We start from the raw sequence: 46,944 nt of genomic DNA on the forward strand, positions 1-46,944 counted from the left end.
AGACCTTTTGGTTACTTTTGGCTGGGCCGGCATTCCGGGCGTTTGCCAAAAGTGAGCCGCTGTCAGAGCGGAACCATAAGTCGCCGTTACCTAAATAACGGATATGCCCCCAAGCAACCGCTCAGCGCCCCCTAGCGAACAATCTTGTCCACCTGAATCCCCAGCTTCTTCAACCGATACCAAAAACTGCGCTCGGAAATCCCGATCTTCTGCGCCGCCGCAGCCTGCACCCCGTTGCTCTCCTGCAACGCAGCCATGATGTAAGCCTTCTCCACCTCAGCCAGCGCCGCATCCAGATCCTGCGGCACACCCGGCCCGTTGCTGAGTATCGCGCCCACCCCATCCTCAGCAGGCGTCGAAGCAAACAGATACGCCGGCAAATCAATATCCTCGATCACCGGCGTCGCCGCGACAATGGTCGCCCGCTCCACACAGTTCTGCAGCTCACGAATATTGCCCGGCCAGGAATACGCCGCCATGGCCTGCAACGCCTCGGGGCTGAAACCGGTGATGCGTTTGCCCGCCGTGGCACTCAAGGTCTGGGCAAAGTGCCGGGCCAGCGGCGCGATATCCTCCACCCGCTCACGCAAGGCCGGCAGCGGAATCGGAAATACGTTCAAGCGGTAGTAAAGGTCTTCACGAAACTCTTTGTTCGCCACCGCATCCAGCAAATTCTTGTTGGTGGCAGCGATCACTCGCACATCCACCTTGCGCTCGCGCGGGTCACCCACCGGCTCGATCACCCGCTCCTGCAAGGCCCGCAGGATTTTCGCCTGCAACGCCAACGGCATGTCACCCACTTCATCGAGAAACAACGTGCCCTTGTCGGCCTGCATGAAGCGCCCGACCCGATCCGCCACGGCGCCAGTGAAGGCGCCCTTGCGGTGGCCGAACATCTCGCTTTCCAGCAAACCTTCGGGGATTGCCGCGCAGTTGACCGCCACAAACGGCTTATCGGCGCGGTTGCCGTGCTTGTGAATGGCGCGGGCGACCATCTCCTTGCCGGTGCCGCTTTCGCCCGTCAGCAGCACCGTAGCGTTGCTGTCGCGCACCGAGTCCACGGCGTGCAGCACGCGGCGAAACGCCGGGCTGTCGCCCACCAGGCTGTCGAACTGCGCATGTTCATCCAACTCGGCACGCATGCGCGCGTTGTCGCGCATGATGTCGCGAAACTGCAGGGCCTTCGCCACCGTGATGTCCAGCTCGTCGATATCGAAGGGCTTGGCGATATAGTCGTAGGCGCCGTTGCGCATCGACTGCACCGCGTTTTTCACGGTGCTGTAGGCGGTCATCACGATCACCGGCAACTGCGGGTAGCGCACCTTGATTTCCGCCAGCAGCGCCGGCCCGTCCATGCCGGGCATGCGCCAGTCGCTGATCACCAGGTCGATGTCTTCCTGCTCCAGCACCTTGAGCGCGTGCAGGCCGTTGCCGGCGGTAAACACCTGGATCCCGCTCTGGCTCAAGGCCGACGAAAGCAAGTCACAGAGCTTGGGTTCGTCGTCAACTACCAATACGTTATGCGTCATCACCATCCTCATCATCGCCGTCGTCTGCACCCTGGGCCGGAATGTACAGGCTGAAGGTGGCGCCGGCATCTGTCTCGCTGACACATTCGATGCTGCCGTCATGACTTTCCATGATCGAGAACACTTTGGCCAGACCCAAGCCCGTGCCCGAGGCCTTGGTGGTGACGAATGGTGTGAAGATCCGCTCGATCATGTCCGGCGCAATGCCCTCGCCGGTATCGCCGATGCTGATCACCGTGTTGCCGCCCACGCTGTGGATGCCCAGGGTCAGGCGCCCGCCTCCGGGCATGGCGTCGATGGCGTTGAGAATCAGGTTCAGGCACGCCTGCTTGAGCTGCTTGGCATCGGCATAAATCGTCGCGCCGGGAGCCGCATCATCAATTTGCGCGTCGATGTTATGGGTCGCAAGCTCAGGCCCGCAGAAGCCGAGGATCTCCTCCACCACCGGGCGTGCCGCCTGCACGGTGCGCAGCGGTGCACTGGGTTTGGCGAAGTCGAGGAATTCGGTGATCAGGTCGTTGATCCGGCTGACTTCGCTGATCACGTATTCGAGGTGACGCTTGTCGGTTTCCGGCAAATCGGCGCGGCGATGCAGCAACTGGGTGGCCGTCTTGATAATGCCCAGCGGGTTGCGAATTTCGTGGGCCAGGCCCATGGCCACTTCGCCCAGTGCATGCAGGCGGTCGCGGCGGCGCAGTTGCGCTTCCAGGTGATGCAACTCACCGAGGCGCTCGGTCATGTGGTTGAAGGTGCTGCTCAGTTGCGCCAACTCGTCGCCGCCGCTGACCGCCACACGGTGCTGATAGTTACCCGAGATCACCGCGCTGACGCCTTCGGACAGATCCCGCAATGGCCGGGTCAGGCGCTGGGACACCAGCATGCCCGCACCAAGGGACAACGCCGAGCTGAGCAGGAAGATCAACACGAACAGATTGCTCTGGTTCACCAGGCCCACCAGGCTGGTATGGCGCAGCAAGCCACTGAAGATCACCCCTTGCAGCTCGCCGGCATCGTTGAAGATCGGCCAGTACAAACCGCTGTAGTTATTGGTGAACTGTTCGCTGGGCTGCTTGGTGCTGCGCAGCGCAGATTCGATACTCGAAGGAATCCGCGTGGGGTGATCGACGAAGCGCTGGGTGGAGAAAATCTCCGAAAACCCGGTGGCGTTGGCCAGGTACAAGCGCAGGTCGAGGGAATGCACATCGGCCACGCTGGTCAGGAAACTGCTGTCCAGATAAGTGGCCACCAGCAGTTGATAATCGACGCCGTCCTCGCTGGTCTCGAAGGTGGACACCACAACCCCGGTGGTCACGCCACCCACCTGGACCGTCTGCAACACCGCATTACTGGCCAGGTTGATTTGCTTGACGATGTCATCGGCGGCGGTGGTAAACACGATTTTGTGGTCACTGCTGCGGATCAGCGCCACCACGTCGATGTCGGTGGCGGCGGCAATATCGGCGGTCAGCTTGTCGTGTTTCTCGGCCTGGCGCGACGACGGCGGTTTGGTATAGCGCAGGAACAGTTGGGCAACCCGGGCGTTGTCGTGGAGGATGTCGCCGATCTCGTCCTTGACGATCTTGGTCGACTCCTGCAGCCAGATGCGCACGTTGCTGTCGAAGATCTGCGACAACGTCGTGGCGGCCAGCTCCGCCGCGATCATCGTCGGAATTACCGTCACCAGCCAGAACGCCAACACCAGCTTGCGCTGGACGCTCCAACGCGAAATGGCAAAGGGGCGGGCTTTTTGGCGGGTCTTGTTGATCATCAGGTTTCGCTTATCGCAGCAGCCATGGCAGGGTCGGATCGATCCGGTCGGAGAAACACTTTTGCAACGAACAGCGCACGGTTGACCAGCCAGTTACGGTGGCGGAAAAACATGCTGTTGCCCTGGAACTCGCAGCCCAGCAGCAACTTGCTGGCATAGCCGGCCTGACCACATTCATATAACGCAATATCGTTGCGAATACAGTAGTCGATGTTGGTTAACCAACTGCGCACCGCCAGGCTGTATTCGCGACTGTAGTCACTGTCTTCGCCGAAAAACTTGTCAATCAGGCGATCCCGGTTAAGCAGGATCAGGTTGAACGCCACCAGTTGCTCGTCCACCCAATAAAGCACACAGACCGCACGTTCCTGCAGCTGTTCAAGGATACCGGTGAAATAGCCTGCCGGCAGTCGCTCGAACTGCAGGTCGGAGCGTTCCAGGGTGGCCTCGTACAGCGCCATGATGCGCGGCAGTACGTCGTCGATGTTGCGTCGCCACTCGACACGCGGGCCCGGCGCACGCAGTTTACGGCGCAGGTCCTTGCGGGTGGCTTTGTCCAGGGAACCGAGGTAGGCGTCCACTGAACCAAAAGGGATCGGCAACAAGGCCGTTGGCAGGCTGGGCATGCTCTGGAAACCCGCGCCAAGGCAGCTGTTTGACCAGCCTTCGTCCCTGGTCGGTGCATCCTTGACCGCCACCAGCCCGACGCCGAACGTATCGGCATCCTGGCGCGCGGCAGCGAGCAATTGCGCAAGCAGAGCCTCGCGCCCTGATTCGGCAACGTGGCTGGCGATGCCCGCATTGCACTGCTCCGCCACCGGCGAGCCGATGGCATACAGGCCCAACTTCAAAACACCCGGCCACAGTCGCTCCAGGCGCTCGGTAAAGCGCTTGCCTACGCCTGACACGGTGGTGTCCAGGCGATACCGCGTAATGAACGCCGGTGCGACCGCCACCAGCCTTGCATCGTCAAACACCGCGAGGTAGCGCCACTGAAAGTCATCAATAGCGGCGTTTTCCACGGCCACGTAATAGTCCCAATCCTCCAGGGCATCGGGAAAACAGTCGTTCCAGGCACTGCGTTCGATGGCCCGAATGGTCGAAAAGGCTTGGGCGGTGATCACGTCAAATCCTTAGGGTTCAAGCCAGCTGTCGATAATCTTCAGGTGCCTCTGTGGCGTGTGCGTGCTGCCCGACAAACTCGGCACTCAACTCGATCACCCGACGGTATTGCAGGTCGACGGTGATCATGTGGTAGCAGTTGTCCAGCAGGATCTTGGTCACGGGGCCGCCGAGATGGCGTTCCACGTAATCGGCGTTCCAACGGCTGGTGATGTCATCCTCGATGGAATGCAGCACCAGGGCCGGGGTCTTGATCGATGGCATGAGCTTCTTCACCACGGCATTCATCCAGTGCAACTCGCGCACCGTGACGCCCTCCATGGTCAAGAGACCCGCCTCGCTGCTCTCCCCTTCCTTCATCTGCCGCTCGACAATCGCCCGCAGGCGCTCGTTCTTGATGCCGTAGGGCGGCTTTTCAGTAAAGCGGAACAGGCGCACACCGAAGGGAATACGGATCAGCAAGGGCGTGATGAACGCCATCTTGTTGATGCTCCAGCCGTCGTACTTCAACGTCGTGGAGTACATCAGCAAGCCGGCAACCTGGCCGGGGAACTGCGACGCCACGTACATCGACATCACCGCGCCCATCGACAAGCCGCCGACGAATACCTGCTCGTGACGCTGTTTCACCGCGACGAAGGTCTTGCGCACGCCTTCGTACCAGTCCTGCCAGCCGGTGGCTTGCAGGTCGCTGTTGTCCCCGCAGTGGCCGGCCAGGGTCGGCACGTACACCGTGCAGTTACCGACCTTGGCCAACCCCTGGGCCACCCGACGGAGTTCCGTCGGGGTGCCCGTCAGGCCGTGGATCAACAAGATCCCAATCGGACCGCTACCGAGAACGAAGCCGGCATCACCTTCACCGAGGTCGATCTCGTGGCTGCTCACCGTTTGGTCGCTCGCACAAGCAGTTGCTCGAGCAGCTTCAGGCCCAGGTCGATTTCCGGGTAGCTGATTTCCAGCGACGGTGCCAGGGTGATCACGTTCTTGTAGTAGCCGCCCACGTCGAGGATCAGGCCGAGTTTCTGACCGTCAACCACCATGTCGCCCTTCATGCCTTCCTCGACCATGTAGTCCAGGGTCGCCTTGTCCGGAGTGAAGCCGTCCGGGCCGCAGATTTCGCAGCGCAGGGCCAGGCCCAGGCCATCGACGTCGCCGATGATCGGGAAGCGCTTTTGCAGCTCTTGCAGGCCGGCCAGGAAGTATTTGCCCTTGGCCATGACCATTGCGCCGTAATCGACTTCGCTGGTCATCTTGAACATTTCCAGGCCTACCGCGGTGCCCAACGGGTTGGACGCGAAGGTGGAGTGAGTGGAGCCTGGCGGGAAGATCTTAGGGTTGATCAACTCTTCCTTGGCCCAGATGCCGCCCAGGGGGTTCAGGCCGTTGGTCAGCGCCTTGCCGAAGACGATCACGTCCGGCTTGACGTCGAAGTGTTCGATCGACCACAGCTTGCCGGTACGCCAGAAGCCCATCTGGATTTCGTCGACGACCATCAGGATGCCGTGCTGGTCGAGGACCTGCTTGAGCTCGCTGTAGAAGTTCATCGGCGGGATCACGTAGCCGCCGGTGCCCTGGATCGGCTCGACGTAGAAGGCGGCGTATTCGCTCTGGCCGACTTTCGGGTCCCACACACCGTTGTATTCGGTTTCGAACAGACGGGCGAACTGCTGCACGCAGTGGCTGCCGTATTCTTCCTTGGTCATGCCTTTAGGGCCGCGGAAGTGGTACGGGAACGGGATGAAGTTGGCGCGCTCGCCGAAGTGGCCATAGCGACGACGGTAGCGGTAGCTCGAAGTGATCGACGAAGCGCCAAGGGTACGGCCGTGGTAGCCGCCTTCGAAGGCGAACATCAGGCTCTTGCCGTTAGTGGCGTTACGCACCACCTTCAGGGAGTCTTCGATGGACTGCGAACCGCCCACGTTGAAGTGCACACGACCGTCGAGGCCGAATTTTTTCTTGGCGTCGACTGCGATCATTTCCGACAGCTCGATCTTGCCTTTGTGCAGGTACTGGCTGGCGATTTGCGGGAGGGTGTCGATCTGCTGTTTCAGCGCGTTGTTCAGGCGCGGGTTGGCGTAACCGAAGTTAACGGCCGAGTACCACATTTGCAGGTCGAGGTAAGCCTGGTCTTCGGTGTCCCACACGTAGGAGCCTTCGCAGCGGCTGAAAATGCGCGGCGGGTCGATGTAGTGAACGGTGTCGCCGTAGGAGCAGTACTTGGCTTCTTTATCCAGAAGAACCTGGTCTTCTGCGGTAGCGATGCGGATATCAGACATGGTGGAAGAGTTCCTGATTGTCGGAAGAGGTGCTGAAGGAGGTGGCGTTGGCGGCGATGCCCTGAGGCAGCTTGGCCAGCAATGCCGGCAGTTCGGCGAAGGTGTCGAACCGCGCGTAAGGGATGTTGTTGGCTTCGCAGTAGTCGGCCAGGCTGGCCTTGGCGAAGACGAAGTCGGCGGTGGAGGCCACGCACATGTCGGACTTGCCGTCGCCGATCACCAGCACGCGCTTGTTGCGCGGCGTGGACTTGCACTTGCAGTTGCCGGAGGCGGCACGGCAGGCGTCGCTGGCATACGGGAAGTCGATGCGCCAGCTGTTCTGGTCGACCTGGCGCAGGCGGTTGGCGAGGATCGGCAGCAAGGTCACGTAGTTGCGCGACAGAATCCGCGCGATGCCTTGTTCGATGCCATCGCTGACCACTTCAATGGAAGCGCCCAGGCCCATGACGTGGTCGACGAAGTCCGGGAAGTCCGGATCGATCTCGACGCTGTCGAAATACGCCAGCAACTCGGCCGGGGTCGCCTTGATCAGCGCCAGTTGACGGCTCAGGCATTCGCGCGAACCGATGTGCCCATCCAGCCATTCCTGCTCGATGGTTTCCCACTCGGGGCCGGCGAAGCGTTGGAGGACGTTGTCGATGACGTCGGTAGGAGTGATAGTCCCGTCGAAGTCACACACGATATGCCAGTGGATCATCTGCATTTACCTATGAAGTAGGAACGCGCTGTTGCGCTTGCAGGGGATAGAGCATGGAGTGTGCCAAGTGCCACCAACCCCTGTTTTCAAAGGGTTTGGCGGGTATCGGCGTGTGGTTGTGTCGGAACTTGCTACAATTTTTGTAGCTTGCTACAACCTAGATGAGTGCTTGCCTAAGGCAGGGCGTTTGCGCGTTCATGCGCGCATGTTCACAAAAGGAAATGGCTCCATGTTCAGGGTTACTTTTGCTGTATTCACCGGTTTGCTGGGGCTGTGGGGCGTTTGCGGCGCTGCGCTGGCGGACGGAATTACCGGTGAAGCCGGCGCAGGCGTCAGCTATCAGCCCCACGATCCCACGGGCAGCCGCTACGAAACGCGGCCGATCCCTTATTTCGATCTGGATTGGGGGAGTGTCAGCCTGGGTACCGACGATGGGCTGACCTGGAGTGCCCTGAATACCCATGGCTTTACTGCCGGGCCTTACATCAACTACTTGCCGGGGCGGACGGCCAATGGGTCGCTGCGGGGCTTGCGTGATGTTTCGGATATAGCCGAGATCGGCGGTTTCATCCAATACGCTCCGGCTGATTTCTGGCGGGTGTATGCACAGGTGGGTCAGGCCGTGGGCGGGGCGCGTGATCAAAGCGGCGTGGTGGGCAAGCTCGGCGGCGAGTTGGGTTATCCGTTGGGGAGCGGCATTATCGGCAGCACCGGCTTGATGGCGCACTTTGCCGATGCCCGCCAGGCGCAGACGTTTTTCGGGGTGGATGCCAATGAGGCTGCGGCCTCCGGGTTTCGGCCGTATAACGCCAGTGCCGGGTTTCAGAACCTGACGTTGACGCAGAGTTTTGAGTTTCCTTTGGATGCGAAGTGGTCGCTGTTGACCAGTGCCAGTTGGATACACCTGGTGGGGTCAGCGGCCAATAGCAGCATCGTCAAGGAGACCGGGGATGTGAATCAGGGGCAGGTGCAGACTGCCATCAGCTATAAGTTTGATTGAAGCAACAGCAAAATCAAAGGCGGGCACGCTCCAAATGTGGGAGCGGGCTTGCTCGCGAAGGTCGTTAACGATGACTCGGGCATCCTGATTCAACGCGGCGCCCTCTGGTTCTTCGCGAGCAAGCCCGCTCCCACATAAAGCGGCTCTGCTTTTGCTTCTAACACTCAGGTCGGCTGCTTTTGATTTTTATCTGACAGCCCCATTCAGCCCTTGGCCTCACTGATAATCTGCCGAATCGCCCCGACAAACGCCTCAGCCGGCTGCCCACCACTCACCGCGTACTGATCGTTGAACACGATGGTAGGCACAGAAGTCACCCCGCGAGACACCCACAACTGCTCCTGCTCCCGCACCTCGGCGGCATATTCGTCCGAAGCCAGAATTTCCTCTGCCCGCACACGGTCCAGCCCAACACCCTCGGCAATCCCCGCCAACGTCCCGTGATCAGACGGATCCTGCTGGTCAGTGAAATACGCCTTGAACAATGCTTCCTTGAGGTTGTACTGCAACCCCTCAAGCCCCGCCCAATGCAACAGGCGATGCGCATCAAACGTGTTGTAGATACGACTCTGCCCGTCAGTACGAAACGCAAACCCCAACTCCGCACCCATATCACGAATCCGCGCCCGGTTAGCTTGGGACTGCTCAGCCGTGGAACCGTACTTTTCAGTGATGTGCTCGGTAATGTTCTGCCCTTCGGCAGCCATGTTGGGGTTCAGCTCAAACGGCTGGAAATGAATCTCGGCCTGCACCTCCGGACCCAGTTGGTCCAGGGCCTCGGTCAAGCCACGCAGGCCAATGATGCACCAGGGACACGACACGTCGCTGACGAAATCGATTTTCAGGGGAGTACTCATGACTAGGCAACCTCGCTGGCATTAAACGCCGGAAAGGTCCCACGATACACCCCGTCAAGCCCTTACAAAACCTTCGCAGGCACCACCGGGTCGATCTGCGCCCAATGCGCCGCATCCTGCCGATGCGCTTGCAAGTAGGGCAAGACCGCCGCCAGCAACGGCGCCTTGAACGCCTCCTGGAAACGATGGGCCAGCCCCGGAATCAGCCGCAGCTGGCTGCCCTGGATATGCGCCGCCAGGTGCACCCCATGCATCACCGGCAACAACGGATCGGCCGTGCCATGCACCACCAGCGTCGGCACCCGCAGTTGATTGAGCAACGGCACCCGGCTCGGTTCGGCAAGGATCGCCATGATCTGGCGCTTCACACCGTCAGGGTTGAACGCCCGGTCGTACGACTGCGCCGCCTGCTGCAACAGCACCTTGCGATCATCCTTCACATAAGGACTGCCCAGCGCCGCCAGCAGGTCGGCCTGTTGTTCCAGGGCCACTTCACGATTGGGCGCGCTGCGGCGCGACAACAGCTGCACCAGCGCCGCACTCGGTGCCGGCAGGCCTTCGGCGCCGGAGCTGGTCATGATCAGCGTCAGGCTTTCCACCCGTTGCGGCGCCATGGCCGCCAGGTGCTGGGCGATCATGCCGCCCATGCTCGCGCCCAGCACGTGGAACTGCTGAATGTGCAAGCCGTCCATCAAGCCCAGTGCGTCATTCGCCATGTCGGTCAGGGTGTAGGGCGCCGCCACCGGCAGACCGAGCTTGTAGCGCAGCACTTCAAAGGTCAGGTTGGCGCTGGCCGGTGCCTGGCGCCAGGTGGACAGCCCGACATCACGGTTGTCATAACGAATCACCCGAAAGCCCTGCTCACACAGGGCCACCACCACTTCGTCCGGCCAGTGGATCAACTGCCCGCCCAGGCCCATCACCAGCAGCAAGGCCGGGTCGGAGGCACGACCAATGCTCTGGTAGGCCAGGCTCACCTGTTCCAGATCAACCCGTTCAGTCGGGACATTCACATCACATCGAGAAGCCGCAAAGGACGGCAGGCCGAATAACAGAGCGGCCATGAAAAACAACACGCGCATGAAAAACACCGAAACGCAGAACCCCAGTAGAGCGCGAGTCTGATGAACTTTGTACAAGCGCGCTGCCACAGTTCAGTGACAGTTTGATGAAGGGCGCCCAACGGTCATCCGCGTATCTATCTATCACCTCACGCCCTGGCCCCGCCTCTTTAATGGTGCATTCACCGGCAAGCCCGGTCTCACCAGAGCATGAACACACCATCATGAGTGACCTCACCCTACTTCCCCCGTCTGCCACCCTGAGCGACTTCGCCTCACCGTCGCTTCCAGGCCAGGCCCGCCTCCAGGACCAAAGCCTGTCCCTGCAAGCCTCAGCGCGCTGGCGCGAAAGCCAACAGGAGCTGCATCAACTGATTGCCCAGGCACCCGGCGTACGTGACTCCATCGAACAACTGCTCACAGAGCATTGGCAACTGGGCGCCGCACCGGTCGGCCTGGGATTTCTCAAGACCGAAGATCACGACGAGCACTTCGTCAGCCTGGTGGATGCCTGGGGATTTATCTGCCAGTTTCCAGACATCTCCCCCACCCTGGATGCCCGCAGCACCGTGGTCGGCCTGGCGTCCCACCGCCTGTCAGCCCTCACGCCCGTGCAATTGCTCAAGCGGCTCCAGGCACTGGGCCTGGGGAAACTGCTCAGCGCCCGCTGGGAAAACTATTGGAGTACCCGGGCGCCGGGTACGCCGTTGTCCCGTCGCGAGCGGGCGGCACAACTGTACTGCCAGCATTTCGAGGCCTGCGGGCAATCGGCCTATGCCCAGGGAAGGCTGGGTGCCCAACAACTGATCTCGTTGCAGACAGTGCTCAACCCGGTCACCACCCCCAATGGCGTACGCCCCGTCGAGACCTGCCAGCTGGCGTTGCTGCTGCCCGACCAGAGCAAGGTCAAATTGGCTGGCGCCTGGGTCATCTCCGTGGGCCAGGAGCCGCTGTTGACACAAACCCTGTACCTGCCCTGCCGGCAACCCGGCATGATGGTCTTCAGCCAACGCCGCGACATGGAGCAGTGGCTGGTCGCAGCGCATCAGCAACTGATCCCGCCGGACGTCGCGGCTGACGCTGTCACCGTCGAATACAGCTCGCGCACCGAACCCCTGGAGCACGGCATTCTGGACCTGCTGTCGCACCTGCACGCGGCTCAGCTGGAAAGCCTGCGCAACCGTCATCGCAATGGCAGTGACCTGGCCCGTTACGCCAGCCATGCCCTGGATGATGCCGACCGCCTGGACAGCCAGCGCCGGGAAATCCCGATGCTTATCGCACCGCATCAACCGGCAGATACGCCCGGCCCGGACGCTGACGACCTGCCTCCTGCCCTGCCCTTCGGCCACCTCAGCGCCGACATTGCCCTGGGCCAACGCTGGGCCGCGATCAGGCTGCAACGCAGCGCACTGGAGCGCTTCCTGGGCGATGGCCCTGAGCAAACCGCCCGACTGGCGCAGTTGAAGGGTTTGATGCAGGCGCTGAAAGACGCAGAGCAGGCCGGCAATGATGCCGCCAGCGGCCTGCTGGCAAAAAAAGCCGCCTTCGATCAACTTGAGCTGCGGCAAAAACCCAATCCGGACTATGACGCGCTCTACCAGGCGCGGCTCGCCGCCCTGCGCGCCGAGGGTGCCATCCAGCATGCGCTCCAGCAGATCAGCGATGAAGAACACGGCCTGCTCCTGGCCGTCACGGAACACCCCGCGGCCCCGGAACGCCGCCCGGCTGTCGCGGTGACCCGCCTGATCCTCTCCAGCCGTGACCCAAGGGAAGGTTCCGAGGAGCTGACAGGCCTGTTGCTCATCACCCAGACCAGCGCGCTGACCTCTTCGGCGCCCCACAGCCTGTTGCTGTACTGGCCCGGCAATGCAGGCGGCCTGCAGCGTTTCGAATCCCGCCAAGCCCTGGAACACTCGCTGTTCAAGCTGTCGAGCGAAGCGCAGGACGTCACCCTGCAATTGTCGCTGCTCACCGGCGACCCGATTGAATACTCGTTGCAACAGCAGCTGTACGCCAGCGAACAACAGGCGTATGCGCTGATCTCCCTCTTCCCGGTGCCTCCGTTCGGCCAGGAGCGAACCGAAGGCCTGGACAAACTCAAAGAGCAAACCCTGTTTACCCTGCAAACCCCGGTGTGCCCGGCGCGGGAACTGGCGTATGGACAACTGCTCGAGCAACAACGCAGCAGCACCCTGGCCGGGGCACTGCCTGGGGAGTTGAGCCAGTTGCCGGCAGATGAACGCCTGGCACTCAAGCACCTGATTCAAGCGCAGATCAGCGCCCTGCATCGCTCGCAGCAATTGCTCGAACGCGAGCTGGAACCCTTCGACGACTTCGGCCAGCGCCGCCTGGACCAACGCCTGCGCGAAGACTTCCAGCTTGAACACACCTGGTCGGTGCAACTGGACCTGCCCGATACGGTCAGCCAGGAGCGCGAATACCTGTCCGAATACGCGGGCCCGGGTACACCGTTCAAGTATGTGACGGTGCCCAGTGCCCGCCGCAGCACCCTGTCATTGTTGCAACTGGCCCAGCAAAACATCGACCCGACGCTGGCCCAGCGCCTGACCTACATGAAGCTCGATGTCTCCGGCCCCAATGCCCCTGAAACCACCCGGCTGACCACCGGCCTGTCCCTGGAATACCTGAAGACCCTGGTCAAGGAGCTGGACCTCGCCGGGGCCTACGAAAGCTTGATCACCCGCACCTTCCTCGGTGATCCCGCGGCGGCGCCTTTCACCACGCAGCACCGTCGCGAATGCCTGACCGAGCCCCTGCGCCTGATGCTCATGCTGCAAGGCAAACGCGCGCGGGCCCTGGGGCGAGTCGACGACAACGATCTGCGGCTGCTGAGCATAGCCATCGACGCCGACAACGCGGATGCCTGGCAGGTGGAAGACAAGAAAATCGTGCTGCTGCCGGCCACCCTGAGTGCGGGCGGTGAAGATACCGACTTCGGTCCGACCACCCTGTCAGGGGTCACCTTCATCCAGGAACAAATCTCCGGCACAACCCTGCTGTACCTGCCAAACAGCCCGGACAACCAGGACCTGCGGCGCTACCCGAGCCTGGAACTGGCCCGCAAGGCGCTCTACGACCTCAGCCTGGTCAGCGGCATGAGCGCCTACCTGGCCGGCCTGGCCATCAAGGGCGACACCGCCGCCCACCTCGCCCGGATCGCCCAGGCCCAGCAACGGAATTTTGATCCGGTCTTTGCCGTCGGAACCCCGTGGCCGGCCACCACCTCGCTGGCCGCCCATTTGCTGAACGCCCATATGGGCCGCGTCATAGAAGCGCACCGCGCGACCTCGCGCTCCAACGCGGCCTTGTTGCTGGAGCAGAATGCGCTGCGCGCCGGGCTGATCTTCAACTACCTGAAAATCGCCCTGGGGCTGGTGCCTTTCGTGGGTTCGGTCGTCGCGTTGTATGACGCCTGGTCCAGTGCCAACCTGGCCACTGCTGCGTTCCTGCGCGGGAACGTCGGCCATGGCCTGGCCGAGGTCGAGGCGGTGCTGTTGTCGCTGATCGACTGCGCCATGGACATTCTGCCGGGCAGCCTCGCCCTGCCGGTCAACGCCCGCGCCGCCACGCGCCAGCGTCAATTGCGCCATCTGGCCAGCAGCGCCGCCAGCCTGCACCTGCCCTCGGTCACCCAGGCTCGGCGGGCGGCACAGCGTTTCGCCGGTTATGAATATGAAGGAGTGATCTCGCTGGCCGGGCTGCAACCGCAGACCCACGGTTTTTATCGCAATGTGTACCGGCATACCGAAGGCGACTTCATCATGCGGCGCGGGCGCATCTATCAGGTTGAGCTGGCCGGCGATCCCCTGGACTGGCGCCTGAGCCCGACCCGCAGCAAAACCTACAAGCAGCCGATTGCCCTGGATGAAAACGGCGAATGGGACACTCACTACGGCGTCTACGGCAGCGCATTCAAGGGCGGCCTGGCGGGTGGCGGCAGCGTGCTCGGGCATATGGCCGAAGTGCTTGATCCGATCTGGCCCCAGTCGATCCGTGATTACTTGCCACGCTGGTGGACCGACCGCGCCCTGCGCCGCCAACAGGCGCTGGCCAACAGTATCAACAGCCGCGAAGACCTGATTGCGCTCTCCATTAACCGAACCGAAGAACTGATGGCCCGCACCGACAGCGCAGGCCCGGCGATCCGCAGATCCTTCGAGCAGGACATCGAGCTGTACAGCCGCCAGTATCAGGAACTGACGGAGTTCGCGCCCTTTACCAGCGGCAACCGCCAGCGCGCGATCAGAGAGGACATGAGCCGCAATGCGGCGCGCCTGACCCTGACCACCCTGAACCGGGCGCGCTATCACTTCAAGCAGATCGAGGCACGGATCCTGGAGCTTGAAACCCATAACATGACCGCCATCAACCCCGAGATTTTCGGCACACCGGCGCTTGTTCCTGCCGTGCTGGACATTCTGCGGCAACGTAAAAGGATCAGTGTCGAGATTCTGCGCGACTTGGACATAATCGATGCCGACTTTCCCCAATTCAATCGCTGGTTCGAACAGGTGACTGACACCGCCCACCGTGCCCGGCTAAGCCCGATGCTGGAACGGTTCCGACACGTGCTTAATGACAACTACCGCATGCACCTGAGGCTGGCGCACCGCTTCGACACCCTTGAGGTATACCCCGAAGTGACCGAACTGTCCTGGTGGTACCTGAGAGCCCAGGCCCGTGACAGCTATGCCAAGGTCAACCGGGCCCAGGCTTCGCATTTTGAACTGCCCAACGCCAGCGCCAACATCACACAGCGGCGCAAGGTGCTGGAAGACTGCATACAGGCCTATGAACAATTCCGGCTGACCATCCGCACCTGGAACCTCGGTTACCCCCAGCATTTCGACCAGGCGCAACTCAGTGCGTTTTTCGTCGACATTGACCAGATGATCGAACTCGCCCGCCGGGCCATCAAGGAGTCGCCGGCAAGCCGCCCACCGGCCGGGCAACCTGTACGGCGGGTATTCGACACCGAGGACAATATTTCCCTGGTGGGCACCGAGAGCATCGACCCACAAACCCAAGCCACCACTTACCAGGTTGAGAGCGCCAGCGGGCGCGTCGAGACCTGGGTGAAGGGCCCCGGCGGCAAGTCCCGGCTCAAGGACAATGCCGCCTCGGAACCCGCGCCGCCGGAGTCCAACGTCAAGCCGTTCGTAGTGAGCGAAGCCAGGGCTCGCCTGGACAACGTCGCGCTGTACGAAAGCCGCGCCACCGCCTACACCGAGCAAAAAATGCTGCCGGTGGACCTGGAGCACCTGCTGGTCAGCGAAGCGGCCGAGTTGAACCTGCGGGCCAATCGCCTGGAACGCCTGGACCCTACCGAGGACCTCGTGCGCCAACTGCGGGCCAAGGCCATGGAGCTGACCATCAAGGGCCGCAACCTGCGAATCCGCCAGACCCTCGCCAGCAAAACCCCCACCGAAGGCTATCTGGACTACCTTCGCGAACAACGGGTGGTGGAGATTCGCAAGGGCGAACCGGCCCGCAACCTCAATGAAGGCAAAAAAGGACGGGCGGATTTTCTTCAGGAATACGTGATTCAGGACCTGACACAAACGCCGCCCGCCACCCTGTGGTATGCGCACTTTCATTACGACAAGGCCGGGGCGCAGTTCGACGAGTTCATCAAGGCCCACTTGAAGATTCCCGAGCAGCGCAACCTAGGTTTGCAATGGCAAGTCGCCCAGGCGCAAGCCGGGGCCGCGGTCGACCCGATCTGGCGCGGCAATATCGGGCGAGCGCTGGTCACCCGGCACTTTGCCGGGGTGTAAAGGCGGCGGGACTTGCGCACGACGGTCGACACACATAACAACATGAGACAAACTCAACCGATCCGAATTTGTCACAAGTTATATTCATGGAGACCCCGTGCTCGAAATCCGCCATCTCAAGACCCTGCACGCCTTGCGCGAAGCCGACAGCCTGGTGGAGGCCGCTGAGCGCCTGCACCTGACGCAATCAGCACTCTCCCACCAGTTCAAGGAACTGGAAGAGCGCATGGGCATGCAGTTATTCGTGCGCAAGACCAAGCCGCTGCGCTTCACCAGCGCCGGCCTGCGCCTGCTGCAACTGGCGGACGCCATCCTGCCCTTGCTGCGGGGTGCCGAACGCGACATCGCGCGCCTGGCCGGCGGCACGGCCGGGCGTTTGCACATGGCCATCGAGTGCCACAGTTGCTTCCAGTGGTTGATGCCGACCATCGACCAGTTCCGCGATGCCTGGCCGGAAGTCGAGCTGGACCTGGCCTCCGGCTTCGCCTTCGCGCCGCTGCCGGCCCTGGCCCGTGGCGACCTGGACCTGGTGGTGACCTCGGACCCGCTGGAGCTGCCGGGCATCACCTATGTACCGCTGTTCACCTACGAAGCCATGCTCGCCGTGGCCAACCAGCACCCGCTGGCGAACAAGCCGTACATCGTGCCCGAAGACCTGATCAGCGAAACCCTGATCACCTACCCGGTGGAGCGGGATCGCCTGGACATCTTCACCCGCTTCCTGGAACCGGCGGATGTAGAACCGGCCCAGGTGCGCACCTCGGAACTGACGGTGATGATGATGCAGTTGGTGGCCAGCGGTCGCGGCGTGTGCGGCATGCCCCATTGGGCGCTGCATGAATACAGCTCCCGGGGGTACGTGAAGGCCAAGCGGCTGGGGGAGAAAGGTTTGTTTGCCACGCTGTACGCCGGGATTCGCGCCGACATGCTGGACGCGCCGTACATGCGTGATTTTCTGCTGACGGCCAAGGACACCTCGTTTTCGACCCTGGACGGCGTCAGCGCCGTTCGCTGACCTGTAGCGGATACCTGTGGCGAGGGAGCTTGCTCCCGCCGGGCTGCGCAGCAGACCCAAAAATCCTGGGGCCGCTTCGCCCCCTAGCGGGAGCAAGCTCCCTCGCCACAAGATCAGGCAGGGATCAGAGAGGCGCGGTAGAACGGCAGAATCAAATCCCGGGTCAGCGGCGCAAGCTGCAAACCGCCGTCGCCCGCCGGGTCGATCCAGCACACCTCTTCAATCTCGGCAGCCGGCATCACCGCCACGTCGATGTGCACCTGGAACAATTCGGCCTGCACCACAAACCCCGGCTCATTCGCCGCCGGCGCCGAGAACTGCCCAAGGTACACAGCCGCCTCCGGATCAACTCGCAGGCCCAGTTCTTCGTGCAGCTCACGGGCCAAAGCCTCTACGGGTTGCTCGCCGGCATCGATCTTGCCGCCCGGCTGCATGAAGGCCTGGGTGCCGCGCTTGCGTACCAGCAGGGTCTGGCCGTCGCTGCCGATCAGCAGGGCGGCGGCGATGCGAATGGTGGAGGTCATGGGAAAAGTCGCCTTGAATACAAAGGCGCAAGGATCCCATGAACCGGTATCAGCTCGAAAGCGGCGTCTCATCCGGTTCCTTGATAAACACGCTGTACTTCGCCCCTTCCATGGCCTCGAACGCAATCAGCTTGTCCACCAGCGGCAGGTTCAACACCTTGCCGGCGTTGAGCAGCAGCATGCCGTTGTCGGCGTTGAGGTTGCGCGCCAGCACCATGCCTTCGGCCAGTTCGCGGGTGGTCAGGACCTTCACCGACGGGTCGCCCAGGGTCACGTCACTGAGGAACGCGGCGCAGGCCTGGATGAAGTCCTCGACCATGTCCGGGTCGTAAAGGCGCCCGGCGTATTTGCGGATGTAGAGCAGCGCTTCGTCGCTGTTCATCTGCCGCTCAAGGATCAAGCCGCGTTGCAATTCGATGAAGTCCACCGCCAGTTTCAACAGGCGCGAACCTACAGGTATTGCTTCGCCCTTGAGGTGGTCGGGAAAGCCGCCGCCGTCCCAGCGTTCCTGGTGATGGCGGATCAAGCGTGCCGCGTCTTTCATCGGTTCCAGGGTCATCAGCAACGATTCGCTCTGGGCCGGATACGCCCGGTACCGCTCACGGTAGGTGCTGTGCAGCAGGTCGCTGGGAGAGACCATCATGTTGTCGCTCCAACTCAACTTGCCGATGTTGTAGAGCGCGGCGGCCATGGTCAGGTCGCGATTGCTGGCCTCATCCAGGCCGCGGCCGTGGCACCAGGTGCGCACCAGTTCGATGATCTGCCGGTTGGTTTGCTTGGCTCGGGGCAAGCGCAGGTTGGCCAGCAGCGAGAACACTTCGGTGCCGGTGGCGTAGCTGTGTTTGAGTTCTTCGTAGGCCAGGTCGAGCATGTCAGCAGTTTGCTGCAGCTCGCTGGTGCGTGAGGCCACGCGTTTTTCCAGGCTGGCGTTGAGTTGCTTGAGTTCGTCGTTCTGCTGGCGGGTCAATTGCTCCAGGCGCAGGCGCTCACGCTCGGAGTGTTGATGGGCCAGGGATTGCCGCAACGCCAGCAGCAGTTCTTCGTCTTTCCAGGGTTTGCTCAGGTAGCGGTAGATCTGCCCTTCGTTGATGGCCTTGATGATCAGCGTCAGGTCGGTTTCACCGGTCAGCAGGATGCGCACGGTGTGCGGGTAATCATGGTGGATCTGCGCAAGCAGGGTGGCGCCGTCCATGTCCGGCAGGCGCGCGGCACTCATCACCAGGTCGACGGGTTGCTGCGCCAGAATCGCCAGCGCGTGAGCGGCGTCGGTGGCGCTGCATAATTCAAAGGGTTCCAGGCGCAGCAACTGCGTCAGGCGGTCCAGCACGTCCGGGTGTGCGTCAATCAACAGCACCACCGGGCGGTCGGGATTTGCGAAGGTCACTGACTCTCCCATGGGGCACCTCGTATAGCGTCGATGTGCGTGTCCTACGGTCAAGGTAACAGCCTCCTGGCCATTACCCAGCAGTTTAGTCGGTTTTTCTTTGCAGTGATGGCCTTGCGACATCACTTCGTCAGATGGGCATAAAAAAGGGCCACTTCATTGAATGAAGCGGCCCTGAGGTAACGCGCGGTGCATCAAGCCTCGGCGGTTTTACCGGCCGAACCAAACGACGCAAATCGCTTGTTGAAGCCGGCGATGCGGCCTTCGGACTGGGTCTTGCGCTGTTGGCCGGTGTACACCGGGTGCGAGGCACTGGACACGTCCAGGAGTACGTAGGGATAGGTGTTGCCGTCGCTGTGTTGTTGCGTACGGTCGGTTTCCACGGTGGAACCGATCAGGAAGAAAACGTCGGCGGCGGTGTCATGGAACAACACGGTGCGGTAGTCGGGGTGGATACCAGGTTTCATAAGGCCTCCGGGGCGTCTGGGTGAACATCAAGTGTTATACAGTAACACAAATGATGCACCCAAACGAGAACCGATTGCAATAAGAATAGACCCCAAGCTTCTATGCGGCTTCCTGAAAGTCCATTTCCGGGGGCTGCCGGGAGAAGCCCCGCGTCAGGAAACCCAGGTACAGCAGGCCAATCGCCAACCAGCTCAGGCCCAGGTAAATCGCCAGGTGATCAAGGCTGACCATCAACCACAAATCCGCCACCAGGCCGATGGTCGGGAACACCAGGAACAGCACCAACTCCCGCAAACCGCGCTGCTTGGCACCGATCCAGTAGTGGAAGATCACCGACAGGTTCACCAGGCTGAAAGCCAGGAACGCACCGAAGTTGATGAACGAGGTGGAGGTGGTGACGTCCAGTCTCAACGCCAGTAACGCAACCACCGCGCACAGCAGGATGCTGTTGACCGGCGTACCGAAGCGCGCGTGCAAGGTACCGAAGAACGACTTGGGCAACACCCCGTCGCGCCCCATCGCAAACAGCAACCGCGAACCACTGGCCTGCGCTGACAGCCCCGAGGCGAACTGGCCGACGATCAGGCCGATCAGGAAGATCGACACAAACAGGTCGCCGCCAATGTTGCGGGCAATCTCGTAGGCGGCAGAATCCACGTCGGTGAACTCGAACGATGGGTGGGCGATCTGCACGAAGTACGACACACCGACGAAGATCAGCCCGCCGATCAGGGTGATCAGCATGATCGCCCGGGGAATCGTGCGGCGCGGGTCGCGGGTTTCTTCGGTCAGGGTGCTGACCGCGTCAAAGCCCAGGAACGAATAGCAGGCGATCGCCGCGCCGCTCATGATCAACGGCATTTGCATCTGGCCGTTGAAGAACGGGGTGATGGTCCACAGCGGCTTGCTCGCATCACCGCCGATGTAGTGGATGCACAGCGCGACGAAGGCGACCAGCACCAGGAACTGCACCAGCATCAGCAAGGCGTTGATGCCGTTGGCGAGTTTCAGGCCGATGATGTTGATCACACTGGTGACCCCGATAAACGCCAGTACCCAGACCCATTGCGGCACGGCCGGGAAGGCCGAATGCAGGTAGGCCGCGCCGATCAGCCAGATGGCCATGGGCAGGAACAGGTAGTCGAGCAACACCGCCCAACCGGCGATAAACCCGAGCTTGGGGCTGATGGCCTTGCGCACATAGCTGTAGGCAGACCCGGCCACCGGGAACGCCGAGGCCATGCGGCCGTAGCTCATGGCGGTGAAGAACATCGCCACCAGGGCGGCCAGGTAAGCGGCCGGGACCATGCCGGCGGTGGATTGCGCCAGGATACCGAAGGTGCCCAGGACAATGATCGGTGTCATATAGGCGATGCCAAACAGCACCACCGACCCTAACGACAGGGTGCGTTGCAAACGAGCCATGAGCGATTCTCCGCGCAATTATTAGATTTATGGCAGAACTGAAGTCGGTGCAGCGAACGCAATAATTTTTATGGTTGAAGCAGCTTTTTGGTGAAATGCAGCTTCTGTGGCGAGGGGGCTTGTCCCCCGTTGGGCTGCGAAGCGGCCCCAGAAAAAGCGGGAGCGCTTCGCACTCCAACGGGGGACAAGCCCCCTCGCCACAACAGCATCCTTGCCACGAGACCCGTGTCAGGGTTTGGGGATCAACAACTCCCGCGTCCCGTCCTCGCGCTCAATCACCTCCCCCGGCAATTTCAAGCGCTGGTCATCCAGGTAGCGATAGTCCTGTCGCGCCGCCGCCAGTTGCCCCAGGTCCAGTTCAACGCTGAACTGCCCTTCCCCGCGCCCGGCTTCAAACAGCAAGCTGCCGAACGGGTCGACCAGCGCACTGCCACCGGCGAACATCAGGCCGTCGTCGCCCTCTTCCACTCGGTTGACCATCAGCGCGAACGCCTGGTTTTCCTGGGCGCGGGCCATGATCGCAGTGCGGTGGGTGGGGCCGTACGGGTCCATGTTGCCGTTGGTGACGATCAACACTTCAGCGCCCAACTGCGCCAGGGCCCGGGCGGTTTCCGGGAATTCGATGTCGTAACAGATCAACAGGCCAACTCGCACGCCGTTCCACACGCAGGTGGCGTAGCGGTCACCCGGGGTGAAGACACCGCGGTCCGAGGCCCACAGGTGGGTCTTGCGATAGCGCAGGGCGATGCCGTCCGGGGTGATCATCAAGGTGGTGTTATAGAATTGGCCCGCGTCGCTCTCGGCCATGCCGATCACCACGGCGATATTGCGCGCACGGGCGGCCTGGATAATCGCCTGCACGGTCGGGCCGTCCACTGGTTCGGCGACGTCCGCCACAGTGCCGGCGGTCGGGAAGCCCATCAGGTGGGTTTCCGGGAATACGACCAATTGGGTATCCGCCGCACACGCAGCAATTGCCGCCAACGCGCGCTCAAGGTTGTAAGCTGTGCCGTTATCGCGGCCTGCCAGCTGGGCAAATTCGACCTTCATGGTTATTCCTTGTTCTTTATCTGTGGCGCAGTATGCGCAGCCGCGAACACTCGGGAAATCACGCAGCCGGGTTAACCCTATGGGGGTAGATGCATGACATTGTCGCTGGAAGACATCGCCTGGCACCGTTCGGTGGGGCAGATGATAGACGCCCTGGACCAGCCGAATTTCTGGACGCAGCTTGTCCGGTTGCTGGACCAATATGTGCCGTTCGACAGTTGGGTGGTGTTGCTGTTCAGCAGCGAGCACAAACCCCTGGTGTTCGCCGAATGCCCGGGCCAGGACGGCGAACCCGACCATCTGTTCCAGGATTACCTCAACGGTTTATACCTGCTCGATCCCTTCTACATCGCCAGCCGCGAACACTCGCGCACCGGGCTGTTTCGCCTGGCCGAAGTGGCCCCGGAGCATTTCGAGCTGACCGAGTATTACCAGCGCTACTTCCGGCTGAACGTGGTGGCCGATGAAATCCAGTTCAACTGCCAGCAACCGGACGGGCGAACGCTATGCCTGTCCCTGGGCTCCAAACAGCGCTTTGACCCACAGCAGATTGCCCTGCTGTCGCTGATTCAACCGTGGGTACTAGGCTTGCTGCGCCAGCGCCTGCCCCATGAACTCAACCAGGTGAGCGCTCCGGAGCAGCCGATCCACAACGATGGCTGGGGCGCGCAACTCACCGCGCGCGAGCTGGATGTGGGCCGTTTGATGCTCAGTGGTTGCTCCAGCAAGGAAATCGCTCGTAAGCTGGAAATCTCTGTTGAAACCGTGAAAGTCCATAAGAAACACATGTACAGCAAGCTAGGGATCAAATCCCAGTCGGAGCTGTTCTCGATTTTTCTGCAGGCGCAAAACGCCTGATCGAGCCCTGTAGGAGCGAGCTTGCTCGCGAAAAACGTCAATGCACCGCGGTCATCCAGACAACCGCGCTATCGTTAACGACCTTCGCGAGCAAGCTCGCTCCTACAGGATAAAAACTAAGGAACCCTGTATGAGCCTGTCCTTGTTAAGCCGTTACGCGTTCTTTGCCGTCTGCGTCATTTTCACCCTCGCCAGCATGCCGTTTATCGAACACGAATGGCTGTGGCCGATCGCCGTGGTCACCGGCATCCTTAGCCTGATCGGCATTTTCGACCTGCTGCAAAGCCCCCACGCGGTGCGCCGCAACTACCCGATCCTGGGCAATATCCGTTACCTGGTGGAAGGCATCCGTCCGGAAATCCGCCAGTACCTGCTGGAATCCGACAGCGACGCCCTGCCCTTCTCCCGGGCCCAGCGCTCGCTGGTCTACTCCCGCGCCAAGAATGAAAGTGCCGACAAACCCTTCGGCACGCTGATCGACGTTTACCAGTCGGGCTTTGAGTTTATCGGCCACTCCATGCGCCCCGCGCCGCTGAGCGACCCCAGCGCGTTTCGCGTGATCGTCGGCGGCCCGCAATGCAAGCAGCCCTACTCGGCCTCGGTGTTCAACATCTCGGCCATGAGCTTCGGTTCGCTGAGCGCCAACGCGATTCGCGCGCTCAACCAGGGGGCCAAGCTCGGCAACTTCGCCCATGACACCGGTGAAGGCAGCATCAGCCCCTATCACCGGGAAAACGGCGGCGACCTGACCTGGGAGCTCGGCAGCGGCTACTTCGGCTGCCGCACCAGCGCCGGCCTTTTCGACCCGGAACGCTTCGCCGTGCAGGCGCAGAACCCGCAAGTGCGGATGATCGAAATCAAGATGAGCCAGGGCGCCAAACCGGGCCACGGCGGGATACTGCCCAAGCACAAGGTGACCCAGGAAATCGCCGACACCCGCGGCATCATGATGGGCGAGGACTGCATCTCGCCGTCGCGCCACAGCGCGTTTTCCACTCCCATCGAAATGATGCACTTCATCGCCCAGCTGCGTGAACTGTCGGGCGGCAAACCGGTGGGCTTCAAGTTCTGCCTGGGCCACCCGTGGGAATTCATGGGCATCGCCAAGGCCATGCTCGAAACCGGTATTCTCCCGGACTTTATCGTGGTGGACGGCAAGGAAGGCGGAACCGGCGCCGCGCCGGTGGAGTTCACCGACCACATCGGCGTGCCGCTGCGTGAAGGCTTGCTGTTCGTGCACAACACCCTGGTGGGCTTGAACCTGCGGGACAAGATCAAGCTCGGCGCCAGCGGCAAGATCGTCAGCGCGTTCGACATCGCCAGCGTCCTGGCCATCGGTGCCGACTGGGCCAACTCGGCGCGGGGCTTCATGTTCGCCATCGGCTGTATCCAGTCGCAAAGCTGCCACACCAACAAATGCCCCACCGGGGTGGCCACCCAGGACCCGTTGCGCCAGCGCGCACTGGTGGTGCCGGACAAGGCCCAGCGCGTGTTCAACTTCCACCGCAACACGTTGAAGGCCCTGGCAGAAATGCTCGCTGCCGCCGGTCTCGACCACCCTTCGCAACTGTCGGCCAAGCACCTGGTGCGGCGCATGTCGGCCACCGAGATCAAGCTGTTCTCGCAGTTGCATGTGTTCCTGAAACCTGGCGAATTGCTCACCGGCGAAGTGAACGGCGAGTTTTATTCGCGCATGTGGCAGATGGCGCGGGCCGATAGTTTTGAGCCGAATGAAATCGCCGCGGCCTGAGCCCGCACTGAACAACCCCGCTGAACCGGACCACCGAACGGCATCGTTGAAACAAGGAGCTTCACCATGCCGTTACTCGACTTCACCGCCATCGCCGCCCAACTGCCGGACACCTGGAAATCCACCCGCGTGGGCCAGGTCGGCCCGGCGCGGATCAAGGTGCTGCGCATGGATGCACAGGCCTATGAAGAAGAAACCCACGACTACAACGAAGGGCTGTTGGTGATCGACGGCCTTTTGCGCCTGTCTATTGGCGAGGAGGCCATCGACGTCGGCGCCGGTCAGATGTACCTGGTTGAAGCCGGCATCGCCCACGCGGTACTCGCCGGCAGCCAAGGCACGCTGGTGATCATCGACGTTTAAACAAAGCGATGAGACATTCAGCAAAAAACTCAGCTTTGCAATTGCTTACAAATACCGCCAACCTGCGCCCGCCCGACGTACGGCTCGACTGAAGCCGTCGTCCACTTGTCATTACTAAACCCCTTGTTCAAGAGCCCGCTGCCATGTTGAACGGACGCGACCCGCGCATCGATTTTTTTCGGGGCCTGGCGTTGATCTTTATTTTCTGGGATCACGTGCCCCACAACCCTCTGGGCCAGATCACCTTGCGCAACTTCGGTTTCAGCGACGCGGCGGAGGTCTTCGTGTTCCTGGCCGGTTATGCGGCCGTGCTGGCCTACGGCAAGATCCTGCAGCGCGACGGTTATCTGATCGCCTGCGTGAAGATCTGGCGGCGCACCTGGGTGCTGTACGTGGTGCACATCTTCCTGCTGGCGATGCTGATGGGCATCGTGTTCTTCGCCAACAGCCATGTGGAAACCCGCGACCTCGTTGAAGAGATGGGCCTGACGCACTTCGTCACCCATCCCCAGCAAGCCCTGGTGGATGAACTGTTGCTGCGCTTCAAACCCAACCTGATGGACCCGTTGCCGCTGTACATCGTGCTGCTGGGTTGCCTGCCGCTGGTGTTGCCGTTGCTGTTGCGCAAGACCTCGGCGGTGGTGGCTGTTTCGCTGGCGGTGTACTTGCTGGCCCCGCACCTGGGCTGGAACCTGGCGGCGATTGCCGACGGCGTGTGGTACTTCAACCCGGTGACCTGGCAGTTGCTGTTTGTGCTGGGCGGCGCGGCGGCGATTCATGCCGGGCAACCCCGCCCTGTCGAGACTCGGCGCCTGTTGCGTCAGCCATTGTTCGTCACTGCGGCGGTGTATGCGCTGTTGGCGGGGGTTCTCACGCTCTCGTGGCGCTGGCCGGAAATCCACGACGCGCTGATGCCGTCGGCGCTCAGTGACCTGCTGTACCCCATCAGCAAGACCGACCTGTCGCCGGTGCGCCTGCTGCATTTTCTGGCCCTGGCCTATGTCACCGCCAAGCTGTTGCCTGGCCGCGAATGGACGCAGAACTGGCTGGCCCGACAAACCTGCCGTATGGGGCGCTACTCCCTGGAAGTGTTCTGCCTGGGGGTGCTGCTGGCGCCACTGGCAGACATGATCAATGCGATCACCGGCGATGCCTTCGCCATGCAGATTTTCACCGCACTGGTAGGCGCCGGGTTGATGGCGTTGCTGGGGGCCTGGCTGGACTTGAACAAGCGGCTCACGCAACCGGCGCGCGTCGCCACCGCCTGAAAAACAAAAAGCCCCGAAAGGGGCTTTTTGTTGAGCGCAGGAAACTCAGCTCGCGGTGCGTGCCGCCGCTTGAGTCGGCTGCAACTTGAACACGTAGAACAACACCGTCAGCAGCACCAGGAACACCGGCCCCACGTAGAGCGCCACACGGGTGTCCGGGAAGTACGCCATCAGGCCCACCACCAGCACCAGGAACGCCAAGGCCAGGTAGGAGCTGACCGGGTACAGCCACATGCGGTATTTAAGGCCGTCACGTTCGGCCTGGGTCAGGCTCTTGCGGAACTTGAGCTGGGCCAGGAGGATCATCAGCCAGGTCCAGATCGCGCCGAAGGTAGCGATGGAAGTGACCCAGACGAAGACTTTTTCCGGGACCATGTAGTTGAGCAGCACGCCCAGCAACAGCACGAAGATCGACAGCAGCAGCGCCTTGCGCGGCACGCCGTTGCTCGAGGTGGTACCGAACGTGGCCGGGGCCTGGCCGTTCTGCGCCAGGCTGTAGAGCATGCGCCCGGTGCTGAAGATACCGCCGTTGCACGACGACAACGCTGCGGTGATCACCACGAAGTTGATGATGCCGGCGGCGGTCTTGATACCCAGGCGCTCGAAGGTCATCACGAACGGGCTGCCCTGGGTGCCGATTTCGTTCCACGGGTAGATCGACAGAATCACGAACAACGCACCGACGTAGAACAGCAGGATGCGCCAGAACACCGAGCCGATGGCACTCGGGATGGTCTTCTGCGGGTTCTTCGCTTCACCGGCGGTGAGGCCGATCATCTCCACGCCCAGGTAGGCGAACATCACCATCTGCAGGGACATCAACACACCCTGCACGCCATTGGGCATAAAGCCGCCGTGGGTCCACAGGTTGGAAATGCCCAGGGCCACGCCATCGTTGCCAAAGCCGAACACGATGATGCCGACGCCGCCGATCACCATGGCGATGATGGTGACGATCTTGATCAGTGCGAACCAGAACTCGAACTCACCGAAAGCCTTGACCGCGATCAGGTTGATGGTGCCCATGCTGATCAGTGCTGCCAGGGCCCAGATCCAGCGGGGTGTATCGGGGAACCACACGCCCATGTACACGGCGACGGCCGTGATTTCTGCCACGCAGGTCACCAGCCACAGGAACCAATAGTTCCAGCCGGTGAGAAAGCCCGCCAGCGGGCCGAGGTAATCCTGGGCGTAGCGGCTGAACGAACCGGCCACCGGGTTGTGCACGGCCATCTCGCCGAGGGCGCGCATGATCACCAGGATCGCCAGACCGCCGATAATGTACGACAGCATGATCGCCGGGCCGGCCATTTCAATGGCCTTGGCCGAGCCTAGGAACAGGCCGACGCCGATGCATGCACCGAGGGCCATCAGGCGAATATGCCGTTCGCCGAGTTCGCGTTTCAGCGGACCGCCCTGAGCGGTCTCGCCGTGGGGCAGATGATTGCCAGCTGGCATAGGGATACAACCTCGTCTTGTTATTGGATATGAGCCACCGAGTCCGGGGCGTCATGGCGGGTCTGCCATGGCGTACCGTTGCCGGATCACCTTTTGGGTAAAACGGTCTGGCCGGGCCAGATCAGCGGGGGTGCAGTATAAAAAGCTAAACCCAGGGGTTTTCACTCTATAAACGGCAAGATTCAGCGGGAACTCTCGGTAAAGGCGCCTTTTGCGGAGGAGCATCACCTGGTTAGCGTAGGAATCATCGCCACCAAACGGCGGCGAGTATTGCACGGTAATGGTGCAGCGTCATGCCCCTACCTTTGGCGGATTTACCGGTGGGGGAGGCTCTAGCTCGACGGTTTGGGGTTATGTGGCGGGGTTATCTGTGACGAGCGGGCTTGTCTGTGGCGAGGGGGCTTGTCCCCCGTTGGGCTGCGTAGCAGCCCCAAAACCTGCCATAAGTTCTATCCAGAAAATGCGGTGTCTTTACTGGGGCTGCTGCGCAGCCCAACGGGGGACAAGCCCCCTCGCCACGGACAAGCCCGCTCGCCACAAATCTACCTTCGAGAAACACGCCGACACTGAACTGCAAGAGAGCACTCCACAGCAGCTGCTAACGTCAATTGACTACTTCCCCTCAAGGAGCAAAGGAATGCTTCATCAACCCAACTCTCATCTGTTACGCCGTGGTCGACATTCAGAATCTGGCCGTCCTTATCTGATTACCGCCGTGGTTCACAACCGGCAACCCCTGTTCAAAGACTTCCATTTGGGAAGACTACTGGTAGCAGAATTCAGGAAGACCCATGAATTGGGAATGGTCGACTCTCTGGCATGGGTCGTCATGCCTGATCACTTTCATTGGCTATTTGAGCTGCAAGGCACAACGTTGTCGCAGGCTGTGGGACGTACCAAATCCCGCAGCACCCTCACCATTAATCGCGCACGCGGCAGCAAAGAACGATTCTGGCAACTTGGCTACCATGACCGAGCAGTGCGTAGCGATGAAGACCTTCGCAAAATTGCCCGCTACATCATCGCCAATCCTCTGCGAGCGGGCCTGGTCGAACATATTGGTGACTACCCACTATGGGACGCAGCCTGGCTCTGATTTTTCCTGTGTGGAGAGGGCTTGTCTGTGGCGAGGGGGCTTGCCCCCCGTTGGGCTGCGCAGCAGCCCCAGTAAACACACCGCATTTCTTCAGGAAGATCTTCATGGCAGGTTTTGGGGCTGCTGCGCAGCCCAACGGGGGACAAGCCCCCTCGCCACAAACAGCATCACACTCACAAATCCCCCTCACTCGCCCACCACCGTCTAAGCTTCAACCAAGTCCGATCAATCTACGTAAATGGATCAATCGACTATGGGCGCTTTATGGCAAAACGCTTCGACCAAGGCTGCGGTATCCACCGATAGCCCGGATGAACAGCCGTTGCCACAAAGCCCTCCTCCCCGCCGACGGTTGTGGTGGCGGCTGTTCTGGCTGGTGCTGCTGATTGCGCTGATCGCCCTGGGCTTTGCCGCCCTGCGGGAAATGCGCACTTCAAGGTTGCAGGCCAAAACCTTCTCCGACATTGCCTCAACCCTCACCTACCAAATGCATTCGGGCCCCAGCGATGCGCGGGTTTACCCTGGCGCCGGGCCCTTTGACAAGCGCCTGGGCTACAGCGCCCTCGGCGAGTTCCTGCCGCGCTTGATCAAGCGTGACTACCTGATCCAGGCTCAAGCGCGCTTCTCCCCCGACCTGATGACCTACGCCCAGCGCGGCCTGTTCGTGCCCTACCCGGAAAAAATCCAGGCCGGCCTGACCATCACCGATTGCCGCGCCGCACCGCTGTATCAGTTCACGTATCCACAACAGTTCTACCCAAGCTTTGCGGCGATCCCGCCGGTGGTGGTCAGCAGCCTGCTGTTTATCGAAGACCGCGACCTGCTGGACCCGAAAAACCCGCAACTCAACCCGGCCGTGGATTGGCCGCGCTTTGCCAAGGCCGCCTGGTCCCAGGTGGCGAAGCTTTTGCACCTGCCCGGCCAGACGGCAGGCGGCAGTACCCTGGCCACGCAGCTGGAAAAATACCGCCACTCGCCCGACGGCCTGACCCTGTCCGGCGGCGAGAAAATCCGCCAGATGATTTCTGCCAGCGTGCGCGCGTATCAGGACGGCCCGCAAACCCTTGCCGCTCGCCAGGACATCGTGCGCGACTACCTCAACAGCGTGCCCCTGTCGGCGGTACCCGGCCATGGCGAAGTGCACGGCATGGCCGAAGGCTTGCGCGTGTGGTACGGCGCCGACTTCAACCAGACAAACGCGCTGCTCATCGGCACCGACCCCAAACAGCTGCCGCAAAAGGGTCTGGCGTTGCGCGAGGTGCTGTCGCTGATGATCGCCCAGCGTCGCCCGTCTCACTATCTGTCCAAGGGCCACAAGGAACTGGCGGACCTCACCGACAGCCACATCCGCCTGCTCGCACAAAACAACGTGATCGACCCGGCGCTGGCCAGCGCAGCCCTCGCCAGCAAAGTCACCTACCGTGACTGGCAGCAACAACCGACGATCCAGCCAATCGAAACCAACAAGGGCATCAGCGTCGCCCGCACTCGCCTGGCCGCCCTGCTCAACCAGCCGCTGTACGACCTCGACCGACTCGATCTTTCTGCCACGAGCACCTTGCAAGCCGACCTGCAAAGCCAGGCCAGCACGTACCTCAAGCACCTCGCCGACCCCACTTTCGCCGCGCAGATCGGCCTGCTCGGGCCCACGCTGCTGACGCCCGCCAGCACCGCTCAGGTTCGCTACAGTTTCAACCTCTACGAGATGACACCCGACGGTGCCCGCGTGCGCGTGCAAACCGACAGCACCGACCAGCCATTCGACATCAACGAAGGCAGCAAGCTGGAACTGGGTTCAACCGCCAAGCTGCGGGTGATGACCACCTACCTGCAAATCGTCAGCGAGCTGCACGACAAATACGGCGCGATGCCGGCTGCCCAGTTGCGCAAGATTCCGGTGGACGACCAGGACCGCATCACCCGCTGGGCCCTCGATTACCTGATCCAGAACAGCGACCGCAACCTGCCGGCCATGCTCGACGCCGCCCTCAATCGCCAATACTCGGCCAACACCGGCGAAGGCTTTTTCACCGGCGGCGGCATGCACCACTTCCACAACTTCCGCAGCCAGGACAACGGCCGCAATCCCACCTTGATCGAGGCCCTGCGCGAGTCCATCAACCTGCCGTTCATTCGCTTGATGCGCGACCTGGTGCGCTACACCACCTACCAGGGCCCGAACAACAGCGCCGAGTTGCTCAAGGACGACAACGACCCGCGCCGCCAGGAATACCTGGCCCAGTTTGCCGACCGCGAGGGCACTACGTTCCTGCTCAAGTTCTGGAAAAAGTACCGCAACAAAGATACCCAGGCGCGCCTCGATACTTTCCTCGATGGCATGCACCCCACCGCCATTCGCCTGGCCGCCGTACACCGCTACCTGCTGCCCAACGCCAGCCAGGCGAGTTTCAACAGCTTCGTCCGCTCGCACTTGAGCAGCGTCAAAAGCCCTGAAAAACTCACCGACGAGCGCCTCGAAAAGCTCTACCAGAATTACGGCCCCGGCGCCTACGACCTGCCTGACCAAGGCTATATCGCCAAGGTTCACCCGCTGGACCTGTGGCTGATGGGCTACCTGCTGAACAACCCCGACGCCACCTTCACCCAGGCCACCGCCGCCAGTGAACACGAGCGCCAGGAGGTTTACAGCTGGCTGTTCAAGAGCCGCCACAAGAGTGCCCGCGACAGCCGCATCCGCACCATGCTGGAGATCGAAGCCTTCCTCGATATTCACCAGCGCTGGCAGAAAGTCGGCTACCCCTTCGACCACCTGGTGCCGTCGCTTGCCACGGCCATCGGCAGCTCCGGCGACCGCCCGGCGGCCCTGGCGGAACTGGTGGGGATCATCCTCAATGATGGCGTGCGCCAGCCCACCCTGCGTATCGACAGCCTGCGCTTTGCCGCCGACACCCCGTACGAAACCCGCTTGGTCAACGACCCCAATCGCGGCAAACGCGTGATGCCTTCCGAGGTGGCCACGGCGCTCAAGGGCGCGCTGTCCCAGGTGGTGGACGCGGGCACCGCACGGCGCGTGTCCGGCAGTTTCAAACTGGCGGACGGTACGCCTTTGGCCATGGGCGGCAAGACCGGTACCGGCGACAACCGGATCGAAGCCATCGGCGCCGGCGGGCGGATTCTCAGCTCCAAGGCGATCAACCGCACGGCGACCTTCGTGTTCTACATCGGCGAGCATCATTTCGGCACGCTGACCGCCTTCGTCCCCGGCGCTTCGGCCCAGGGTTTCAAGTTCACTTCGGCGTTGCCGGTACAGGTACTCAAGGGCATGGCGCCGATTCTTACGCCCTATCTGCAACCGGACAACAACAGCTTATGCAGCGTGCGCTGATGGGCCTATCCCTGCGCTTTTCACTTGCGGATTACTGAGGGATCCGCCGCGGTTTCCACCCACTATTCAAACTTATCCGCAGCCGTGCCGGTGCATAGACTCAAGCCTTCTTTTTGAGCTCTACAGGTTGCCCCCATGGCCGACATACCCGACCAGTCCCTGCACCACGCGTTTATCGAAAACGCCCTGCCGCACTGGCTGAAAACCACCTCGCCACTCCGCCTGCGCGCACTCAACGACGTCGCCCACCAAGGCATCCGCCACTATCCCCATGCCAGCGCCAGCCAGCATCAAGCGCTCAAGCCCGCGATCGCCGCACACTGGCAGCAACAGGCTGCGATGGACCAGCGATTCCAGGCATTGGCCGACGTGTACGCCTTCGCCGAACCGCTGCTGAAAAATGCCTTGAAGGCCTATGGCGAGATCGACGTCAGAACCACCTGCCTGCGGCTGTATGCCAGCGCCAAAGTTGCCTGGTGGGTGCACGATTTCAATCGTGGGGAGCAAAGCAAAACCCTGTCGCTGCTGGACGTCGCGCTGGCCAACTTTGCCGCCTCGGACACCTTCGTCGACTACGCCTTCCTGTCCGCCGAAGACCCACGCGGGCAGCGGGATACACTGACCTTGCGCCACTCCATCACCGGCGCCGTATTGACCGCTGAACAGTTCAAGCACATCTGCCGCACCCTGGACCTGGGCGCCCGCTACCAGAAAAGCCTGCGCCAGGCCCTGGGGTTCTATAACCCGGCGGTGACCCGGGACGTGCGCCTGCAGATGATTGCCACTCAGAAGACTGCCCTGGGTACGGCGGCGCACCTGGCCTTGATCAACCGGGACATCGACGCCGATGCCCACGGCGCCGTGCTCGACCTGATCACCGGCCGCGTCGCGCTGCTGGACGGTCAGGCGCTTGGATGCCATACCCTGAGCCTGATGAACACGGCATTGACCGGCATCCTGTTGCTGTTTGTCCCGCAGCCCACCCGACCCGTCGGCAAGGTGCTGGTGTACATCCCCGCAGACCCCGAACACCCTCTGAAGCAATACCCTTCGCCTGCGGCCTTCCTCAGCCACCTCACGGAAAAACTGCGGGACAGCCAGCGCTACCAGACCTTCTTCAGCCAGTTCATCGACCACGCCAGGCGCGGTGAATTCTTTGCCGGGCTCAATACACGCTTGAGCCGTGTGCGCTGGCATCAAACCGCCCACACCGACCCGCGCCCCAGCTGGCGCGACACTCCGATCACCCAGCCAAACCTGCAATTCAGCGTGCAGGCTATCGGTGACGATCACGTCAATCGCTCAACGCTCGCCGCCGAAAATGACCTGTGGAATTACCAGTACCGCCTCAAGTTGAACAAGATCGTCAACGATGCCCTGGACATCGCCGTGCCCACCGCCACCGCCGACCGCCACGCGCGCTGGGCCTGGTGGGACAACCTGGAAAAAATCCTCGGGGATATCTTCAATGCGGCGCTGCTGGTGCTGACGCCCTTCGTGCCGCTGCTGGGGGAAGCGATGCTCGCCTACAGCCTGTACCAGATCACCGACGAGGTGTTCGAGGGGATTGTCGATTGGGCTCAGGGGCGCGGTGCCGAGGCGGCGGAGCAAGTGGTCGCGGTGGCCGACAGCGTGATCCAGTTTGCCTTGTTCGGTGCTGCCAGCCAGTTGGGCCATGTCGCACGGCTCAAGCTCAGCCCCTTCGTCGAAGGCTTGCGCCCGGTGGTGCGGGCCGACGGCAGCACGCGCCTGTGGCACCCGGATATTGCGCCCTATGCTGTGAAAAACCTCGACCAGCCGCCCATTGTCGACGGCCTGCACACCCATCGGGGCAAGCAGATCCTCGCGCTGCAAGGTACTCACTTCGAAGTGCAGGCAGACCCTGAAACCGGCGACACACGTATCGCTCACCCGGAGCGCGCCAACGCCTATCAACCCCTGGTGCGGTTCAACGGCGACGGCGCCTTCGTACATGAAGCCGAGCAACCGCGCACCTGGGACAGCGCCACGCTGATGCGCCGCCTGGGGCCGCGCACGGCGCCCTTCAGCAACCAGCAACTGCAGCAGATGCAACGCATCAGCGGTGCCGACGACGGTGTGCTGCGCAACCTTTACGTGCAAAACCGGCCGACCCCGCCGCTGCTGGAAGCGACCCTCAATCGCTATGAAGCCCAGCGCGCTGCCACACAGACCGTGCACACCATTCGCGCCGGCGCACCGCTGCCGCTGGATGCGACGTCCGCCTGGTTCGAGCAGACCATCACCGAGCTGCCGGGCTGGCCCCAAACCAAGGCATTGGAAGTGTTCGTGCGCTCGGACAAGAGCGGTGACTCCCACAAGTACGCCAACCCGCAGGCATCGCCGGCCGACACGCTGCAATTGAGCTTGGCCGAGGTGATGTCCGGCGAGTTGCCGGCGCGGGTGCTGGAGTTTCTCGATGAGCCGTCGATCAGGCACCTGCTGGGCGGCGACGTGCCGCAAGCACTGCGCGTGCAAACCTTGCGCGATCAACTGGCGGACTCGGTGGCGCGTCAGACCGGTGACATCGCCGACTACATCCATCAGGCCCGCCAGGTCAGCGCCGATCCCCATGAACGCCGTTTGCGCGAACAGGTCAGCCCGCTGGACCGGCCGCTGGCCGACACCCTGCTGGCCGGCACAACCCCGGCCGAACGGCAAACCCTGGACCACCACGTACCGCTGCGCCTGCTCAATCAGGCCAGGGAACTGAGCTTCGCCCAGCACAGTGTCCAGGCCTACGCGGGGTTCTTCCCGCCCTGGGCGATCACCGAAGGTACCGAGCGCCTGGTGCTCAATACCCTCAAGCGCTACAGCGATGGCTTTGGCGACCTGCACCTGCAAATCCGCGATCGCCTGGTCAGCGGTACGCTGCGTTGTGAAGCCGGGCCGGCCGATGCCCGCCGGCGCCGGGTGCTGGTGCGCCAGAACGACGTGGGCTACGAACTGTTCGATCAGCAGGGCCAGCGCCTGCATGGGCCGGATACCCTGTATGAATGCCTGTTGCGCGCGCTGTCCGAAGCGCAGCAACGTGAACTGGGCTACCGGCCCGGCCAGGGCGCCGGGCTCAAGCATTGGCTGATGGAAACCCTCGAACCCCTGGCCGAACGGCGCCGGGTGCTGGCCGAGCCACCGCTGCGCAGTACGGCAGATGTGCAGACCACCACCCTGCTCGGCGGCGCGGCCCTCGGCGGGTTGCGCCGCGCCCAGGAGCACTTGGGCCAGGCCCGCGCCCGGGAGGTGCTGGCCAGTCTGTTCCCGACCCTGGAGGAGGAACGCCTGCAGCGGTTCCTCAATGAGATCGGCCCGGGGCTGAACAACGATGTCCTCAATCGCCTGGTCCTGCAGCGGCACAACCTGTACCGGGAGCTGGAGCAATGGAAGCGCCTGCCCGGCCCCCATCCCAAAAACAGCCGCATGGCCCGGGAGGAAAAACTGCGTAAAAATATCATTGCGCACAAACTCTATCGCTGCTGGGAAGACCGCCTCGCCGAGCACCGCGACGACTTGGGCCAGGTGCAGAGCGGCGCGAGCCTGGACCTCAGCGCCCTCGACCTGCCCGGCAGCCTGCCGCTGCTGGGCAATGGTTTCGAGCACGTCACCCAACTGAAGCTGGCCAACTGCATGTTCAACGACAGCCAGTGGCCCTTTCTGCAGGCATTCCCGTCCCTGCGGGAGCTGGACGTCAGTGCGAACGAACTGACGCGGCTGCCCGAGCCCATCGCCAACATGCGCTACCTGCGCGACCTCAACCTGGGGGAAAACCAGATCACGCTGCTCAACGGCGACGTTGCGCGCCTGAAAAACCTCAAGCACCTGCGCAACCTGAACCTGTACCGCAACCCGCTGACGCAGCCACCGAACATCTCGAAAATGCCGCACCTGCGCCGCCTGTTCCTGAGCCGCACCCCCATCACCCAATGGCCCACCGGGCTGTTTGCCCACCCACGGGAGGAGGGCTTTTTGCTCGACCTGAGCCAAACCCGGATTGACCATGTGCCAGCGCTCATGGCCGATAGCGCCGAGGCCCGGACCGTCGCCCATACCCGCCTGGACCGCAACACCCTGCTCAACGACCAGCGCCTGCTGTACGAGCAGTACCGCGAAGCCGCCGGACTGGACCCCAACCGCAGCTATGAGCCCCGTGGAGAGAGCGGCCCGTGGCTGGAACGGGTCAGGCCGCCGTTACTGGGCAGGCGCCAGGAGCTGTGGCAAGCGGTGGAGCGCGAGCACGGCTCCCAGGGTTTGTTCGAGGTGATCAAGGCCCTTGAAGCGCCCGACTTCTTCCAGCGGCCCCAGGACATGGACACCTATTGGGACAATCTTGAAACGTTGCGCGAGCGCGTCTGGCGTTTGCTGGAGGCGGCCCACAACGATACGGCGCTGCGTGAAAAGCTGTTCAAGATGGCCAGTTTTCCCGGCCTGTGCGCCGACGGCAGTGCACAGATTTTCAATGACCTGGGCATCGAAGTGCTGGTCAGCGAAGCCCAGCGTTACTCCGCCTCGGCCAGCGAGCGCGAGGGCAAACTGGTGACGCTGGCCAAGGGCAATGCACGGCTCAAGCAATTGAACCGCATCGCCAGCGAGGACATTGCCCATCGGCTCAAACCCGAAGCCGAAGGCGGCCTCGGCCAATGGCTACGTTCCCAACGACGGGAGGGCGTGATGGGTAACGTGGACGACGTGGAGGTCTACCTGAGCTACCAGACCTCCCTGGCCAAGCGCCTCGACCTGCCCTGGCTGTCGGAACACATGCTGTACCGCGACACCGGCGACGTAAAACCCACGCAGATCGAACAGGCCTACAGCACGGTGCTGGAGCTGGGCGAAGGCGATGGCCTGGTCAACCAGATGTTGCTGGAGCCCTATTGGGAACAGTACCTGCACGACCACCACCCGAACACCCTTGAGGCCAACGCCCGGCATTTCGACGAACAATGCGCACGCCTTGATGAACTGCAGGAAGCCCAGGCCAGGCTGGCCCAGGCCAACGGCTTACCCGCCGAGCAGAAGGAAGCGTTGAGGCTCACGCTGATCGGCCTCGCCGACGCCCTGGGTGTACCGCACCCGCAGGTGCTGACCGGGCAACCCATGACGGACGACAGCTACAACCTGCTGCTCAACGAACTGGGCTACCGCGAAAAACAATGGATGCGCGAGTTGACCCACCAGGCTTTGGAACGCCACAGCCAACAACGTAACCGCGTCACGCGCCAGGTCTGACCGTATGGGTGTGTCATGGCACCCCCATTACCAGTACGCCGCTGCCGTTCAACGGCCCCTCGACAGGCAGGGACCCCGCCTGCTTGACCAGGGCGAACGTTACAACGTCGCTCCCGGAACTGTTGGTGATACGGGTCAGGAACGAGCCATTGACTCGAACCGCAGTCCCCTGACGGACAAGGGCCGTGCCCACGTTCGGATTGCTCATCACCAGCGCATTGGCGTTGAACGAGGACGGCGTGCCTTTGTAGGTAATGGTGATCGGCGTGGTAATCCCCGGGTCCGGGCACCGGTAGGTGAGCGTGCGATCGGTACGAACGGTGGTTGATACGGGGTCGGTGCCTATCGCCCTCTGGTGCACGTTGCCGAAGTTGATTTCGATCGGTTGGTTATTGTTGATCGTGCACGACGACGGGGAGATGGTGAAGTCGTTGTTGGCGATGTACGTAAGCTGCAGGCTCGTGGAAAAGGAATCGTAGTTGTTGGTCTGGTCGAGACGTAACACGCCCAGAGTGTCACCTATTCGAATGTCGATCGGGTTGGTCGGGTTGTTGCGGATCAATATATAAGGGATGACATCGATCGGGATCGGAGACGTATTGTTAGGCATGGTCGCAATCCTGATACCCGCCTGGATAGGCGTGTTCCAATAACTGCCATTGATACGCAAGCCGGTCGTCTGGCTGACGAACTTCGGACCAGGCGACCAGGCCGGGCCGATCCTCGTCCCGGTGGCCCAGTAGTCCTGCCGTCCATCCGGGGTATAGCTGTCCGGTTCAAACCGGCATTCGATCCTCACCCCGGACAGGAGAATGCGCGGCTCATTCACCTCCAGCCGCACATTCACCGGAACCTGCAGGTTCAACGTCCCGCCAATGCTCACCCGTTGCCAATTGCCGCCATTGACCCGGCAATCAGCCGCTTTCACGGTCGTCGTGACGCCAGCCAGGGCAAGCAGCACAACGGCTCCAAATAGTCGTTTCATGTTGTTCTCTTTCATCCCATGCATAACGGTTTACCGTTACGGATAATCCAGCGTAAACGTCGAAGTCACACGGTAGCTGCCGTGCCCGATGGTCTTGTCCCGCAGGGCATCCGGCTCACCCTGCACATAGGCCTTGAGCAGGATGACGTTGTTGCCGGGGCTCAATTTCTGTTCGTCGCCGACCTTGTTCACCGGCACCGGCTTGTCGCTCAGTGTCTCCAAACCCAGCCCGATACCAGAGGCACCGCTGCCACCGTCCAGCGCAAACAAACCGGGCAGCGCGCGGTTTTCCGCACCGTTGAACAGGATGGTCACCGAGTCGCTGATGGTGGTATTGCAGTCATCCAGGTGCAGGGTGAAACGTTTGCCCACTGAGCGTGTGTTGATGTAGAGGTGCTTGCTGGTCAGGTCCCACAGCTCCAGGGTGATGGCTTCATCGCCCGGGCGGATGGTGCAGGCCTGTTCCACCAGGTTGCCCTTGAACCTCAGGTTGTCCACCGCCTGCGCCGTGGCCGCCAGGCCGAAGGTCAGCAGCAGGACCAGCCCCTTATGAATCATTGCGTGTCGCATACACTCGACTCCTACTGGTATTCAGCCAACAGCGTGGCCACCGCCGTGAACCCTTGGGCCTTCAGGACCGAACCCGGCCGTTTGACCGGCACCACTTCCAAGGTCGGCGGTGCCGCCAGGCTGATGTCCAGCGGCGTGTTGAGGCGAAACGGCGCGTTGTTCTGGTACAGCCGAATGCCCAGGTCAGGCGCAGTGGTCTGCAGGGCGGCGTTATCAAACGTCGTCTCTGTGCCCTTGACGCTCAGCTTCAACAACCACGGCAGCGTGGAGGCGCCGCAACGGATGGTGTAGCCGACGGCCCTGCGGTATTTCACGCCATCGACGCGCTTGGTGCCGACATCCCCGAAATCGACTTCAATCGTGCTGCCCGAATCAATCGTGCAGGGCGGCGGCTCGTTCAGCGTTCCGTTGAACGTCAGGTTGGCCGACGCAGCACTGAAAAAGCCGAAGCAACACAAGCCGAGCAACGTTCGCTGTGGCCAACATTTCATTGATCGTTTCCTCATTATTGGTACTCGATCACGAGGGTGGCGGCGGTCGCAAATGCCCCGCCCGTCAGCGTGCTGCCTGCGCGCTTGACCGGCACCGCCTGCACGACCGGAAAGGTCGGATGGGTAAACCTGAGCGGCGTGTTCAGCGGCCAGTCCGCCCCATTGGCGAAGAGCTTGACCCCCAGGTCGGTCTTGGGGGTCGAGAGCACTTTGTTATCAAACCCGGCTGCCGCGCCCTTGAGTTCCAGGGTCATCGCGTTGCTGTAAACGGGAGGACTGCAGGTGACGGTATACGGCACGTCCCGTCGATAATTCACGCCATCAATCCGTGACGTCAGCAGGTCATTGCCGAACGGCACATTCAGTGTGCCGCCGCTGTTAATCACGCACGGTGGAGGTGCAATGATGGTCGCGCGGATCGTCAGGTTGGTATCGGCCTGCACGCCCTGGCTGACCACCCACAGCAGTCCCGCACCGATAAAAATGGCCCACGGGCCGGTTAACCTGGTCATTGTTCTGCCCTTACTCATAATTGAGCCTGAAATCCACCACGGCCCGGAATGCACCGCTGGTCAGGGGTGCCGGGGTGCGCGTGGGCTGGACGTTCCAGGTCTGCGTGTTGCGGCCCAAGGGCAAGAACAATGGCTCCCCCCTTGAACCCAGCTGTACATCGCGCCCCTGGGAATCGGTCAGGCGCAGGCCCATCCCGGTGATGCCTTGCACCTTGACCAGCCGTGAATCGTCGGCATCGGCTGGTGCGATGAACGCCACCGAGAGCACCGGTTGATAAGCACTCCATGTCAGGTTCCCCGTGCGCTCACTGGCGATGCGGCCGGCGGTGCGCCGACAATCCTCGAACAGCAGTTGAAAGGCCACGGAGGTCGCCTGGTCACCAGGCCGTTGCAACTGGCTGGCCGATACCGGGCCCAGGTCGATCGTCTGGTGCAGGGATGCCATCTCCAGGCTGCAGGGGGTTTCATGCATGGACCCGAGAATGTTGAGCATCCCGACCATGCCCTCCACATCCTCGTCATCCGCGGCGTGCGCCGGCCCCATCAGGGCCAGCAACAGACCGCCCAAGACCTTCACTGTGTGCAACTTCATGACGTTCTCCGGCAGCAGGCACTACTGATTGGCCACAGACAGTTGCGTGTTCACCTTGCATGTCTCGCCACTGCAGGTGAACGCCAGCAGCGGACGGCCACCGTAATCATTCACGTAGGACAAATAGGGGGTTGTGCCGAGCTCCTTGGCAGTCGGCCCCAGGGCCTGCGTGCCTTTGGGCGGGACCATCACCGGCTCGAAGCCCGGTATGGTCTTGCCGTCCTTGCTGCTGCGCGCATCCACCAGGGTCACGTAGTAAGGCGTGGGGTTATTCACCTGGTAGTGATCGCCTTGCCGGGTAAGGGTCAGCTTTTCCTGCCATGGGTTGGACAGGTCCTGCTGGGTGGGGGTAATTGCCTGCGGCCGGTAAAACAATTTGATCCGGGTTTGCAGGGCGATTTGCAGGGTGTTGGGCTTGTCGCTGCGCGGCGGAATTTCCCGCAGGTTGAAGTAGTAGACCGTCTCCCGATCCTGGGGCAGCGATTTGGCGGCCGGCAACGCCTGGACCTTTACCTGGCTTTGCTTGCCGGGCTCCAGGCGTTGGACCGGTGGCAGCACGATCAACGGCGAGGTGATCTTGTTGCCCTCTTCATCCTCGATCCAGCCCTGGGCCAGGTACGGCAACTGGGGGTTGTTGTTGGTGATGTTGACGCTGGTTGCGTCTTTGCCACCGTCGAAAATCACGCGGGTACGGTCCAGGCCGACAGCGGCGTTGGCGCTCTGGCTCAAGACCGCCAGCAGCAGTGCATAGGTAAAACGTGTGCTGTGTTTCATGAGGATGGGTTCTCCATAGTGTTTCGCTGGCCGGTCAGGCTGGCTGGCTCGGGTGAGGCTTGATCGACGGCTACCCTCTGGCAGCGCAGTTGCAGGGCATCGGTGAACGCATCCGTTGGCAACTCGACAGGCAGCGTCAGGACGCAACGCTCGGTGCCGCCCCAGCTGACGATCATCTGCTCGCCGGCCTGAATGCCGCTCAGGTAGACATCCCCGCCGTCATTCACCACCCCGGTGTCCTGCTGCTTGCGGTTTTTCACCGTGGCGCCGAAGGGCGGTGCGCTGCCATCCGGCAGGCGAAGAACCGCCATGGCCTTCTGGCCGGAAATCACTTCCAGGGATCGGTAGCCAATGGCCCCCTCGGTGAGGGTCAGTTGCGTCACGGATTGAGTGGCCTCGACATCGCTGGGCAATTTCTCCAGGTCAACACTGGCCGCCGTACGCTGGTAGCTGGTGATGTCGGAGATGACCGCCTTGCCGAACGCGTTGCTGCGGGTCGGCGTGCCGTAGCCCCGCACGGGCACATCGGGCACACCGGCGGTATCGACCAGCAGCCGGGTTCCGCCGGTACTGGTGGTTCGATGCAGCGCCCCGCCGTAAGGCGTGAGCGTGCCGCCGCCACGCACGGATGCGCTGAGGGTGCGGTTATTGCCTTGTTGCGTCGTGGCGCTGAGGTCGATGTCGGCCTGGTCACCAATATGGCTCAGGTAGCCGCTGGCCGAGGTGTCGCTGGCACTGACCTGGTAGCTGTTACGTTCATCCAGGCGATCGGCGTAGCGTGTGGTAAAGCTGTTTTTGCCGCCGGCCCTGTTGGCATCCATCGACAGGGTGCCGGTGGGTCCCAATGGCAGGCTGACCGTCAGCGCTGCTCCGTTGTCCTTATATTGGTATTCATGGGTGCGATATAAATTCAGCGACAGGCTCATGTTCCTGACAGAGCCCACGTTGAAGTAACGAGACGCCGACAGGTTCCAGCGCTGGGTGTCCGGCCGGTTCCAATAGGTTTGTTTGTTGTAGCTGGCATACACCGTGGTGTTCAGATCGCGGAACTGTTTGTTCACCGTGACCGTATACAGCGCCTTGTTACCGCCAATGGGTTTCCAGTGTTCAATGAAGTTACCGTCTTCATCGAACACGCCGCGCCCACCCAATTCACCGTTCAACCCATAGTGCCGAGCATCCAGGTATTGGCTCATGCTCAAGTAGTTCTTCTCGGAGAACCGGTAACCGGCGAAGGTGACCTGGCTGTCGTACTCTTCAAAGTTCTTGGAATATTGAAGGCGGTAGGATTTGCCCGAAAGTGTCTGGTTCCACAGGCTGGCGCGAGACTGGGTGACGTCCAGGGAAACGGCCCCGAACGCCAGCAAATCCCGCCCCGCCCCCACCGACAGCGCACGGTAGTTGTTATCCGTTATCGCACCGCCCAGCAGCGACCAACCATTGCTGATTCCCCAGGAAAACTCGCCGGTGCCGAAAAAGTCACCGTGGGAGTGGTACTGCAGGTTGGACGGTCGCCCGGCAGACAGCTTGTAACGAACCTGCCCGGGACGCGTCAGGTAGGGAACGCCTGCCGTATCGAGGTGGAATTTCTGTACCGAACCGTCCTGCTCCTCGACCCGCACATCCAGCGTGCCGGACACGGCGTCGTTAAGGTCCTGGATCCGAAAAGGGCCTGCCGCCACCAGCGTTTCATAGAGCACACGCCCCTGCTGGCTGATGACAACCTTTGCATTGGTCTTGGCCACCCCGACCACTTCCGGTGCATAGCCCCGCAGGTTGGGCGGCAGCTGGCTTTCGTCTGACTTGAGCCCGGCACCGGTAAAGCGGAAGCTGTCGAACAGGTCCGAATACAGGTAGTCCTCGCCCAACACCAGGCGTGCCTTCAGCGCAGGAATGGCGCGATATGCGTAATAGCGACTCCACTCCAGTTTTTGCCGGCTGGCCTGCGCCTCGCGGTCTTTCTCGACACGCCCTTGCCAATCCGCCCGCAGGCGCCAGGCCCCGGCATTGGCCCCGAGTGTGCCGTTACCGCTGAGGTCATTGCGCGTACCGTCACCTTTGCGGTAGCTGGACTGCGCCGTCATGTTGTAGTCGACCAGCAGCCCCGGCACCCCCTCGTCCCAACGTGACGGCGGGTCCCAGTTGATGGCGCTGTATTCCAGGTAGGCCTGGGGAAGGTTGATGTCCAGGGTGGACGTGCCCAGGTCGGCACTGACTTCCATGCCGGGCAAGCCCGTGACATCCAGGCACTGCCCGCCCTTCCACCACTTCAGCTGGTCAGCACCGGACGCCTTGAGGCCCAGTTGCTCGACAAGCTCGCGCGATAAACAGGGCACACTGCCTTTGGGATCATCATCGGGGGCAAAGAACGCCACCGATTGTTCAGATATAGGTTGGGTATTGAGCTGGACCACCATCGAGTAGGTGCCAGGCAAGATAAACCCACTGCGTGCAAACTGAGACAGGTCAATATTGGAGCGATCAATCAGATCAAGAACGTCGGTATTAAACTCAATATCCCCGGCGCCCATTGCAGTTCCAGCCAGTGATATCAACCCGCCAAAGAGGCTGGGGCGCAGCGTATTCATGACTTTCGACGTATTCAACATACACGCAACTCAATCTTCAAAAGTATTCCAACTTGAACCGCACTGCCGCGCGGTGAGCCCCTGCCAACAGCGGCACTCCGTTGCCCACCAGGCGGAGCCTGTAATGAAGTGTCATGTCGCCATCAACCACCGGCAGCAGCGCCATCGGCACTCCCGGCACACTCACCTGGCCAGCGGCGTCCTCAATATGGAAAGCAACCCCCTGCGAGGCCCCAAAGGCCGCAAAGGTGCGCCCGCCCATATCGCTGGGCCCGTCGAACGTCACGCGAAGATGCTCCCAGTCCGGCAGCGTTTCGCCGGGGCGCAGCGGGTCGGGACGCGTCACGGTGCAGTTGACCAGCCGTAGCTGGAACGGCTGCATTTGCCCCGCGCCCTCTCGCAACAGGCGGCCGATGGGTTCGGGAGGCATGTCGATGGTCTGATCGGCAGTGACCGCTTCCAGCCCGCAGGCCGAGTCGATGATCTCGCCTCCCAGCGTGACGAGCCCATCGCCTTGCACACGCGTCTGCGCGGCATCACAAGGGCTGATGAACAACGTCAATGAAGAGGCAATAGCGAGACTTATGAATGTTTTCACCTTGATCTCCCGCCAGTTTTCCCCCGCCACCAGTGGTGGCGGGGGAAACACTTACTGATAAGCCAAGGTGAAGTTGGTGACCGCGCTGAAATCACCAGGAACGATGTCGCCTGTCGCCTGGCCTTGTACGTAGGCACCGAACTGCAGGGTGTTATTACCGGCAACAATGGCCTGCGGAGTGGTTGGCACGCCCAGCTCAATCGCTTTGCCGCCGTGGGTCATCATGATGCCGATGCCGCCCGCGCTGCCGACCGTGCCGATGCCGCCAGGCACAACGCTGGACGGTGCACCGGTGAAGGTAGTGGTCACGGTGTTATCGGTGAGGCCAGACAGGTCGCACCCTTCAAGCTCGATCGCCACGGGGCGGGCGGTGGACTTGCCGCCGGATTGCAACTGATGCTTTGCAATAGCGCCAAGTGCAACTGACTGATCCACAGACTCAGGCTTGATAGAGCAAGCACCCGAATGGACCGAACCGGTAAATGTAATCGTCCCGTCCGCCGCATTAGCAACAGAGATCGAACCCGCCAACAGGCCGACAGTCAACAGCGCAGCTTTTACTTTAGTCTTCATTTGCAGAGGCTCACATGTATTAAAAATCAAAACAAAATCCTGGCTAAGTTGCGCACAGGACTTAATTAACCCAGCGCCAGAACAATTTCCTGAAGCAATGGAAATCGGATGCTTTCCAATTACTTGTATTGCAATTCAGGAGTTCGTTCGAGGCCGGGCAATTATCCATTTCGATTTTGAATATGAAAGCCGGTCGATTCGCTTATTCACGTAGCCTTGTCACACCAAGACACATAGGAAAATTATGGCACTTTGCCAAAACTTTTGAATCAACCGTAAGAAACGGACTACATCAACTTAACGAGAATGATTTAGTGCAGAACAAGTCCGTAAGAATAGGATTACATATTATAAAAAACAACAGTAATTACTGGGGCACGCCAACTAACAAGTTGGCGAATATGTCGAAAGGGTCAGTGCGCTGATCGGCCCGTTTCGAGTCCCGTCTCACAAGACGCGAGATGACCGTTCGTCTGCCGGGGTTGCGGCGGCAATAAGATATATCTTACGTTGTATCTAAACCAAACGAGAGCACCCGAAATGAGAGACCATCATTCACACCGCGACCCCGGTGACAGCCGCGACGGCTTCGACAAACGTCCAGGCCGCGAGCGCGGCGGCCGTGGCCCACGGGTCTTCGCGCCCGGCGACCTGAAACTGCTGCTGCCGGCGCTGATCGCCGAACAGCCGTGCCATGGCTACGACCTGATTCGCCGGATCGAGACCCTGTTCGACGGCGCCTACAGCCCCAGCCCCGGCGTGATCTACCCCACGCTGACCTTTCTCGAAGAAAGCGAATTGATTACCGGCGACGCCGAAGACGGAAAAAAACGCTACACAATCACCGACGCCGGTCGTCTCTTCTTAAGCGAACAGGCGGTTGCCCTCGAAGGCATTCGCATGCGCATGGATGTGAGCAAACGTTCGCTGCGGGGCCAGGACCGTCCGCCGGAAATCCACGAGGCGGTGCATAACCTGCGCCACGCCTTGCATTCGCACCACGGGCGCTGGAGCCCGGAAGAAATCGTTCGTGTCGCGGCGCTGCTCAACAGCACCGCCCAAGCCATTGCCGACGGGAAAGCTCAATGAATACCCAAGCCATCCACCGCGTGACCCACGAAATCAAACGCCGCCGCCTCGAAGTCCTGCGGGTGGTCGACATCACCCCGCGCATGCGCCGCATCACCCTGGGCGGGCCGGAACTGGCGGGCTTTATCAGCCTGGGCAGTGACGATCACATCAAGCTGCTGTTCCCACAGAACGCCGCCGAACAAGCGGCGCTGGACAGCCCCGACTTCAACCTGCGCGGCGACGGCCCGCAACCCGCCATGCGCGATTACACCCCACGCCGGTACGACCTGGACATCGGCGAGCTGGACATCGACTTCGTGCTGCATGGCGATGGCCCTGCCTCCACCTGGGCCGAGCAGGCCAAGGTCGGTCAGCACCTGCACATCGGCGGGCCGCGTGGCTCGATGATCGTGCCGGATATCTTCGACAGCTACCTGTTGATCGGCGATGAAACCGCGATCCCGGCGATTGCCCGGCGCCTGGACGAATTGCCGGCGGGGCGCAAGGTATTGGCGGTGATCGAGATCGCCAATGCGGCGGAACAGCAGCCGCTGGCCAGCGCTGCCGAAGTGGAAGTGATCTGGGTGGTGCGCGGCCAGGATGACCTGCTCGAGACGGTGCAGAACCTGACGCTGCCGGGCGGTTCGCTGTACAGCTTTGTCGCCACCGAGAGCAAGCTCTCGCGCCAGGTACGGCGGGTGCTGCTGGACACGCACAACGTCAATGAGGCATTCCTCAAGGCCGTGGGTTACTGGCAACAGTGATCCCTGTAGGAGCGAGCTTGCTCGCGAAGAACCTGAGAGCGCCGCGTTAAACCAGACACACTGCGTTAT

At 61.7% G+C, this 46,944-nt stretch carries 35 protein-coding genes; 12 read left to right on the forward strand and 23 right to left on the reverse strand.

Going from position 1 to position 46,944, the window contains the following annotated elements; genetic code table 11:
- Positions 1-131: 131 nt before the first annotated feature.
- The 6 genes from HX869_RS16400 to HX869_RS16425 are packed head-to-tail and all read right to left on the reverse strand — an operon-like array spanning position 132 to position 7,392.
- Positions 132-1,529 carry a sigma-54 dependent transcriptional regulator gene (locus HX869_RS16400; protein WP_003216481.1) on the reverse strand — a complete coding sequence of 466 codons (1,398 nt, stop codon included), beginning with the start codon at positions 1,527-1,529 and terminating at the stop codon, positions 132-134.
- A complete protein-coding gene (locus HX869_RS16405; protein ID WP_178903348.1) occupies positions 1,519-3,297 on the reverse strand; it encodes a HAMP domain-containing sensor histidine kinase in 1,779 nt (592 codons plus the stop codon). Before HX869_RS16405 ends, HX869_RS16400 begins: the two co-directional genes overlap by 11 nt.
- The gene (locus HX869_RS16410; protein WP_003216477.1) at positions 3,297-4,421 is read right to left on the reverse strand and encodes a GNAT family N-acetyltransferase; all 1,125 of its coding nucleotides are present in this window, start codon (positions 4,419-4,421) and stop codon (positions 3,297-3,299) included. The genes HX869_RS16405 and HX869_RS16410 overlap by 1 nt, the downstream gene beginning before the upstream one ends.
- A gap of 16 nt (positions 4,422-4,437) precedes the next feature.
- Positions 4,438-5,304 (reverse strand): carboxylesterase, encoded by an 867-nt coding sequence (locus tag HX869_RS16415; RefSeq protein WP_003216475.1) that lies wholly within the window; start codon positions 5,302-5,304, stop codon positions 4,438-4,440.
- Positions 5,301-6,695 (reverse strand): aspartate aminotransferase family protein, encoded by a 1,395-nt coding sequence (locus HX869_RS16420; protein ID WP_003216473.1) that lies wholly within the window; start codon positions 6,693-6,695, stop codon positions 5,301-5,303. The genes HX869_RS16415 and HX869_RS16420 overlap by 4 nt, the downstream gene beginning before the upstream one ends.
- Positions 6,688-7,392, reverse strand: coding sequence for an MtnX-like HAD-IB family phosphatase (locus HX869_RS16425; RefSeq protein ID WP_177020513.1), 705 nt, complete (start codon positions 7,390-7,392; stop codon positions 6,688-6,690). The genes HX869_RS16420 and HX869_RS16425 overlap by 8 nt, the downstream gene beginning before the upstream one ends.
- A 229-nt stretch (positions 7,393-7,621) precedes the next feature.
- Between HX869_RS16425 and HX869_RS16430 the strand changes: the two genes are divergently transcribed.
- Positions 7,622-8,392 (forward strand): MipA/OmpV family protein, encoded by a 771-nt coding sequence (locus HX869_RS16430; protein ID WP_178903349.1) that lies wholly within the window; start codon positions 7,622-7,624, stop codon positions 8,390-8,392.
- 203 nt (positions 8,393-8,595) lie between these two features.
- On the opposite strand, the gene HX869_RS16435 is transcribed toward HX869_RS16430, so the two are convergent.
- Together HX869_RS16435 and HX869_RS16440 are read right to left on the reverse strand one after the other, a co-directional pair.
- On the reverse strand, positions 8,596-9,249 hold the full coding sequence (locus HX869_RS16435; protein WP_003216466.1) for a DsbA family oxidoreductase: 654 nt from the start codon (positions 9,247-9,249) through the stop codon (positions 8,596-8,598).
- Between the two features lie 62 nt (positions 9,250-9,311).
- Positions 9,312-10,331, reverse strand: a complete 1,020-nt coding sequence (locus tag HX869_RS16440) for an alpha/beta fold hydrolase (protein ID WP_177027750.1) — start codon at positions 10,329-10,331, stop codon at positions 9,312-9,314.
- Between the two features lie 203 nt (positions 10,332-10,534).
- Between HX869_RS16440 and HX869_RS16445 the strand changes: the two genes are divergently transcribed.
- Together HX869_RS16445 and metR are read left to right on the forward strand one after the other, a co-directional pair.
- A complete protein-coding gene (locus HX869_RS16445; protein WP_178903350.1) occupies positions 10,535-16,111 on the forward strand; it encodes a dermonecrotic toxin domain-containing protein in 5,577 nt (1,858 codons plus the stop codon).
- A 97-nt stretch (positions 16,112-16,208) separates the two neighbouring features.
- Complete coding sequence (gene metR, locus HX869_RS16450) at positions 16,209-17,126, forward strand: transcriptional regulator MetR (protein ID WP_178903351.1); 918 nt, start codon at positions 16,209-16,211, stop codon at positions 17,124-17,126.
- Between the two features lie 113 nt (positions 17,127-17,239).
- Here the strand turns inward: metR and HX869_RS16455 are convergent, their stop codons facing one another.
- The 5 genes from HX869_RS16455 to HX869_RS16475 all read right to left on the reverse strand — a co-directional run bounded on the left by HX869_RS16455 (position 17,240) and on the right by HX869_RS16475 (position 21,977).
- Complete coding sequence (locus tag HX869_RS16455; RefSeq protein WP_178903352.1) at positions 17,240-17,650, reverse strand: NUDIX domain-containing protein; 411 nt, start codon at positions 17,648-17,650, stop codon at positions 17,240-17,242.
- Between the two features lie 49 nt (positions 17,651-17,699).
- Positions 17,700-19,046 carry an HD domain-containing phosphohydrolase gene (locus HX869_RS16460; protein ID WP_178903353.1) on the reverse strand — a complete coding sequence of 449 codons (1,347 nt, stop codon included), beginning with the start codon at positions 19,044-19,046 and terminating at the stop codon, positions 17,700-17,702.
- 182 nt (positions 19,047-19,228) lie between these two features.
- Positions 19,229-19,501: a type B 50S ribosomal protein L31 gene (locus HX869_RS16465; protein ID WP_003216453.1), complete on the reverse strand. Its 273-nt coding sequence runs from the start codon at positions 19,499-19,501 to the stop codon at positions 19,229-19,231.
- 100 nt (positions 19,502-19,601) lie between these two features.
- The gene (locus tag HX869_RS16470; protein WP_134327273.1) at positions 19,602-20,927 is read right to left on the reverse strand and encodes an APC family permease; all 1,326 of its coding nucleotides are present in this window, start codon (positions 20,925-20,927) and stop codon (positions 19,602-19,604) included.
- Between the two features lie 228 nt (positions 20,928-21,155).
- Positions 21,156-21,977 (reverse strand): carbon-nitrogen hydrolase family protein, encoded by an 822-nt coding sequence (locus HX869_RS16475; protein WP_008435543.1) that lies wholly within the window; start codon positions 21,975-21,977, stop codon positions 21,156-21,158.
- A 93-nt stretch (positions 21,978-22,070) separates the two neighbouring features.
- Here HX869_RS16475 and HX869_RS16480 point away from each other — a divergent pair, with 93 nt between their 5' ends.
- From HX869_RS16480 to HX869_RS16495, 4 genes are all read left to right on the forward strand, one after another.
- A complete protein-coding gene (locus HX869_RS16480; RefSeq protein ID WP_003216446.1) occupies positions 22,071-22,835 on the forward strand; it encodes a LuxR C-terminal-related transcriptional regulator in 765 nt (254 codons plus the stop codon).
- Positions 22,836-22,965: 130 nt separating this feature from the next.
- Positions 22,966-24,585, forward strand: coding sequence for an FMN-binding glutamate synthase family protein (locus tag HX869_RS16485; RefSeq protein WP_003216444.1), 1,620 nt, complete (start codon positions 22,966-22,968; stop codon positions 24,583-24,585).
- 66 nt (positions 24,586-24,651) lie between these two features.
- Positions 24,652-24,948: a cupin domain-containing protein gene (locus HX869_RS16490; RefSeq protein WP_178903354.1), complete on the forward strand. Its 297-nt coding sequence runs from the start codon at positions 24,652-24,654 to the stop codon at positions 24,946-24,948.
- Between the two features lie 143 nt (positions 24,949-25,091).
- Entirely contained in the window at positions 25,092-26,216 is a 1,125-nt protein-coding gene (locus tag HX869_RS16495) for an OpgC family protein (RefSeq protein WP_178903355.1), read from the forward strand.
- A 45-nt stretch (positions 26,217-26,261) separates the two neighbouring features.
- On the opposite strand, the gene HX869_RS16500 is transcribed toward HX869_RS16495, so the two are convergent.
- A complete protein-coding gene (locus HX869_RS16500) occupies positions 26,262-27,674 on the reverse strand; it encodes an amino acid permease (RefSeq protein ID WP_178903356.1) in 1,413 nt (470 codons plus the stop codon).
- A gap of 637 nt (positions 27,675-28,311) precedes the next feature.
- On the opposite strand from HX869_RS16500, the gene HX869_RS16505 reads away from it, so the two are divergent.
- From HX869_RS16505 to HX869_RS16515, 3 genes are all read left to right on the forward strand, one after another.
- The gene (locus tag HX869_RS16505) at positions 28,312-28,770 is read left to right on the forward strand and encodes a transposase (protein ID WP_032899435.1); all 459 of its coding nucleotides are present in this window, start codon (positions 28,312-28,314) and stop codon (positions 28,768-28,770) included.
- A 253-nt stretch (positions 28,771-29,023) separates the two neighbouring features.
- The gene (locus tag HX869_RS16510; protein ID WP_178903357.1) at positions 29,024-32,116 is read left to right on the forward strand and encodes a transglycosylase domain-containing protein; all 3,093 of its coding nucleotides are present in this window, start codon (positions 29,024-29,026) and stop codon (positions 32,114-32,116) included.
- A gap of 135 nt (positions 32,117-32,251) precedes the next feature.
- Complete coding sequence (locus HX869_RS16515; protein WP_178903358.1) at positions 32,252-37,357, forward strand: NEL-type E3 ubiquitin ligase domain-containing protein; 5,106 nt, start codon at positions 32,252-32,254, stop codon at positions 37,355-37,357.
- A gap of 13 nt (positions 37,358-37,370) precedes the next feature.
- On the opposite strand, the gene HX869_RS16520 is transcribed toward HX869_RS16515, so the two are convergent.
- Genes HX869_RS16520 through HX869_RS16560 form a run of 9 tightly spaced genes read right to left on the reverse strand, consistent with a single transcriptional unit; the run spans position 37,371 to position 45,040 of the window.
- Positions 37,371-38,342 (reverse strand): fimbrial protein, encoded by a 972-nt coding sequence (locus HX869_RS16520; RefSeq protein ID WP_008435561.1) that lies wholly within the window; start codon positions 38,340-38,342, stop codon positions 37,371-37,373.
- 36 nt (positions 38,343-38,378) lie between these two features.
- Entirely contained in the window at positions 38,379-38,912 is a 534-nt protein-coding gene (locus tag HX869_RS16525; protein ID WP_087692798.1) for a fimbrial protein, read from the reverse strand.
- An 11-nt stretch (positions 38,913-38,923) separates the two neighbouring features.
- Positions 38,924-39,403 (reverse strand): fimbrial protein, encoded by a 480-nt coding sequence (locus HX869_RS16530; protein ID WP_178903359.1) that lies wholly within the window; start codon positions 39,401-39,403, stop codon positions 38,924-38,926.
- 14 nt (positions 39,404-39,417) lie between these two features.
- Positions 39,418-39,915, reverse strand: coding sequence for a fimbrial protein (locus HX869_RS16535; protein WP_134327277.1), 498 nt, complete (start codon positions 39,913-39,915; stop codon positions 39,418-39,420).
- A gap of 10 nt (positions 39,916-39,925) precedes the next feature.
- The gene (locus HX869_RS16540; protein ID WP_003216422.1) at positions 39,926-40,507 is read right to left on the reverse strand and encodes a fimbrial protein; all 582 of its coding nucleotides are present in this window, start codon (positions 40,505-40,507) and stop codon (positions 39,926-39,928) included.
- Between the two features lie 21 nt (positions 40,508-40,528).
- Complete coding sequence (locus HX869_RS16545; protein ID WP_003216420.1) at positions 40,529-41,281, reverse strand: fimbria/pilus periplasmic chaperone; 753 nt, start codon at positions 41,279-41,281, stop codon at positions 40,529-40,531.
- The gene (locus tag HX869_RS16550; protein WP_178903360.1) at positions 41,278-43,890 is read right to left on the reverse strand and encodes an outer membrane usher protein; all 2,613 of its coding nucleotides are present in this window, start codon (positions 43,888-43,890) and stop codon (positions 41,278-41,280) included. The genes HX869_RS16545 and HX869_RS16550 overlap by 4 nt, the downstream gene beginning before the upstream one ends.
- 16 nt (positions 43,891-43,906) lie before the next feature.
- Positions 43,907-44,467, reverse strand: coding sequence for a fimbrial protein (locus HX869_RS16555; protein ID WP_023659209.1), 561 nt, complete (start codon positions 44,465-44,467; stop codon positions 43,907-43,909).
- A gap of 51 nt (positions 44,468-44,518) precedes the next feature.
- The gene (locus HX869_RS16560) at positions 44,519-45,040 is read right to left on the reverse strand and encodes a fimbrial protein (RefSeq protein WP_023659208.1); all 522 of its coding nucleotides are present in this window, start codon (positions 45,038-45,040) and stop codon (positions 44,519-44,521) included.
- A gap of 540 nt (positions 45,041-45,580) precedes the next feature.
- Here HX869_RS16560 and HX869_RS16565 point away from each other — a divergent pair.
- Positions 45,581-46,129 carry a PadR family transcriptional regulator gene (locus tag HX869_RS16565; protein ID WP_003216412.1) on the forward strand — a complete coding sequence of 183 codons (549 nt, stop codon included), beginning with the start codon at positions 45,581-45,583 and terminating at the stop codon, positions 46,127-46,129.
- Complete coding sequence (locus HX869_RS16570; RefSeq protein ID WP_008435572.1) at positions 46,126-46,875, forward strand: siderophore-interacting protein; 750 nt, start codon at positions 46,126-46,128, stop codon at positions 46,873-46,875. The genes HX869_RS16565 and HX869_RS16570 overlap by 4 nt, the downstream gene beginning before the upstream one ends.
- Positions 46,876-46,944 lie beyond the last annotated feature (69 nt).

This window comes from Pseudomonas sp. P7779 (assembly GCF_013386315.1).
Taxonomy (GTDB): Bacteria; Pseudomonadota; Gammaproteobacteria; order Pseudomonadales; family Pseudomonadaceae; genus Aquipseudomonas.

Bases quoted from the DNA above. Each gene is read 5' to 3' on its own strand.
- HX869_RS16400 (WP_003216481.1), bottom strand. From the start codon at position 1,529: ATGACGCATAACGTATTGGTAGTTGACGACGAACCCAAGCTCTGTGAC.
- HX869_RS16405 (WP_178903348.1), bottom strand. From the start codon at position 3,297: ATGATCAACAAGACCCGCCAAAAAGCCCGCCCCTTTGCCATTTCGCGT.
- HX869_RS16420 (WP_003216473.1), bottom strand. From the start codon at position 6,695: ATGTCTGATATCCGCATCGCTACCGCAGAAGACCAGGTTCTTCTGGAT.
- HX869_RS16425 (WP_177020513.1), bottom strand. From the start codon at position 7,392: ATGATCCACTGGCATATCGTGTGTGACTTCGACGGGACTATCACTCCT.
- HX869_RS16430 (WP_178903349.1), top strand. From the start codon at position 7,622: ATGTTCAGGGTTACTTTTGCTGTATTCACCGGTTTGCTGGGGCTGTGG.
- HX869_RS16435 (WP_003216466.1), bottom strand. From the start codon at position 9,249: ATGAGTACTCCCCTGAAAATCGATTTCGTCAGCGACGTGTCGTGTCCC.
- HX869_RS16440 (WP_177027750.1), bottom strand. From the start codon at position 10,331: ATGCGCGTGTTGTTTTTCATGGCCGCTCTGTTATTCGGCCTGCCGTCC.
- HX869_RS16445 (WP_178903350.1), top strand. From the start codon at position 10,535: ATGAGTGACCTCACCCTACTTCCCCCGTCTGCCACCCTGAGCGACTTC.
- HX869_RS16455 (WP_178903352.1), bottom strand. From the start codon at position 17,650: ATGACCTCCACCATTCGCATCGCCGCCGCCCTGCTGATCGGCAGCGAC.
- HX869_RS16460 (WP_178903353.1), bottom strand. From the start codon at position 19,046: ATGGGAGAGTCAGTGACCTTCGCAAATCCCGACCGCCCGGTGGTGCTG.
- HX869_RS16465 (WP_003216453.1), bottom strand. From the start codon at position 19,501: ATGAAACCTGGTATCCACCCCGACTACCGCACCGTGTTGTTCCATGAC.
- HX869_RS16470 (WP_134327273.1), bottom strand. From the start codon at position 20,927: ATGGCTCGTTTGCAACGCACCCTGTCGTTAGGGTCGGTGGTGCTGTTT.
- HX869_RS16475 (WP_008435543.1), bottom strand. From the start codon at position 21,977: ATGAAGGTCGAATTTGCCCAGCTGGCAGGCCGCGATAACGGCACAGCT.
- HX869_RS16480 (WP_003216446.1), top strand. From the start codon at position 22,071: ATGACATTGTCGCTGGAAGACATCGCCTGGCACCGTTCGGTGGGGCAG.
- HX869_RS16485 (WP_003216444.1), top strand. From the start codon at position 22,966: ATGAGCCTGTCCTTGTTAAGCCGTTACGCGTTCTTTGCCGTCTGCGTC.
- HX869_RS16490 (WP_178903354.1), top strand. From the start codon at position 24,652: ATGCCGTTACTCGACTTCACCGCCATCGCCGCCCAACTGCCGGACACC.
- HX869_RS16495 (WP_178903355.1), top strand. From the start codon at position 25,092: ATGTTGAACGGACGCGACCCGCGCATCGATTTTTTTCGGGGCCTGGCG.
- HX869_RS16500 (WP_178903356.1), bottom strand. From the start codon at position 27,674: ATGCCAGCTGGCAATCATCTGCCCCACGGCGAGACCGCTCAGGGCGGT.
- HX869_RS16505 (WP_032899435.1), top strand. From the start codon at position 28,312: ATGCTTCATCAACCCAACTCTCATCTGTTACGCCGTGGTCGACATTCA.
- HX869_RS16510 (WP_178903357.1), top strand. From the start codon at position 29,024: ATGGGCGCTTTATGGCAAAACGCTTCGACCAAGGCTGCGGTATCCACC.
- HX869_RS16515 (WP_178903358.1), top strand. From the start codon at position 32,252: ATGGCCGACATACCCGACCAGTCCCTGCACCACGCGTTTATCGAAAAC.
- HX869_RS16520 (WP_008435561.1), bottom strand. From the start codon at position 38,342: ATGAAACGACTATTTGGAGCCGTTGTGCTGCTTGCCCTGGCTGGCGTC.
- HX869_RS16525 (WP_087692798.1), bottom strand. From the start codon at position 38,912: ATGCGACACGCAATGATTCATAAGGGGCTGGTCCTGCTGCTGACCTTC.
- HX869_RS16530 (WP_178903359.1), bottom strand. From the start codon at position 39,403: ATGAAATGTTGGCCACAGCGAACGTTGCTCGGCTTGTGTTGCTTCGGC.
- HX869_RS16535 (WP_134327277.1), bottom strand. From the start codon at position 39,915: ATGACCAGGTTAACCGGCCCGTGGGCCATTTTTATCGGTGCGGGACTG.
- HX869_RS16540 (WP_003216422.1), bottom strand. From the start codon at position 40,507: ATGAAGTTGCACACAGTGAAGGTCTTGGGCGGTCTGTTGCTGGCCCTG.
- HX869_RS16545 (WP_003216420.1), bottom strand. From the start codon at position 41,281: ATGAAACACAGCACACGTTTTACCTATGCACTGCTGCTGGCGGTCTTG.
- HX869_RS16550 (WP_178903360.1), bottom strand. From the start codon at position 43,890: ATGTTGAATACGTCGAAAGTCATGAATACGCTGCGCCCCAGCCTCTTT.
- HX869_RS16560 (WP_023659208.1), bottom strand. From the start codon at position 45,040: ATGAAGACTAAAGTAAAAGCTGCGCTGTTGACTGTCGGCCTGTTGGCG.
- HX869_RS16565 (WP_003216412.1), top strand. From the start codon at position 45,581: ATGAGAGACCATCATTCACACCGCGACCCCGGTGACAGCCGCGACGGC.
- HX869_RS16570 (WP_008435572.1), top strand. From the start codon at position 46,126: ATGAATACCCAAGCCATCCACCGCGTGACCCACGAAATCAAACGCCGC.